58 protein-coding genes, 1 pseudogene and 1 riboswitch (2 of these 60 only partly in view) are annotated in these 57,671 nt (G+C 35.4%); of the genes and pseudogenes, 57 read left to right on the top strand and 2 right to left on the bottom strand.

Features of this window, described 5'->3' with window-relative positions; translation table 11 throughout:
* Positions 1-621, top strand: partial view of an MBL fold metallo-hydrolase gene (locus FH508_RS15505; RefSeq protein ID WP_172771998.1) — the 3' portion only. The gene continues 24 nt to the left of window position 1, outside the view; only the last 621 of its 645 coding nucleotides appear in the window; its start codon lies beyond the left edge, outside the window; the stop codon is at positions 619-621.
* 113 nt (positions 622-734) lie between these two features.
* Here the strand turns inward: FH508_RS15505 and FH508_RS15500 are convergent, their stop codons facing one another.
* On the bottom strand, positions 735-977 hold the full coding sequence (locus FH508_RS15500; RefSeq protein WP_024361272.1) for a DUF2626 family protein: 243 nt from the start codon (positions 975-977) through the stop codon (positions 735-737).
* Between the two features lie 118 nt (positions 978-1,095).
* The gene (locus FH508_RS15495; protein WP_172771997.1) at positions 1,096-1,806 is read right to left on the bottom strand and encodes a helix-turn-helix transcriptional regulator; all 711 of its coding nucleotides are present in this window, start codon (positions 1,804-1,806) and stop codon (positions 1,096-1,098) included.
* A 325-nt stretch (positions 1,807-2,131) separates the two neighbouring features.
* Between FH508_RS15495 and comGA the strand changes: the two genes are divergently transcribed.
* The 56 genes and pseudogenes from comGA to FH508_RS15215 form a co-directional block, all read left to right on the top strand.
* Complete coding sequence (gene comGA, locus FH508_RS15490; protein ID WP_172771996.1) at positions 2,132-3,154, top strand: competence type IV pilus ATPase ComGA; 1,023 nt, start codon at positions 2,132-2,134, stop codon at positions 3,152-3,154.
* A complete protein-coding gene (gene comGB, locus FH508_RS15485; RefSeq protein WP_172771995.1) occupies positions 3,129-4,208 on the top strand; it encodes a competence type IV pilus assembly protein ComGB in 1,080 nt (359 codons plus the stop codon). The genes comGA and comGB overlap by 26 nt, the downstream gene beginning before the upstream one ends.
* Before the next feature lie 14 nt (positions 4,209-4,222).
* Positions 4,223-4,564 carry a competence type IV pilus major pilin ComGC gene (gene comGC, locus FH508_RS15480; RefSeq protein WP_172771994.1) on the top strand — a complete coding sequence of 114 codons (342 nt, stop codon included), beginning with the start codon at positions 4,223-4,225 and terminating at the stop codon, positions 4,562-4,564.
* Positions 4,561-5,001 carry a competence type IV pilus minor pilin ComGD gene (gene comGD / locus FH508_RS15475; protein WP_172771993.1) on the top strand — a complete coding sequence of 147 codons (441 nt, stop codon included), beginning with the start codon at positions 4,561-4,563 and terminating at the stop codon, positions 4,999-5,001. The genes comGC and comGD overlap by 4 nt, the downstream gene beginning before the upstream one ends.
* Positions 4,998-5,312, top strand: a complete 315-nt coding sequence (locus FH508_RS15470; RefSeq protein ID WP_172771992.1) for a hypothetical protein — start codon at positions 4,998-5,000, stop codon at positions 5,310-5,312. The genes comGD and FH508_RS15470 overlap by 4 nt, the downstream gene beginning before the upstream one ends.
* A complete protein-coding gene (comGF, locus tag FH508_RS15465) occupies positions 5,309-5,734 on the top strand; it encodes a competence type IV pilus minor pilin ComGF (RefSeq protein WP_172771991.1) in 426 nt (141 codons plus the stop codon). The genes FH508_RS15470 and comGF overlap by 4 nt, the downstream gene beginning before the upstream one ends.
* Positions 5,712-5,912 carry a hypothetical protein gene (locus FH508_RS15460; protein ID WP_172771990.1) on the top strand — a complete coding sequence of 67 codons (201 nt, stop codon included), beginning with the start codon at positions 5,712-5,714 and terminating at the stop codon, positions 5,910-5,912. The genes comGF and FH508_RS15460 overlap by 23 nt, the downstream gene beginning before the upstream one ends.
* Positions 5,913-5,928: 16 nt before the next feature.
* Complete coding sequence (locus FH508_RS15455) at positions 5,929-6,447, top strand: shikimate kinase (RefSeq protein ID WP_172771989.1); 519 nt, start codon at positions 5,929-5,931, stop codon at positions 6,445-6,447.
* Positions 6,448-6,589: 142 nt separating this feature from the next.
* Positions 6,590-6,682: riboswitch (glycine riboswitch) on the top strand.
* A gap of 280 nt (positions 6,683-6,962) precedes the next feature.
* Positions 6,963-8,066 (top strand): glycine cleavage system aminomethyltransferase GcvT, encoded by a 1,104-nt coding sequence (gene gcvT, locus FH508_RS15450; RefSeq protein ID WP_172771988.1) that lies wholly within the window; start codon positions 6,963-6,965, stop codon positions 8,064-8,066.
* Between the two features lie 25 nt (positions 8,067-8,091).
* Positions 8,092-9,438, top strand: a complete 1,347-nt coding sequence (gene gcvPA / locus FH508_RS15445; RefSeq protein ID WP_172771987.1) for an aminomethyl-transferring glycine dehydrogenase subunit GcvPA — start codon at positions 8,092-8,094, stop codon at positions 9,436-9,438.
* On the top strand, positions 9,431-10,894 hold the full coding sequence (gene gcvPB / locus FH508_RS15440) for an aminomethyl-transferring glycine dehydrogenase subunit GcvPB (protein WP_172771986.1): 1,464 nt from the start codon (positions 9,431-9,433) through the stop codon (positions 10,892-10,894). Before gcvPA ends, gcvPB begins: the two co-directional genes overlap by 8 nt.
* A gap of 237 nt (positions 10,895-11,131) precedes the next feature.
* On the top strand, positions 11,132-11,944 hold the full coding sequence (locus FH508_RS15435; RefSeq protein WP_139859868.1) for a hypothetical protein: 813 nt from the start codon (positions 11,132-11,134) through the stop codon (positions 11,942-11,944).
* Positions 11,945-11,961: 17 nt separating this feature from the next.
* Positions 11,962-12,435, top strand: coding sequence for a hypothetical protein (locus FH508_RS15430; RefSeq protein WP_139859870.1), 474 nt, complete (start codon positions 11,962-11,964; stop codon positions 12,433-12,435).
* 21 nt (positions 12,436-12,456) lie between these two features.
* Complete coding sequence (locus tag FH508_RS15425; RefSeq protein WP_139859872.1) at positions 12,457-12,933, top strand: hypothetical protein; 477 nt, start codon at positions 12,457-12,459, stop codon at positions 12,931-12,933.
* A gap of 290 nt (positions 12,934-13,223) precedes the next feature.
* Positions 13,224-14,147, top strand: coding sequence for a serine/threonine-protein kinase (locus FH508_RS15420; RefSeq protein WP_139859873.1), 924 nt, complete (start codon positions 13,224-13,226; stop codon positions 14,145-14,147).
* A gap of 459 nt (positions 14,148-14,606) precedes the next feature.
* A complete protein-coding gene (locus tag FH508_RS15415; RefSeq protein WP_172771985.1) occupies positions 14,607-16,775 on the top strand; it encodes a transcriptional regulator in 2,169 nt (722 codons plus the stop codon).
* A gap of 241 nt (positions 16,776-17,016) precedes the next feature.
* Positions 17,017-17,442 carry a hypothetical protein gene (locus tag FH508_RS15410; RefSeq protein ID WP_025219974.1) on the top strand — a complete coding sequence of 142 codons (426 nt, stop codon included), beginning with the start codon at positions 17,017-17,019 and terminating at the stop codon, positions 17,440-17,442.
* 92 nt (positions 17,443-17,534) lie between these two features.
* Positions 17,535-17,966 carry a J domain-containing protein gene (locus FH508_RS15405; RefSeq protein ID WP_172771984.1) on the top strand — a complete coding sequence of 144 codons (432 nt, stop codon included), beginning with the start codon at positions 17,535-17,537 and terminating at the stop codon, positions 17,964-17,966.
* Positions 17,967-17,992: 26 nt separating this feature from the next.
* Positions 17,993-18,571 (top strand): FHA domain-containing protein, encoded by a 579-nt coding sequence (locus FH508_RS15400; RefSeq protein ID WP_228134113.1) that lies wholly within the window; start codon positions 17,993-17,995, stop codon positions 18,569-18,571.
* A 39-nt stretch (positions 18,572-18,610) separates the two neighbouring features.
* Complete coding sequence (locus tag FH508_RS15395; RefSeq protein WP_172771983.1) at positions 18,611-19,135, top strand: FHA domain-containing protein; 525 nt, start codon at positions 18,611-18,613, stop codon at positions 19,133-19,135.
* A 6-nt stretch (positions 19,136-19,141) separates the two neighbouring features.
* The gene (locus FH508_RS15390; protein ID WP_172771982.1) at positions 19,142-19,981 is read left to right on the top strand and encodes a PP2C family protein-serine/threonine phosphatase; all 840 of its coding nucleotides are present in this window, start codon (positions 19,142-19,144) and stop codon (positions 19,979-19,981) included.
* A gap of 23 nt (positions 19,982-20,004) precedes the next feature.
* Positions 20,005-21,648 carry a PP2C family protein-serine/threonine phosphatase gene (locus FH508_RS15385; protein ID WP_228134112.1) on the top strand — a complete coding sequence of 548 codons (1,644 nt, stop codon included), beginning with the start codon at positions 20,005-20,007 and terminating at the stop codon, positions 21,646-21,648.
* A gap of 1 nt (position 21,649) precedes the next feature.
* Positions 21,650-22,927, top strand: a complete 1,278-nt coding sequence (locus FH508_RS15380) for a normocyte-binding protein (protein WP_228134111.1) — start codon at positions 21,650-21,652, stop codon at positions 22,925-22,927.
* A complete protein-coding gene (locus tag FH508_RS15375) occupies positions 22,918-23,613 on the top strand; it encodes an iron-dependent peroxidase (protein WP_172771981.1) in 696 nt (231 codons plus the stop codon). Before FH508_RS15380 ends, FH508_RS15375 begins: the two co-directional genes overlap by 10 nt.
* A 24-nt stretch (positions 23,614-23,637) precedes the next feature.
* A complete protein-coding gene (locus FH508_RS15370) occupies positions 23,638-26,286 on the top strand; it encodes an acetate and sugar kinases/Hsc70/actin family protein (RefSeq protein ID WP_172771980.1) in 2,649 nt (882 codons plus the stop codon).
* Positions 26,287-26,331: 45 nt separating this feature from the next.
* The gene (locus FH508_RS15365) at positions 26,332-27,105 is read left to right on the top strand and encodes a DNA and RNA helicase (RefSeq protein WP_173477641.1); all 774 of its coding nucleotides are present in this window, start codon (positions 26,332-26,334) and stop codon (positions 27,103-27,105) included.
* A 120-nt stretch (positions 27,106-27,225) separates the two neighbouring features.
* Entirely contained in the window at positions 27,226-27,867 is a 642-nt protein-coding gene (locus FH508_RS15360) for a hypothetical protein (protein WP_172771979.1), read from the top strand.
* Positions 27,867-29,363: a phage baseplate assembly protein V gene (locus FH508_RS15355; RefSeq protein WP_172771978.1), complete on the top strand. Its 1,497-nt coding sequence runs from the start codon at positions 27,867-27,869 to the stop codon at positions 29,361-29,363. Before FH508_RS15360 ends, FH508_RS15355 begins: the two co-directional genes overlap by 1 nt.
* Positions 29,364-29,378: 15 nt before the next feature.
* Positions 29,379-30,476 carry a pentapeptide repeat-containing protein gene (locus tag FH508_RS15350; protein WP_172771977.1) on the top strand — a complete coding sequence of 366 codons (1,098 nt, stop codon included), beginning with the start codon at positions 29,379-29,381 and terminating at the stop codon, positions 30,474-30,476.
* A 46-nt stretch (positions 30,477-30,522) separates the two neighbouring features.
* A complete protein-coding gene (locus tag FH508_RS15345; RefSeq protein WP_172771976.1) occupies positions 30,523-31,020 on the top strand; it encodes a hypothetical protein in 498 nt (165 codons plus the stop codon).
* A 65-nt stretch (positions 31,021-31,085) separates the two neighbouring features.
* Positions 31,086-31,484 (top strand): DUF4280 domain-containing protein, encoded by a 399-nt coding sequence (locus FH508_RS15340; protein ID WP_172771975.1) that lies wholly within the window; start codon positions 31,086-31,088, stop codon positions 31,482-31,484.
* A 30-nt stretch (positions 31,485-31,514) separates the two neighbouring features.
* The gene (locus FH508_RS15335; protein WP_305068695.1) at positions 31,515-36,998 is read left to right on the top strand and encodes a DUF6531 domain-containing protein; all 5,484 of its coding nucleotides are present in this window, start codon (positions 31,515-31,517) and stop codon (positions 36,996-36,998) included.
* Positions 36,976-37,602, top strand: a complete 627-nt coding sequence (locus FH508_RS15330) for a hypothetical protein (RefSeq protein WP_228134110.1) — start codon at positions 36,976-36,978, stop codon at positions 37,600-37,602. The genes FH508_RS15335 and FH508_RS15330 overlap by 23 nt, the downstream gene beginning before the upstream one ends.
* A 236-nt stretch (positions 37,603-37,838) precedes the next feature.
* Positions 37,839-39,329: an RHS repeat protein gene (locus FH508_RS24060; RefSeq protein ID WP_305068694.1), complete on the top strand. Its 1,491-nt coding sequence runs from the start codon at positions 37,839-37,841 to the stop codon at positions 39,327-39,329.
* Positions 39,330-39,339: 10 nt separating this feature from the next.
* Positions 39,340-40,206: a hypothetical protein gene (locus FH508_RS15320; protein ID WP_228134109.1), complete on the top strand. Its 867-nt coding sequence runs from the start codon at positions 39,340-39,342 to the stop codon at positions 40,204-40,206.
* 247 nt (positions 40,207-40,453) lie between these two features.
* Positions 40,454-41,350, top strand: coding sequence for an RHS repeat-associated core domain-containing protein (locus tag FH508_RS24055; RefSeq protein ID WP_305068693.1), 897 nt, complete (start codon positions 40,454-40,456; stop codon positions 41,348-41,350).
* Positions 41,351-41,371: 21 nt separating this feature from the next.
* The gene (locus FH508_RS15305) at positions 41,372-42,232 is read left to right on the top strand and encodes a hypothetical protein (protein WP_228134108.1); all 861 of its coding nucleotides are present in this window, start codon (positions 41,372-41,374) and stop codon (positions 42,230-42,232) included.
* Between the two features lie 124 nt (positions 42,233-42,356).
* On the top strand, positions 42,357-43,385 hold the full coding sequence (locus tag FH508_RS15300; RefSeq protein WP_228134107.1) for an RHS repeat domain-containing protein: 1,029 nt from the start codon (positions 42,357-42,359) through the stop codon (positions 43,383-43,385).
* Between the two features lies 1 nt (position 43,386).
* Complete coding sequence (locus FH508_RS15295) at positions 43,387-43,821, top strand: SMI1/KNR4 family protein (protein WP_228134106.1); 435 nt, start codon at positions 43,387-43,389, stop codon at positions 43,819-43,821.
* A 200-nt stretch (positions 43,822-44,021) separates the two neighbouring features.
* A complete protein-coding gene (locus tag FH508_RS15290; RefSeq protein ID WP_228134105.1) occupies positions 44,022-44,939 on the top strand; it encodes an RHS repeat domain-containing protein in 918 nt (305 codons plus the stop codon).
* 226 nt (positions 44,940-45,165) lie between these two features.
* Positions 45,166-45,474 (top strand): hypothetical protein, encoded by a 309-nt coding sequence (locus FH508_RS15285; protein ID WP_228134104.1) that lies wholly within the window; start codon positions 45,166-45,168, stop codon positions 45,472-45,474.
* 422 nt (positions 45,475-45,896) lie between these two features.
* Positions 45,897-46,475 (top strand): imm11 family protein, encoded by a 579-nt coding sequence (locus FH508_RS15280; RefSeq protein WP_228134103.1) that lies wholly within the window; start codon positions 45,897-45,899, stop codon positions 46,473-46,475.
* A gap of 327 nt (positions 46,476-46,802) precedes the next feature.
* The gene (locus FH508_RS15275) at positions 46,803-46,943 is read left to right on the top strand and encodes a hypothetical protein (protein WP_228134102.1); all 141 of its coding nucleotides are present in this window, start codon (positions 46,803-46,805) and stop codon (positions 46,941-46,943) included.
* Between the two features lie 267 nt (positions 46,944-47,210).
* Positions 47,211-47,954 carry a hypothetical protein gene (locus FH508_RS15270; protein WP_228134101.1) on the top strand — a complete coding sequence of 248 codons (744 nt, stop codon included), beginning with the start codon at positions 47,211-47,213 and terminating at the stop codon, positions 47,952-47,954.
* A gap of 27 nt (positions 47,955-47,981) precedes the next feature.
* The gene (locus tag FH508_RS15265) at positions 47,982-49,208 is read left to right on the top strand and encodes a PoNi-like cognate immunity protein (RefSeq protein WP_228134100.1); all 1,227 of its coding nucleotides are present in this window, start codon (positions 47,982-47,984) and stop codon (positions 49,206-49,208) included.
* Between the two features lie 385 nt (positions 49,209-49,593).
* Positions 49,594-50,172, top strand: a complete 579-nt coding sequence (locus FH508_RS15260; RefSeq protein WP_228134099.1) for an imm11 family protein — start codon at positions 49,594-49,596, stop codon at positions 50,170-50,172.
* Between the two features lie 259 nt (positions 50,173-50,431).
* Positions 50,432-50,818: a hypothetical protein gene (locus tag FH508_RS15255; RefSeq protein WP_228134098.1), complete on the top strand. Its 387-nt coding sequence runs from the start codon at positions 50,432-50,434 to the stop codon at positions 50,816-50,818.
* 17 nt (positions 50,819-50,835) lie between these two features.
* Positions 50,836-51,450, top strand: a complete 615-nt coding sequence (locus FH508_RS15250; protein WP_228134097.1) for an Imm43 family immunity protein — start codon at positions 50,836-50,838, stop codon at positions 51,448-51,450.
* Positions 51,451-51,678: 228 nt separating this feature from the next.
* Positions 51,679-52,566, top strand: a complete 888-nt coding sequence (locus tag FH508_RS15245; protein WP_228134096.1) for an RHS repeat domain-containing protein — start codon at positions 51,679-51,681, stop codon at positions 52,564-52,566.
* A 14-nt stretch (positions 52,567-52,580) separates the two neighbouring features.
* The gene (locus tag FH508_RS15240) at positions 52,581-53,408 is read left to right on the top strand and encodes a hypothetical protein (protein ID WP_228134095.1); all 828 of its coding nucleotides are present in this window, start codon (positions 52,581-52,583) and stop codon (positions 53,406-53,408) included.
* Positions 53,409-54,127: 719 nt separating this feature from the next.
* On the top strand, positions 54,128-54,718 hold the full coding sequence (locus FH508_RS15235) for an Imm43 family immunity protein (protein WP_228134094.1): 591 nt from the start codon (positions 54,128-54,130) through the stop codon (positions 54,716-54,718).
* Between the two features lie 370 nt (positions 54,719-55,088).
* Entirely contained in the window at positions 55,089-55,565 is a 477-nt protein-coding gene (locus FH508_RS15230; protein WP_228134093.1) for an SMI1/KNR4 family protein, read from the top strand.
* Positions 55,566-55,849: 284 nt separating this feature from the next.
* On the top strand, positions 55,850-56,428 hold the full coding sequence (locus tag FH508_RS15225) for an imm11 family protein (RefSeq protein ID WP_228134092.1): 579 nt from the start codon (positions 55,850-55,852) through the stop codon (positions 56,426-56,428).
* 377 nt (positions 56,429-56,805) lie between these two features.
* Complete coding sequence (locus tag FH508_RS15220) at positions 56,806-57,012, top strand: hypothetical protein (RefSeq protein WP_228134091.1); 207 nt, start codon at positions 56,806-56,808, stop codon at positions 57,010-57,012.
* A 15-nt stretch (positions 57,013-57,027) separates the two neighbouring features.
* Positions 57,028-57,141: pseudogene (locus FH508_RS24140) on the top strand (hypothetical protein); the annotation flags it as partial.
* Between the two features lie 15 nt (positions 57,142-57,156).
* Positions 57,157-57,671 carry the 5' portion of an RHS repeat-associated core domain-containing protein gene (locus FH508_RS15215; protein WP_228134090.1) on the top strand. It continues 325 nt past the right edge of the window, so the window shows 515 of its 840 coding nt (coding positions 1-515); the start codon lies at positions 57,157-57,159; the stop codon falls past the right edge of the window.

Raw genomic sequence — 57,671 nt, 5'->3', positions numbered from 1 at the left:
CTTGGACCAGTCCAAACGAATTGTTATATCGTATCGAATAAAGAGAAAGAATGTTTAATTTTTGATCCAGGAGAAGAAGCTGCAAAAATTATTAAAGCAATTCGCAGTAATGGACTGAAGCCAATAGGCATTTTTCTAACGCATGCCCATTTTGATCATATTGGTGCGGTGGATGAAGTAAGGGAGACTTTTAATATTCCGCTATGGATTCACGAAAAAGAGGTAAGCTGGCTAGGTGACCCGACGAAAAATGGCTCTAGTAAATATGCGGCATTACCAGATTATACAGTAGCAGCTCCTGCTGAGGAACATATTATTAAACAAGAACAGCAATTTGAAATAAGTAATTTCGTTTTTAAGGCAGTATTTACACCTGGACATTCACCTGGTAGTATTTCATATATTTTCGAACAGGATGGATTTGCCATTGTTGGAGATACATTATTTGAGCAAGGAGTAGGACGTACAGATTTACTTGGTGGATCGACTAAACTATTACTTGCATCCATTCATGATAAATTATTATCATTACCCGAGGATACAATTGTTTACCCAGGTCATGGAAATTACACAACAGTTGGTACAGAAATGGAAACAAATCCATTTTTAAACGGATTTTAATTGTTATCGACATAGATAGGATGCGTGTTTTACAATAGTGTTAAAGTGAAATAAGTATGCATACAAAATAAAAAAAGCGTGTCTCAAAATGTTGAGACACGCGATTTTTTGTATTAATGACCGCCGCCAGGTACGTGTATGAATGTTGTATAGTACGTGAAGCCAGCGAAGAATACAGTTAAATATGCTCCGAAAATGTACATGTACATACGCTCTGAAAGGTTTAAGAAGCCTAATAATAAGAATAAACCTGTATTACCTACGAATAATAGCGATACCTCGTTCATACCACCAAGGTAGAACATAACTGCAAAAATACCTGTCCAGAATGCCATAACTTTATACATATTATCCATGAAGATTTCCCCTCCTTTTGCCCACGACACAATAATCTCTTACTCATTATAAATGATATGAAAGGTGTCTGTAAACTGGAACTTCTGCTTCTTTGTGACAAACAAATGGATTTTTAATTTAGCTATCGATTTCTGTCACGTTAATTTCATATTTGCATAAATCGCAATTATGTACCATACTTTCGATTTGAACAAATTCATTATTAGAAAATAATGCGTTTAATTGCCCTTTCAAATAAGACTCATGTAAAGTACAAACAATCTCAGAATGGGTATTAAGCTGCTCTTGGAACGGGCAGTTAAAAATAGAAAAGATAACTTTTTTTCCATTTTCCGACTGCTGTATTTGTGGAACATAGCCAATTAATGCGGCATTATCTGTTAATAGCTGAAGCTTTTGTTCAAAGGATAGCATATTATTTAATTTTAATTCAGCGTTAACATAATTTTTCATTTGCTGATAACCATCTTGATAACTAATTTCCTGACATTTTGTTAGTGCGGTTGGACCTAATTCTTCCACTAGTTGAATTGTCCATTTTAATAAACGATCTTCGTCACGTCTTGGGAAAGTTAGTGAAACACCTTTTTCAGACGCCTTATAAACACGACCAGGTCTTCCGCCTTTACCAGTTTTTGCGAAATCTGCAGAAATAATATTGATTTCTGATAGCTTTGTTAAGTGAAGGCGAGCAACGTTAGGATGTATGCTAAATTTATCAGCAATATTTTGTACTGTTACAGTTTTTTTCTCCTTCAAAATATACTCGTAAATGGAATATCTTGTTTCATCGGCTAATGTACTAGTAATTTTTAATGGATGGATCATTTACATCACCTCTATTTAATTTTTTGGAAAATTGTAGTTGGTCAAAAGCTAGGAAAAAAATCATGTTGATTCTATTATATTGTATTATTGGAAAAGTTACAGTTTCTTTAGGCATAATTATTATCTTTTTCGCATGTTTTGTTCATATTTTGTGAAAAAATGTATGTTATCCACAACTTTTTTTGAAAAATCTAGATTTCATAGTGAAATGGCTTTCAAGATTTTTTTTTAGGAAAAGGGCTTTTCTCGTAACACAGACACCTTTATACTAGGAAATAACGAATAGAGCGGTCATATTCGAATGAACTAGAAAGAGGGTGTCGATATGCAAACTTTTGAATCTGTTGTAGAACAAAAAAGTGAGCATCTTTTAGTAAAAGCCTATCATTTTGGTGCTTCCGATTTATTACTCATACCGGAAGAAAGTCGATATATCATCTATTTTCGTAAATATGATAAGTTGATACAGGCAGGTGAGCTCCCCAGCGAACTTGCTGAGCGAATCGTGTCCTATTATAAATATTTAGCGGCATTAGATATTAGTGAGCGCCGTAAACCTCAAAGCGGCTCATTTCAAAAAATAGTTGAGCAAAACCATTTTGCTTTTCGAGTTTCTACACTTCCTTCCGCGTATTTAAAAGAAAGCCTTATTATTCGGCTTCTACTTCAAAATCATGCATTTCCACTTACTTCGTTAAGTTATTCCGAATGCGCAGCACAAAAATTAACAAAACTTGTTGAAAATCAACAGGGAATTTTATTATTTTGCGGTGCAACGGGTTCTGGAAAAACTACGTCCCTGTACTCTTTAATTCACCATTGTACATCTGTCCTTCATCGCCATGTAATCTCATTAGAGGATCCAGTTGAGAACAATCAAGTTAATCTTCTCCAAATCCAAGTAAATGAACGAGCAGGTATTACCTATTCCACAGGCTTAAAAGCGATTTTACGTCACTCCCCAGATGTAATTATGATTGGAGAAATTCGCGATCAAGAAACAGCAAAGATTGCAATCGAAGCGGCGTTAACTGGTCATTTGGTACTTTCTACAATCCATGCTAAAGATTCTGTAAGTTGTCTCTATCGGCTCATTGATTTGGGCGTTTCTCAAGAAGAACTTCGTCAAACCGTAATAGGAATTGTCGCTCAAATTCTTATACAAATACAACAACAGCAAGAGGGGCGAAAAGCATTGTTTGAAATATTAAGTGATGACTATCTTGCTAAGGCCATAGATGCCCTTAAGCAAAATTTCGTATATGAATTGCCCTATCTTCTAACACTTGCTGGTCAAAAAGAAGAAATTATGAGGCAAAGCTATGCAAAAGCTCAGCACATTTATTAACAGGCTTACATTGAATTATAAAAGAGCCACAATATGGAGACTAAAGGAACAAGCTCAGTTTATTAGTCGTTTAAGTGTATTAATACAGGAAGGCTATTTGTTTCCACAAGCAGTTTCCATGCTATTGCCACATCACGTAGAAAAGCATGAGGAGGTACAACTGTTTGTAGATGAAGCACTTAGGCAAGGAAAAGGAGTTATAGGTGTATTCGAAATATTACAACTACCGAAGCATTATTTAATAGCTATTGCTATTGCTGAAAATAATGGGCATATGATTGAAGCATTAAAAGTTCTCGCAAATCAAATGGCAATGAGCCAAGAGACAAAGAGAAAATTTATAAAGCTACTTTTGTACCCAATCACACTCACTGTATTTTTGCTTCTATTGTTTTTAGTATTTCGAACAATTTTCTTTCCTAACATAGAAAAAATGGTTTTAAGCCGTAACAATGGAATAGGAGAAGAAACAAGTATTGCTTTCTCAAAACTTTTATTACATGTCCCTGATGGACTTGTAATAGTTGGCATTGTTATGACATGTAGTAGTATTGTTTTTCAACGTTTGCTATTAAGACAGTCGATTGCGCGTAGGCTTTATGTCATATTGAAAATACCTTTTGTTAATCGTTATTTTCGATTAACGATAACAAGACAATTTTCTGCGTATTTAGGAAGCCTGCTTCATAGTGGTTTCTCTCTACAAGCTAGCCTGCAAATTTTAGAAGAGCAACAATTTCAACCATATGTTCAATATTTGGCAAGTCGTATAAAGGAAAGAGTTACATATGGTGATTCGTTAACACAGGCTGTCGTTTTTATAACAGTATGGCAAAATGATTTTTCGACTTTTGTAGAACATGGTGAACAAAGTGGTTATTTAGGAAAAGAGTTAACACTGTATAGTGAATTATTGCTAGAAAAGCAAGAACTTCTTTTACAGAGAATGCTTGCTTTTGTACAACCTTCGTTTTTTGTTTTTATTGCGTTATGTATAGTTGCTGCCTATGTAAGTTTATTATTGCCGATATACCACATGATAGAACTAGTATAGGAGGAGTACCTACAATGAAACTTATTAAACAAGAAGCTGGATTTACACTAATTGAAATGTTAATCGTCTTGTTGATTATTTCAATCCTAATACTAATTTCAATTCCGAATGTATCTAAACATTTTGCGACAATTGATGAAAAGGGCTGCACTGCCTATATAGCTATGGTGCAAGGGCAAGTAGAGGCATATCGAGTAGATTTTATGGAATATCCCACTTTAGAAGATTTGCTATCAAAGGGTTATTTAAAAGAACAGGGAAAGACTTGTCCAAATAAAGAAGAAATCATTATTACCAATAAAGGGGAGGTTCGATTAGCCAAACAGCCCTCTTTAACAGAGGCTGATGGTCAATGAACTATCAAAAAAATGAGCGCGGCTATACACTAGTCGAGATAGTACTTGTGTTGTTTGTTGTAATGACGTTAACAGCTATTGTGACGAAATTTTCGTTACAAGTAGTAGAAGCAAAAGAAATTGAACGATTTTTTAGCCAAATTCAATTAGATCTTCAATATATACAAACGTACAGTATGCACGAAAAAGAGTATATATTTATGAAATTTGAAGGTTCATCAAATCGTTATAGTATAAAAAAGGACTTTTATACGAATGTTTATATTCGCCCATTTCCGAAGGGGGTTGAATTATTGTCTGATAGGAGTACTGCCCAAACGATACGATTTAATTTTAAAGGGAATGTCATGACACCAGGAACGGTGTATTTTAAAACACCGATGGGGACTAAAAAGGTTGTCATAACTTTAGGTCGAGGGAGAGCAAGAGTTGAATGAATGAAAAAGGCTATTCGTTTGTCGAAACAATCTTATCTGTCTTTATTTTCATGTTACTCTGCACAACTATAATTCCTATTAGCTATACGATGAAAACGAATTTATACAATCAAAAGCTTGAAGTCGCTGCAGCTGAAACAGCCTATGAAGGCTTGAAGCAGTATCAGTTTTTACAGCAAGTCGAAGGGGTAAGGACAATTGACGAGGTGAGCTACCACTGGTTGTTTGATGGACAGGGAATATGTGTAACGTTTCAAAACACGCGAGAGCTGCGTCAAAAGTGTATTCAACAAACAGGTGAAATTCGATGAATGAAAAAGGCTATACATTACTGGAAGCGTTGTTTCAATTAATCGTATTTGTGCTAGTTTGTCATTTATTCCTATTGGTTATCCTTTGGGCTGCTAATATGAAAACAACGATGCTAACAGATGAACAATCAAAGTGGGAGTTGTTTGTTTTCGACATGAATATGCATTTAGCAAATGCTTCGTCAATAACAATTAGGAGAGATCAAAGAAGAATCACTTTGCAAGCGTCAAATACTCTTCATCATTTTGATTGCTATCGCAATATGATTCGAGAACAGGTGAATGGCGGCCATGTACCAATGCTTATTGGAATTAATAAATGTCAGTTCGACCTTAATGATAATGAACTCACAATAGCTGTCGAATTTCCAAGCGGGTTAAAAAAGGAGCGGACCTATTATGTACCAATTTTTGAAAAATGATAGAGGGGCTATATTTTTAATCGCAATTGCATTATTATTTTTTGTAACTACTTTTGTTCTTGCGTATTGCATGTCTTATGAGATTCAGTTTCGAACATATAATGGACTAGAAAAGATGAATGTTCGAGCTACGATAAATTTATTAGGACAAATTTTGTCAGACAGTGTAGAATCGTAGTAAGAAGGTGATTCGAATGCGAAAAATATATTTAGTTGGCTTTATGGGCTGCGGGAAAAGTGCGTTAGGAAGAAGGTTAAGCTATTTATTAAAGTTACCGTACTATGATATGGATCATGAAATTGTCAGACAGCAGGGAATGACGATTCCACAGATTTTTGAGAAATATGGAGAGGCTCGTTTCCGTGAAATAGAAACGGAATTTTTGAAAAATTTCCGCGACGAGGCATGTATTATCTCTACAGGTGGCGGTGTAGCTGTAAATGGGGAAAATCGGAAAATTATGAAACGCAGTGGACTTGTATTCTTTTTAGATGCGACATTCGAAGATATTTATAAACGAATACAGCATGATCCAAATCGACCAATTGTACAAAGCTCAACAAAGGAACAGCTAGAAGAGCTGTATCATTACAGAAGGAAATTCTATCGTGAAGCAGGACATATTCAAGTTCTTACAGAAGGTAGAACAATTCGACACATTCTCGAGTATTTAGTATTTCAAGTGAAAAGATTGAAAAGCGAACGATGGTAAAAGTAAAAGGTGATAATATTCGTCTTTTAAGTTAATTTAAAAAATGTTTGCCTTTTCAATACAATCAATGTTAGGATATAGACTAATAAGGTAACTTTTTGTACATTGAATACTAAATAGTACCAAGAGCAATCTTGGGCGGATGATTGTACGGGGAGAGCGCGTGTAGACGCCACCGAAGGAGCAAGTAGCAAAGGGCTATGAATCTCTCAGGTAAAAGGACTCGTACAAGACGCAACTCTGGAGAGAGCTGTAATACAACAGCCACCAAAGGGGAAAGCCTACTACCTGGCATTTTCGTTATGCGAGTTAGTTTGGTGTAACTTTCAGGTGCAAGGACAGAGAATCCCGAAAAGGGGTTCGTCTGTCTTTTTTTATGTCTAGACATTTGTCAAATGTACAATCGGCAAGTATGAATGCTTGCTACGTATATAGACTTATGCCCTTTAAGATGTCGAAAAAGCAGACGAACTACTACCAGTAAAAATGATACTAACAATAAGGAGGCAATAGTAATGACGAACGAATTAAAACGTACACCTCTATTTGACGAATATGCAAAGTATGGTGGTAAGACAATTGACTTCGGTGGATGGGAATTACCAGTACAATTCTCTTCAATTAAAGAAGAACATGATGCAGTGCGTAATCGTGCAGGCTTATTTGATGTGTCACACATGGGTGAAATTTTAGTAACTGGTCCTGAGGCTTTAGATTTTTTACAAAATCTGTTGTCAAATGACATTTCGAAAATTGCTACAGGTCAAGCGCAATACAATGCGATGTGCTATGAAGATGGTGGCGTTGTTGATGATTTATTAACTTATAAACTAGCAGACAATCATTATTTACTATGTGTCAATGCGGCAAATATAGAAAAAGATTATGACTGGATGATGGAAAACCAACATCAATATGATGTGACAATTGACAATCAATCTAATTCATATGCTCAAATCGCTCTACAAGGGCCATTAGCTGAAGAGCTTCTTCAATCATTAACAGCAACGGATTTAAGTGCAATTAAATACTTCCGCTTCCAAGATGATGTAGAAATTGCAGGACATAAAGCATTAGTTTCTCGCAGTGGTTATACAGGAGAAGATGGCTTTGAACTTTATGGTGCGCCAGCAGACATTAAAGCATTGTGGGATATCATTCTAGAGGCTGGAAAAGACAAAGGCGTTGTGCCAGCAGGCTTAGGCTGCCGTGATACTCTACGCTTTGAAGCAGGACTGCCACTTTATGGGCAAGAACTATCTGCTACCATTTCACCACTTGAAGCGGGCATTGGCTTTGCTGTGAAATTAAATAAAGAAGACTTTATTGGTCATGATGCGTTAGTTGAGCAAAAAGAAAATGGATTAGCGCGTAAAATTGTAGGTATTGAAATGATCGATAAAGGGATTCCACGTCATGGATACAAAGTGTTCAAAGATGGTAAAGAAATCGGTGAAGTGACAACAGGTACTCAGCTTCCTTCTTCTAAACGTAATGTTGGTAACGCATTAATTGACAGTCAATTCGCAACAATCGGAACTGAATTGGAAATTGAAATTCGTGGTAAGCACTTAAAAGTAGTGACAGTTGAAACACCGTTTTATAAGCGTTCAAAATAAAATTTGAAAAGAGGGACCTACATTTATGAAACATCGTTATTTACCAATGACGGAGCAAGACAAACAAGAAATGTTAGACGTAGTTGGTGTATCATCAGTCGATGAGTTATTCGAGGATATTCCAGAAAAAGTACGTTTCAAAGGCCTTTATGATATTAAAGAAGCAAAATCAGAATCTGCACTTTTAAAAGAATTAGCAGCCCTTGCTGCAAAAAATAATGATACGAATGCGAACGTATCATTCTTAGGCGCAGGTGTCTACAATCACTATAAACCGATTATTGTAGACCATGTCATTTCTCGTTCAGAGTTTTATACTGCGTACACACCTTACCAACCTGAAATCTCACAAGGGGAATTACAAGCGATTTTTGAATTCCAAACAATGATTGCTGAGCTTACAGGAATGGATCTTGCAAACTCATCTATGTATGATGGCGGAACGGCACTAGCGGAAGCAGGTATGCTAGCTGCAGGACATACACGTCGTAAGAAAATTTTAGTATCTGAAACGGTTCACCCTGAATATCGTGATGTCGTTGCTACATATGCATACGGTCAATCAATTGACATCGTAACAATCCCTCATAAAGATGGTGTGACAGATGTTGAAGCTTTAAAAGAGCTGATTGATGATAATACAGCGGCTGTTATTGCACAATATCCAAACTTCTTTGGTCAAGTAGAGGATTTACAAGTAATCGGTGATATTGCACATGATGCAAAAAGTTTATTTGTTGTATCATCTAACCCACTTGCACTTGGTATTTTAACACCTCCAGGTAAGCTTGGTGCTGATATTTGTGTTGGTGATGCACAAGTATTTGGCATTGCTGAAAGCTTCGGTGGTCCACACTGTGGTTACTTCGCGGTGACTACAAAATTAATGCGTAAAGTTCCTGGCCGACTTGTTGGTGAAACGGTAGATGGTGAAGGTCGCCGTGGTTATGTGTTAACGTTACAAGCACGTGAACAACATATCCGTCGTGATAAAGCTACATCTAACATTTGTTCAAACCAAGCACTTTTAGCACTTGCAGCTTCTGTTGCAATGACAGCTTTAGGAAAGCAAGGCGTTCGAGAAATGGCTACGCAAAATATTGCGAAAACACGCTACGCAAAAAATGCCTTTGAAGCGGCAGGCTTTACCGTTGCTTTCCAAGGTGCGCATTTTAACGAAATCGTTGTGAAAACAAATAAATGCGTGAAAGAAATCAATAAAGGCTTAATTAAAAAAGGTATTATCGGCGGTTATCCTTTAGGTCAAACTTACGATTCACTTAAACAACATGTACTAATCGCTGTAACAGAATTACGCACGAAGGAAGAAATTGATGCACTTGTTGCAGAAATGGGGGCTCTCAATGCATAACGAAAATCAATCACTCATTTTTGAAATTACAAAAGAAGGTCGCGTAGGGTATAGCTTAGAAGCTTTAGATGTACCAGAAGTCGATCTTGCAGATTTACTTCCTGCAAACTTAATTCGTGAAGAAGCAGCTGAGTTACCAGAAGTTGCGGAACTTGATATTATGCGTCATTACACTGCGTTATCTCGTCGTAATCACGGTGTAGACTCTGGTTTCTATCCACTTGGTTCATGTACGATGAAATATAACCCAAAAATTAATGAGTCAGTTGCACGTTTTTCTGGTTTTGCTAATGTTCATCCATTACAAGATGAATCAACAGTACAAGGGGCAATGGAGCTTCTTTATGAACTTCAAACATCTTTAGTAGAAATTACAGGAATGGATGAAGTGACATTACAACCAGCTGCAGGTGCTCATGGCGAATGGACGGCATTAATGATGATCCGTGCTTTCCATGAAGCGAATGGAGAAGGACATCGTAATAAAGTTATCGTTCCTGATTCAGCTCATGGTACGAATCCTGCATCAGCAACAGTTGCAGGCTTTGAAACGATTACAGTAAAATCTGATGAAAATGGCTTAGTAGACATCGAAGATTTACGTAAAGTAGTAGGTTCAGATACAGCGGCATTAATGCTAACAAACCCAAATACGCTTGGTCTATTTGAAGAAAATATTATCGAAATGGCAGAGCTTATCCATGAAGTTGGCGGTAAAGTATACTATGACGGCGCTAACTTAAATGCGGTTATGAGTAAAGCACGTCCTGGCGATATGGGCTTTGACTGTGTACACTTAAACTTACACAAAACATTTACAGGTCCACACGGTGGTGGTGGACCAGGTTCTGGTCCAGTAGGTGTAAAAGCTGATTTAATTCCGTTCCTACCAAAACCAGTACTTGTCAGAACAGAAGAAGGTTCATACCATTTCGATTACGAACGTCCACAATCAATCGGTCGCGTAAAACCTTACTATGGTAACTTCGGTATTAACGTACGTGCATATACGTATATTCGTACGATGGGTCCAGATGGCTTAAAAGCTGTCACAGAATATGCGGTACTAAACGCAAACTACATGATGCGTCGCCTAGAGCCATTCTATGATTTACCATATAACCGTCACTGTAAGCATGAATTTGTGCTATCTGGTCGTCGTCAAAAGAAACTTGGCGTTCGTACATTAGATATTGCAAAACGTCTGTTAGACTTTGGCTACCATCCACCAACAACGTACTTCCCACTAAACGTGGAAGAGGCGTTAATGATCGAGCCTACAGAAACAGAATCAAAAGAAACATTAGATGCATTCTGCGACATTATGATTCAAATTGCGAAAGAAGCAGAAGAAAATCCTTCTATCGTACAAGAAGCCCCACATACAACAGTCGTTACTCGTTTAGACGAAACACGCGCTGCTCGTACACCAGTGCTTCGCTATCAAAAAGCATAATAATACGCAATGCCCGACCAGTATTTTACTATACTGATCGGGCATTTTTTTGTATTTGAGGAAAATTGAAGTTACTTGAAAAGAGAAAAATATTAATCCTTTGAAACGTATTCTAGTAGAATATTTTGATAAAAATATCTCGGATGGAGTGAAATTCCGAAAAAATTTATTATTTTATAGAAAAAACCACCATTGTATAATATACGTAAAATTTAATACTTTCATTGGGAGGTCTATATGTCAATTAATACTAACTTTAATCAGCAACATTCTACTCATGTATCTGTGAAAAGATTTAGTAGCACTAATCCATTAATTGCTACATCAAACCAAAACAATGATAAAAGCATTAAAAATTTTGCCATGCCACAGCGTGACACCGTTGCTATTTCCAGTGAAGCAAGAAATATGCTCCTGGCAGCTCGTGCTTCTGCAAAACCTACCACATGGGTGGATACAGCTTTGAACTGGGCAAAATCTACTGTTAGTTGGCTTAAAAGAGCTGGTCAATTTGCAGTAGATGCAGCTAAAGAAGGTATAGACTTTTTAGTACTGGATGATGTAAGAACGATTTTCAACCCGAATGCTGGCATTACAGAAAAAGGAATAGCTTTAGTTTCTCTCTTTCCAGCGGGGAAAGTGGTTAAATCAGGAAAATTATTCGCACTATTGAAGAAATCAGGGAAATCGGCTGAAATTGATGCCTTTGCTGGTCTAGGTAAAATTCAAAAGTTTAATGCCAAAGGGATTTTATTAGATGGAAATAGCAGTACAGGTTGGGAGCACATTTACAAAAGACATGTTGCGGGCACTACTGCAAATAGAGGTACAACATTATTTCCTAGAGCACTCGGAGATGCACAGATTAAAAATTTAATTATGGAATCATTAGAAAAAGGAACTTTAAAAAGTACTCGTAATGATGGTACTAAAGTTTACACGTATCATCCGAAAAAGTATGGCATTTCTGAGATGACAACAATTGTTACAAAGGATAATATTATTAAAACATCTTATCCAAGAAGTGGGACATCAGTAATAAGAAAATAAACTAAAGGAGACTTAAAATGAAAATAAGATTCGATATCGAAAATGATGTATCTGTGCTTAAAAATAAAAATGTTCATGCAGATTTTTACCTTGATAGCTATTTGGAAGTATTTGTTATCGAAAAAAATAAGGAAGTATTACTTTTCTTTACAACAATGCACAGTACTATTGTTATTGATTTCAATCAACTATTAATAGAGTTGCATCAAACTGGCAAGGAGCAAACTCTTGAGACTTTTGGTAATGCCAATATCTATACATTTAAAAAAGAAGGAGGTAATATTCTGATTACAAACTTTGATGAATTCTCTAATACAGAAGAATGGCTATATTCATTTGATTTTATGGAATTTACGAAGGCTTATACAAAAGAGCTGCGACGATATTTGCATGCGATGGTAATGGAAGAAGCTAACATTATGAAACGTCCAAACTTTATTTTACTTAGACAAGGATTAAATGATTTAGAAAAAAATGTAAAACAGGAATAATTTTGGAGAGATACTATTAACATGAAAATTAGATTTGATCTAGAAGAAGATGATGTATCGGTTCTGAAAAATAAAACCGTCCATGCAGATTATTATCTCGACAGCTATTTAGAAGTATTTGTACTTGAAAATAATAAAGAAACTTTACTCTTCTCCACAACGTTGCACAGTACAATAGTGATTGAATTAAATCACCTATTAATTGATTTATATCAAACGGGCGAGGAGCGAGTTCTTGATACTTTTGGAAATGCGAATGTCTATACTTATAAAAAAGAGGGGAAAAATATAGTCATTACAAATTTTGATGAGTTTTCGGATGCACAAGAATGGCAATATATATTTGATTTTATGGAATTTACGAAGGCTTATACAAAAGAGCTGAAACGATATTTACAGGCGATGGTTGCACAAGAACCAAACAATATGAAACGTCCAAACTTTAAGTTATTGAGCCAAGGATTAGCCGCATTAGAAGCTATAGTTGAGGCAAAATAATTTGGATAGATAAGCAACCAATGAAAATTAGATTCGATTGCAAAAATAATGAACTGAACTAAAAGCGTCCGATTGTTACTTATCGGACGTTTTTTATTTTGATGGATAGAAAAGGCATGTTATGGAGTTGGAAGTTTCATATCCAATAATTATTTTATTAAAAGGTGTAATTTTATATAATTGCTTTAATTTGTATTTTAGTTAAAATAATTACATATTGAGATAGCGTTCTATTTTATGATTATTGTTTTAAGAGCAACAAAATTTGATGAAAGGGAGGAAAAATGAAAATGTCTGTGGCTCAATGTGAAGTAAGCTTACCTGTATATAGTATTCTTCATGATACATATAAAACAAAAGAAGTAATTGCTACTAGTAAATTATCTATTGTTTATTTGGCGGAAACACTCAATGAAGGCAGGCAGGTAACGATTAAAGAGTTTTTCCCACAGGAACTTGCATTACGGGATTTAGATAATAGAGCAGTGATAAATCGTTTGCCATCTACCAAAACAAAATTTGAGGATTTAAAAGCAACTTTTCTAAACGAAGCCATCATCATGAAGCAAATAAGTCATCGAAATATTGTCAATTTTATAGACTTTTTTGAGGAGAATGGAACGCTATATATCATAATGGATTATTATGAAGGCAAGTTATTAGATCATTATTTAAAAGATATTTCACTTAATAATAGGGAGCAATTATACACTAGTATTTTTCTGCCGTTAATGGATGCTTTAAGTTATCTACATAAACAAGGTATTCTACATCGAGACATTAAACCGAGTAATATTATGATCGATTTAGAGGGTAATCCATTTTTACTAGACTTTGGATCTGCGATTTTTTATAAAAATGCCAAAGAATATCAAATTTTTATAAGCCCTGGGTACACTCCTCTTGAGCAATATTCAAATGTCTCTGTACAAGGGGTCTATACAGATATGTATAGTTTAGCAGCAACTTTTTATTATTTATTAACAAATATGGTTCCACCTGATATTTCACAGAGGCTAATTGAGGATAATATTGATCATATAAGAAAATATAATAAAAGGGTAACTATGCTTTTAGCCCATACGATCATGTGGGGAATGGCTTTACAGGCAAAAAAAAGATGCCCTTCTTTAAAAGTTATGAAATGCATTATTCTATTTGAAGAATTTGTCAATAGAATAAGGAACTATTTTAAGGTAAATAATACAAAATAACCAATTAAATGGGATGTATAATCCGATACTATCATTTTACAGTGTAACTAGGAACAAACTTAAACAGCTAAAGGCGTATTTAAAATACACTTTAGGCTGTTTTTTTAATAAAAAAAATGAATAATTACACTTTTTTTTGGAGAAATATCATAAAATTTATAATGTCGCATTTTTATCGAAAAACCATTAGTATCCTATAATTTACATAATATTCTATTGTAAATATTGACAATAAAATTAGATATTGTATAGTTACTTTGTGATACATAATGTCATTTGTGATGTAGATAAAATAGTAATAAAATTTCAACTTCAGTTTTAACGAAACTGTATTTTATTTTACTTTAGTTGGAATTTTATTACTTAAAAGTAAAAATAAAGTTTGTGTTCACTAATGATTATGCTTACTCGAATTTATAATAAAAAGGAGGGATGGCTGTAGGTTATACAGCCGAATAAATGGAGATTATTAATCAAACAAACAGAACAATGCTCTTTGAGGAAATCAATCCTGAAAAACTGGATTTGATTACATTAGTGGGGGACGTAAAAGGAATTGATAGTCTAAGCGATGAAAAAGTGAAAGAAATTAATCAATACCTTCTTGTCAAAAGCTTTGACGAATTTTTAGATAAGTTCTCTCCAACCGTCTATTCGTTCTACAATGCTGCAAATCAGAAAGTAATGTATACGCTTAAAAAACCTGAAGGCATTCAAGAAGATTGTATTTCCGAAATCGCAATCGATCAAAACAATGATTTTTTAAAGATGCTATTTACCCTCATTGATACAAAGCGAAGCCAAGGAATAACGAATGTAGACTTTAAATTTGAAAATTTACTAGATATGATTTCCCCTAAAAAGGTAATGGACGATATTCGCCAAGTAAGAAAAGAAATTCATTATTTATATGGAGAATATGACAAGTTAGACGAAGGCGATCCAAAAAAGCTAGACACAGGGGATAAGTTAAATCTTATGTTCGAAGTAGCTAGCCGAAATTATAACAATGTTATGGCTATGTTGCCGTTAGCAATCGAAGATATTAAAACAAGACTATTATTGGGTGCTAATCAAGAGGAAAACGAATCCGAAAAGCTGCAAATCGGAACCCTAACAATTGGTGATACGGGTGAACTTAAAATTATTGAGGCACCTCAAACGAATACTTCTGAGTTGATGGTTATTGAGGACAATAGTAACTATGGTTTGAGTACCGTATTTGAGGAAGACTATGAGGCGATAACAGAATCACCATCCTCCTACGTAAAGGATTTAGTCGTAAGAACATTCTCGCCATTACCATCTGTAAGAGCAGAATTTGACGTTGAAACAGAGGTGCAAAATTACAATACATATTTAGAATTCTATAAGGATGCTAAGGATGAATTTGTAAAGACAGTGAAGCCATTAGTTGAAAAACTAATAGGTGTCAAAATGTATTTTGATCAATATGCGACAAAAAATAAAGGTATGCAACCTTCGTTATTAGTGACAAATGCAAAATTGGATATGCTCGTTAAGAGTAATAATTTACCAAGGTTGCGGACGTATTTAAATACAGTCAATTCAAAAAATGATTTCACAGATACTGTATGGTATGGCATCGTTCCAGCAATTGAACTTGAAGCATCTGGAAAAATGAAAGTTAGTAGATCTCGATTTAAAGGAAATGAAAAGGTTGCAAAGCAAGAAGGTAACACGATGGAATCCTTATCTAGTCTTCTAGATACAGTAAAGGATTATAAAGTCCAAATATTCTTTAACTTTATGACAGAAGAAGAAACTACTTTCAACGGCATTGCAACAGCAGGCATTGATCGCCTTATCGATAAATGCTCGGTGCTCCTTCGAAAAGATTACAGTGAATTTGCGATTCCTTGCTTACCGAATTTTACAATTATTCCGAAAGACAAGTCTGGCGTAGTAATTGATACAAGGATGCAAACAACCGAAAATGGTGCGCGCCTATCGAAAGAAAAGGAAGATATACTCAAGCTTTGGATAGAAGGCGTATATGTAGGTGCTAGCTATGTGGCAGCAGGGATAGTGTCTGCTTATCAATGTCCTGAATATTTGAAGGAGTCATTCCGAAATGTGAAAAGAAGTTATCCAGGTGTACGCTTTGATATAGAAGCGGGTGACAACGCATTAAGAGCTGTCACAACAATGGCAAAAGAAATTTCTGGATTTACGAACAATATTAAAGATGCGATAAATAGCCGAAGCTTTGGTTTTGTATTTTCTTCAGAAAATGCACAGCTACAGGATAAAGATATTAAGCGTATTACAGTGTATAAAGCAAGAAGCTTAGCGATGGAAGAGGATGGATTTGATTCAATCTACAAAACACAAGTGAGTACGTATATTGAAAGAATTCTACGATTCCAATCAGGGGACTTTAAGCATGAAAACATTGTTCGATTCTTTAGTAATAATCCAAGCAGCCAAAAAAGTAAGTGGTTGAATGATAAAGGCTATGTAAACTCCGTTATCCATGATGGTGATGACATTGGCTACATTATTGATGAAAAAACAAGCTTATGCCAAATTGATCTCGTATTTAACGGCAATGTGAAAAATCTTGAAGTGATGATTACTAAAGGTACAAGTGCTGTGAAAGCTTAAAAATTACCATAACAGACTGCATACAACGATTTTAGAATTGTATGTTTAAGATTTGTTTTTAAATAAATCTTTTAACATAAATATGAATGATCTTGATGTACTGACTTGATGAAATATATACATATTTCTCGTTGGAATTCTTTCAAAATTTATGCGAGAAATGAAGTCAGCTAGAAACATGGACATTTTATCAAGTTCAGTATAACGAGTACATTCAAAAAATATTAGGAGGGAAATAAGAATGGGTTTTGTATTAAAAGTAGAAGGATCAGAAGCAATTGAATTAGGTTTAGAAAGCATTATGACAGTGGAGTATGAAACAGATACTCCCAATGACTCGAATGCTCGTTCAACAGATGTTGGAGCAACGTTAAAAGTTAAGGGGAAAATCCTTACTGCGACAGACGGCGATAATTCAGATGATACGATGAAATTAGGATTATGGTCATTAGTCCCTGCTGAAAAGGCAGACTGTTACCGTAAAGTAACACTAGAAGTTATTTCAGCTGATCAAGTAGTAAGAAAAATCCATTTCCCAAATGCCTTTGTTGTTGACTATTCAGAAAGATATGGCGACACAGAAGGGATTGGAGAATTCTACTTATTCATTAAGCAGAAGAAAGATAAAACAGATCTTGCGAAAATCGAAGGCGGCTACGCTGTTTAAGTAGAAGTTTGATAGGTCACAACACATTATCTAAGGGACTATATAGTTCCTTAGATAATTTTGAATAATCCTAATACAGGGGATGAAAAATAGTGAAAAATCATTATGAAATTTTAGGTGTTAGCAGACAAGCAACACAAGACCAAATTAAGCTCGCATATAGGAAATTATCGAAAAAACATCATCCTGACGTAAGTGGAGGCAATAAAGAGTCGGAGCAAATCTTTTTAGACGTACAAGAGGCCTATAAAGTATTAAAGGATACGTCTTCTAGAGAAGCATATGATGCACGTCTTGATGGTGCAGCGCAAAGCGGTGGGCAAACATTCGAACAGGCAACGAAAACGAAAGATCGAACAACTACCCATAAGCAAGAGTTTAATATGAATGATATCGAGAAAAAATTTGAGCATTTTTTTGGTTTTAATCCAAAAACGAAGGAAACGTCGTCAACACTTCATAAAACAGCAAAGAAAAACCCTCTAGATACAACGGAATTATTCGAACGATTTTTTAACAAGTAAACCCTAGCGTGGAGGAGCGTGTTTTCGTGAATGACATAAAAAATGCAATGGAAGTAAATACGCACAATGCCAATAACCAAATGATAATTAAAATTATCGATATTATCATTGTGATCATTGCCTTCTTTTTTATTTTATATGTATTTGTTATGAATCAAAATTTTCTTTTGAAAACAATCATTGGCACTATGATGGTCATCATTGTCCTTGTTTATGGATTAATAAAATATGAAGCAAAAGAGACAATCTATGAATTTACAGATGCGAACATTCAGAAAATTGTATTACTGAACGAACGTGGAGCAGAAATTGAAGAGTGGCTGTTAGAAGGAAAAACCTCATTGCTCATTGGGAAGAGCTCAACTGAACGAGAGGTAGATATAGATTTAAATGGCACAGAATACGAATCGCTCATAAATTACGAGCATGCTGTTTTAAATTGTGTATCCGATATGTGGTACATAGAAGATATTGACTCTGTGAACGGTGTAGGCATTAAAAAAGCGCATAAGCGTGTGAAAAGTAGTTTAAAACAGGAAAGCCCTTATCGATTAAATAGTGGAGATATTATATACATAGCAAATACTAGAATTTTAGCAAAATAAAGAAAAGCTAGATTCGTAACGAAGATGGAGGATAACAATATGAGTTTGATTAGATGTACGAATGGTCACATGTTTAGTTCAAGAAGACATAGAAATGTTTGTCCTTATTGCAATGTCATGGTAGAGCAAGAACCAAGAGTAACGACGGCTACGGCTGTTGCAGAAGTGGATGATAAAACGATGCCGTATCTTGGCGAAATGGATGGGATTGACCCTGTCACAGGATGGTTAGTTTGTATTGAAGGACCTCCAATGGGACGAGATTATCGGATTTTATCTGAAAAGAACTTTATCGGACGAGCAGAAGATATGCATATCCGCATTATTGGCGACAATAGCATTTCGAAACGTAATCATGCAGTTATTGTCTATGACCCTAAAAAAAGAAACTTCTATTTGCTGCCTGGGGATGCATCAGGTTTAGCTTATTTAAATAATGAAGCGGTTTATACACCAACAGAGTTAGCAGCATATGACGTTATACAACTTGGTACAAGTATGTTTCTATTTATTCCTCTATGTGGTGTGCATTTTGAATGGGAAAACAACCAAAGCGAGGAATGATGAAAAATGGATCAGACACTACTATCTTACATGATTGCACTTGCTTTCATCATTGTCATCATTGCTTTACTTATACTGCGCAAAATACTAATGCATAAAAAAGAAACGAGCAAGATTGCGATTGGAAATGGGCAAACCATTGGTAGGCGAGATGAACAGGATGACTATTTTTCGACTGTTGAAACACCCGTTGGCACGATGGCGGTTCTTGCTGATGGCATCAGTGGATTAGCAAATGGCAGAATGGCTAGTACAGTTGCAGTTACGACATTTATTCATAAGTTTATGAAGCTAACTAGTATAGCAAATATACGGTCTTATTTTAAGGAAACGGCCTTAACGAGCAATGGCATGATTCTAGAAAATTTAAATGGCTCTAATGGTGGAACTACATTAGTAGCGGCAGTTATTGATGAGCATGGTTACTTACATTGGGGGGCTGTCGGGGATAGTGTAATTTCAATCTTTCGAAATGGGGAATTCATCGCAATCAATCAAAAACATATTTTTGAATCAGTATTAAAGGAACGCTATATTTCAGGGGAAATTTCTCAATTAGAGGTGCAAGAAAACCCACTGAAAAAGAGACTGATCAATTATTTAGGTTACGAAGGATTTAAAAATCTAGATATAGGAGAGAAACCTATTCAGCTAAGAAATGGTGACAAGGTTTGTCTATTCAGTGATGGTGTCTACGATACTTTAACAGAAGTAGAATTGGAAAAAATGCTTTCACAGCATGCCCCACCATATGATATTGCGCAAGACATTATTAAAGCCGTGGAACAAAAACGCTTAAAAAATCAAGACAATGCTACAATCGTAATTTTAGAAAAAACATGGTAACCCGTTTAGGTTAAGGAGGTGGAATGATGAGAAAGGAAAACAGCGACTTTAAAACAAGCTTTTTATCGGAAGCAGGCTCTTTTATGCAAAATAAAGATTACTTTGCCTATGCTGAGCTAGATGATGTTGCTTGTTGGGTGGCGGTCAAAGGGTTGGATTCCGATCAAGAAATCAATAGTGCAGAATTAGCGGTCAAAGGTATTCTCGAAAAATTTATGGAAAAGCCGTCAATGTCCAGAAGAGCGATTAAAAAATATTTAAAAAATGCGCAAGCTATCATGCAAGCACAAAGCTTAAGGGTTCGGTTGAAGGCTAGTATTGTAATGGTTGTATCCGATTACTCAAAAATGATTGTGGCAGTTGCAGGAAATTCGAGGCTTTATCATTTTCGTAATGGCACTTTAACGTATAAAAGCACTGATCAAAGTTTAGCACAGGAAATCGTTAATAGTAGGGATCGTTCGCTCGATATAAGCCAGCATGAGGAAAGAAGCAACTTACTCAATTATCTTGGGAAGCCGAATGATTTTACGCCATTTATTTCAAAGAAAATGAAGTTAATCGATGGCGATGTATTAGTGCTTAGCACAGCAGGCTTTTGGGAAGATGTCAGTGAAATTGAAATGGCAGATGCTTTGGAGGAAACGAAAGATCCTGAGCAATACACTGATTTATTAGAAGAAGTGCTTCTAAGTAGGCAAAGGAAAGTCGTCAATAATTACACAATCGCCGCTATATTTGTTAACAAGGTTTATCAGGAAACAAATAAGAAAAAAATGAAATACATTAAAATGATTGCGGCTGCATTAGTCGTAACTTTAGTCGTTGGTGGTAGTACGATTTTTTATCAGGCAAAGCAAGCGAAAAAAATGGCAGAATTAACGATTGAGATGAAGGATCATGAAAAGAGTGGCAACCTATATTTCCAAGACGGCAATTACGACAAGGCGCTTCTTGAATATAGTGAGGGCAGAAATGCGGCCAAAAAATTGAAGGATCCAATACATAGAAATTTACTCGCGAAAAAGTTAAGAATTACGGACCTAATCATCAATGGCGATAAATCAGCCGAGGCGGGGAAATTTACAGAAGCGCTTGAACAATACGAAAAGGCAAAAAAAGAAGGCAAGCTTATTAAAAACTTTGGAAAAGAAGTAACGGAACAACGCATCGCCAATATGGATACCATTGTACAAATTGCTGAAACAGTAAAGGATGGAGATTTTCAATTTGATGCAGAAGATTACAATGGAGCCCTAGGAAACTATCAAAAGGCAAGAAAAAAGTCCCTAGCAATCTCATTTACGGGCGAGCCTCAAATAAAAACTAAAATTGAAGAAACAGAAGCTAAAATTGCCGAATTGAAAAAGGCACAGAAAGAATTACAAGCTGAAGGATTAGAAAAAAATGGCGATCAAAGCTATGCGCGCTTAGATTATGAGAAAGCAATTGAATCGTACACATTGGCTCAAGAAATTTATCAGGAAACGGAACTAATCGCAAAAGTGTTAGGGCTTGAGCGAAAAATTATGAATGCCAATGATAAATTAAACCCTACTCCTCAAGCTGCTACAAGCGACCCGTCTTTTGAAGCGGCACTTCCTATGGAGACAGGGCCAGCAAGCGGTGAACCATCCGATGCAGAAGTGATGAAAGAGGGAAAATAAATTGATAAAAGAGCTCATGATTGAACGATTACGCAAAATTGAAGATTTGGAGCAACGTCAACTACTAAAAGATATTGTAAGTGGCGTTTTTGTAAATTTAATCGACTATCAGGAGGAAATGAACAACAAGCTTGAAGAGCGTGTTTTTAATGAGATGGAAGATGTGGAGAATCGATTTGATATTTTTGTAACGCTTAGTCATCAGGAGGATATTGATCCAATTCATCAATGTTTATTTCCGATGAGACCAGCTGATTTAGAAAGTAAAACAATTCAACTAAATAAATTGCTGCAATCGCTTGAACGCAATGAACAAGCAGTACTGTTTTCATTATTTCTCGCATGTGATTCGGTCCAAATTCAGCAGTTACTAGCTGAGGAACGGTTGTTTAACGGAACCATTGTAACGACAGCAGGGCCAATATCGATTCAAGTTAGCCTTACAAGAAATACTGACTATTTGCAAGAAATCAACAAGCTATATCCGATCTTTCAAATAAATGGATTGCCATGGAAAACAATCAATCATCCATTCGCCTATAAGTTTTTTAATGTCAATTTAGTGAAGTGTTCCCCTTTGAACGAGGATGCGGAAATTACTCAAATTAATGTTGATTTAGAAGAATATGAGGTAAACAAACGACTGAATGTAGTACCGCTTTGGAATATTGAACGGCATGAAGTCAAAAATATTGGGTTTCCTGTTCCAGCAATCGATAAGGTGAATTATGAGCATGTCCTTTCAATTCGGAAAATGGGAAATGAACATGGCTATCTTATAGAAGCAGATGTGGAGAATGTTCGCTACATCAAACGAACAGACAATGAATTAACGGTTGTTTCGCCACAAGATAAGTCAGGGATTTGGAAGCTATTAAAAGTAGTGAAAATGGAAGAAGAGAAGCTAGGTAAGCTAAATTTCGAGCTTGTCTCCAATCGGCGAATAGAGCATTTTACGTCTAAATTTGCTAGTAAGCATTCTTCAAATGTCAAAACGAAGGGGGAAATTATTCGGATGGTAAACACCTTCGATGCGGCAAATAAATTTGAGCTTGTTGATATTGAAATAGTCAATTCATTTTTAGAAGCAAGCTTTACCTACTGTACGAACCCTTTCATAACAGAGATGCTAGGCGAACATAGCCATAAAAAAATAATGCTTTTAAAGTTTAAGGCAAAAGAGGAAAAAGACTTTTTAGCGAATGACATTTTAAGCTTCTTAGTATCAGAAGTACAACGACATTTCTTTGAATATAAATGTGTAGGTGTTTGGCTATGAATTATATTTGGGATTTGCTTATTAAAGCCGAAGATGAAGGGCTTTCTAAAAAGGATATTTATTTTTACCTTGCTGAAACGTATTCGCCTTATATGGAGCTTAGTCTTCCTATTTTAAATGCACAGTATGTTGAACAGCATGTTGAGGTGAATCCATATTACCGCTATTTTGGCATTTTTAACAACTTGTTTCATCCTGATAATTATTCAGATAGAGAATTTAGAGAATACCTTTTCGACATCGTTTTGCATTTCTTAGCCGAAATTGATCGGATGCAAGGAATGAACACAATGGAATTTTATATTCGCTTTATTTTAAAAGATATGGAAGCCAATGTATTTGGTAATGTAGTGCGTCGAAATATTCATGCCTTTTCCAAAAAGGAGCAAGAAATAGTTGTACTGAACATACTAAAGCTTTACCAGACAGGTGAAGAAATTTACTTATTAAAAGACACTTTAAAAAGGCTCTTTAAAGGTTGCTTGATCTATATAAAATCCGAGGAACAGGATGAACTGCTTATTTATATAAGTCAAAAGAAGACACAACAAAATGAGCAAAAAGTGCAGCTTATACAAGAAATCTTTTTGCCAATTGGCTTTCAATTAGAGGTTTATTGGCAATATCACTTCGGCATTATTGATGCAGAGCAAACGATGATGCTAGATCGCATAGCTCTATACTAAACGGGGCAAAAGGAGGGATTTGGAATGACGACTAAATATTCATATAAGCTGAATGTGAATAATCGCTTTGCAGAAAAAAAGTATATGACATTTACACGTGTAGAGCTAATGGAAATGACCACATTTCAGCTTCGAAATATTTGTTATAAGGAAAAACTTGTGACTGGGCTTATTAATACACTAACGAGAGACGAGTTAATCGACAAAATTTTAAGATATCGTGGGGCCGAAGAAAACCTTCTTATTAAAGAAAACAAAGACGGAGGGTTTGAAAGAGTCGAAGCGGCTATGCAAACCTATTTAAAAACACCTATGTCAGACAATGGTGAAATAAAAATTCCTGCCAAAATGAGCTTATATAGCGGTATGAAAATGGATAAGCCAGATCAGTATTATGTAGAAACAGGTGGGTTTCTTGTTGAATCGAATGTCTTGCTCGTAAATGATGAGTTACAACTTTGCGCCATCCTGAATGTCATAAAGGATGACCAGCGCCCTAACAAATACTATTTTGCTGCAGATGAAGCAATAGGAATTCAGAAGACAAAAAATAAAAACTACAGCTTTATTTTTTTACGAAAGCAAGATTCAGAGTATATTTATAAAATTTACTATCAAGAGACCCCACTTCCGCCGACAAATCTTCACTACTATAAAGTACCAATACAAGATTTAGAGATAAAGCAGCTAGAAACAACCAATGCGATTCTTGCTATCGACTTTGGCACGACGAATACAACTGCGGGTGTTTATTTAGAAAATGATTATGTGTCCTCTCCTTGTAGCCATGATTTATTAAATAACAGAATTCAGCTAAACAGCATCAATTTTGTGCAATTTCCAGACCCGCTCCACCAAAATGAATGGATTGAAGTTGTCCCAACAGTGATGACAGTGGCAGATTGTTCAAATCAAGACCAAGTGAGCTATTACTACGGCTATGAAGCATTAAAAATGATGAAAAAGAATAGCTATACGTCATTAGCAACGAAATTCCAAGGCATTAAACGGTGGGTAAGTAATTATACAAAATCAGAAGAGATTATGGATGCAAACGGCAATACAGCACTTGTGCCACGAAGCCAAATTTTAAGGGAATTTATGCTTTATATTATTCGAATGGCAGAACATCAATTTAAATGTCGCTTTGCGCATTTACATATTTCTAGTCCTGTAAAGCTAAAAACGCAATTTTTGGACATGTTTCAGGCGATCCTACCTGAATACAACATCGAAACAGAGCATGCACTCGATGAAGGGATGGCAGTTCTTTATAATACAATCGCCAATCAAATAGAGAATAATAGCTTTTTAGATGAAAAGGAATATAAAGCACTCGTCATTGATTGTGGTGGTGGAACAACAGACCTTTCATCGTGTAAGTTCCGCATAGAGGACGGGCATATTTCATACAAAATCGATATTCATACAACCTATGAAAATGGTGATACCAATTTTGGTGGCAACAATATTACATATCGCATTTTTCAATTTATGAAGATTGTTTTTGCAAACTATTATAGCCGAGGAAAAAATGCCTATGACATTGATGCATTAATTGATATTCCAGGCAAGGATATTTACCGATATGTAGACGATCATGGTGTAGATGCTGTTTACGAGCAATTTGAAAAAGCCTTTTCAGATGCCGAGTATATTATTCCGACACGCTTTAAGGAATACGAAAATCGCACACGTGATGAATACTTACGTGTACGTAATAATTATTATTTCTTATGGGAAATGGCGGAGGAAATGAAGAAGGAATTTTTCCGCAAAACAGGCATTTTACGCAGCCGCTTTTATTCGGAAAACGATTTGCAGCAGGACAGTGACTTGAATGTAACGGCTGTTGACCGATGGTGCCTATCATTAGTAGAAAACAATCAATTCAAAGATGTGTATGATTATCCGAACGTCTTTTTTAATATTAAGGAAATTAACCATCTAATTAAAGCGGATATTTATGATATTGTGCGAGAGTTTTTAGAAGAGTTTTACGAAAATGGACTTCTCAGTGAATATTCCATTATTAAGCTAACAGGCCAATCGTGTAAAATTGATGCTTTTCGCGAGGCTTTAAAGGAGTTTGTACCAGGACGAAGCATTGAATTTAGACAGAAGGCTGAAAATATTGGGAAAGTGCCAGAGTTAAAGCTAGCCTGCCTAAGAGGAGCACTTCGCTATTTAAATGCGAAGAAGATAGGCATGATTGAAACAACCGTGACGAATCATGCACCTGTCGTACCTTATGCAGTAAGTGCCTTTACCCATAATCGTCAGGAAAAACTTCTAATTAGCAGTCTAGAGCGACTTAACCAAATTCATGGCACTATTTCTAGACCATGGGGTGTAACGGAAGTTGAATTCTTCCTAACAGGTACGGACAATCAATCATCCTATAAATACAATTACGTTAATCGCCAGGAAGAGTATGTGCCTGTTCTTTATGACAATATAGCGGCTAATTATCAACATAAAATACCACAGGACGAGACAGATTCCATTATGAATGGGGAAGTGAAATTTTTTGTCTTCGCAGGAGAAGATCACTGGGGTTTCCATGTTGTCCCTGTTGCTAGACGTGAAGAACAACTGTACATCGGCAAAAAGGAATTCTTTGCTTTTGAAACGGATTTATCAGAGTTGGATTTCTTTGACGGCTTAAAGTAAGGAAAGCGCACACAAGTGAAAACAAGAATAGAGGTGGATGACAGCTTGTTTGCCAATCAATATCCACATTTTCAAAAAGGTCGCATTTTAAAGCGAGAAATGCTGGAAAATTTACGAGATTTCCCAAGAGAATTTTTAGATATTTATTTTCAAGATTATTCAAACGGCATTATTGCTGGGGCCAAAATCACTGTAGCGGATACACTGCTAATCATTTCAAACGGCATTATGAAGCATAATGGCAGTCTTTATATGCTAACGGATAGCTTTGAGCTCCCTTATGAAGCAACAGGAAATGAAACAATCTTAAAAGTACGATTTGCTGAGGAAGTAAATGACTTAGATTTTAGCAAACATACATCACAGATTGTCTTAGATGATTCGTTAGAGCTTGCACATAATGAGCTAGAATTAGCGCGCTTTAAATTAAAGTTAGGTGCTAAGCTGCGCTCACAGCATATCGATTTTTTCGACTTTGCCACTGAATTCAACACAGTGAATTATCTTCACTGCCAGTATGCAGGCTTACAAAAAAGCACATACCACCCACTGATTTTGCAATATTTTGCACGCGAGCTGTTAAAAAATCGACCAACCAATCCGTATGATATAGCCTTTGCCATGGAGTGCATCAATCAGGAGCGGGTGCAACGAGATGCGATTGATTTCTATATTTGCAATCGACTAGAGCTAGACTATCAATCGCTTACGAATAGTCAAATTCATAAATACTTGAATCGTATTTTAATGGAAGCTAAAGGTGGTGGTCGGATGAAAGGACTCAGTCAAGGACGACCGAAGCGTGTGATCGTTGACTAGCTAGTAGTCTGTAAGCATTTTTACAAGATTGAAAGAGAAGGTTTTTGTTACATCAGCAAAAGTGAAGAGCAAGCAACAATGTATACTCAAAAGACTGTAAAAACAAAGGGGGCGAATAGAATGCATTTTAAGGATGAAGAAATTATTGAAATGACGAAGCATGCAAGGCAAAAAAAACGAACGGAAAACATTGAAAACCAATTATTGCAAACGGACATTGTAAAAGCGATTCAAGCGGGTCAGCTTGCGATTGACGATGAAATAATTGAATTTGCAGAGCTTCCTTTTTACGACGAACAAATACGGATGTGTATTCCTACAGCCTTTGAAGAGATGGAACCCGATTTAAAGGATATTAAATACCCTTCAAGCCGTAGACCTGATTACATCTATACAAGCGAAAGTACGTCCATTAATGTCACGATGAAAATAATGGAGCAACAGCTACAAGAAGAGGAATTAGAAGATTTTACAGAAACGATGATGACTATCCTACAAAAATTACAGCTAGATGCAGAAATGTTGGATATCGGCATGAAAGAAGTGAACGGACACCAAATTGGCTATTTTGATTTTATTTCGAAGGCACTCGATAACAAGATTTATAATTTAATGTTTTTGTTTATAGTAGGCGACAATGTGGCAACTGGCTCAGTTAATTGCTTGAAAAAAGAAATGAATATTTGGCAACCGATTGCTTATGGCATGTTAGAAACAATCGCAATCGAAAGTAAATCATTAAATGGAGAAGGTGTTGTGTGATGGCAAAGGAAACAGCTTTGACGTATAAAGATATGATTGTGATGCCTTACAATATCCGCGTGAGTGAAATCGAAATGACACAACAAATGAATGAGCATGCAACATTGCGTTTAACAGGCGTCATTCCAGATGAAATGGAAGATTCTTACGTTTATATGACGGACGCAGAGACGGCCATTGAAGTACTGCAAATGGATAGTACGGGACAATCGACGCCAATTTTTAATGGACTAGCATTGGATGTACAAGTGAAATCGGTAATGGAGACGTATTATTTGGAGGTAAAGGCGGTTTCGCATACGTATGTGTTAGATGTGAAGAAGAAAAACCAAACGTACCAAAATGCCAAAATGCCCTATACCGAGTTAATAAAGGAATGTATTGCCGATCAACCAGGCGCCGATTTTATGGATCATGTCACAAAAGGCGCTAGTATTGGTAACTTTACGATGCAATATTTAGAGACGGACTGGGAGTTTCTAAAACGCATGGCATCGCGATTTCATACAGGCTTAGTGCCAGACGCAGTTCATGGCGCCGCAAAATTTTACTTTGGCGTACCATTCCAAGCAGGTGCGGTGCAAAAAATGGATGCAATAAATTACCGAGTTAAAAAAGCAATCGGCAATTTCCTTATCTCAAGTAAAAATCATCTCGATAGTATTACCGCTAGTGACTACATGTACTATGAAGTAGAATCGCCGCAACTCTTCAAAATCGGCAATGAAGTTACGTTTCAATCAAAAAAACTATATGTTTTCAAAATTGTCTCCAAGCTTAAAAATGGATTATTAAAACATATTTATACGCTCACACCTCAGAACGGCTTCAGTGTCCACACGACTTATAATCAAGCGATTATTGGTGCATCTATCCAAGGAAAAGTCATTGATGTGGCAGGAGACAAAATTCGTATACATGTTGATTTCGATGAGGGGCAAGAAAAAAATAAGGCGTACTGGTTTCCATACTCAACGATCTATGCATCAGAGGATAACACAGGTTGGTATTTTATGCCTGAGTTATCTGACAATGTTAGAATCTACTTCCCAAGCAACCGTGAGGATGAAGGAATTGCCATTAGCTCTGTGTCCAAAGCACCGCCACAATCTGGGGCAATGTTATCAGCAACGAATCCTTCTAGTCAGGGGGGAGGAGGCGGTGCTTCACCACCAGAAGATAGCCGCCAAGATCCAGGGCGCATGGCTGATCCTGATGTAAAAACACTCAGAACAAAGCATGGTAAACAAATTCTACTTGCACCTGATCGCATTGTTATTTCTGGTGGAGGATTAATGATTACACTGATGGATGATAATGGTATTTCAATTATTAGTGATAAAAATATTAACTTAAAAGCAACAGATAAAGTCGTGATAAATGCTAAGCAAATTATGATAAATGCCAATGAGAAAATTGAGATGACATGTAAAGACAATTCAATCAAGATGGAAGACAAAATGGAGATTAAAGGAACTGAAGTACGTGCAAATTAGTGAGGATGTAGATACATGAAACGAGAAGAAGCATTACAGCATTTTATGGATGAATGCGTGTCAGTTCATGCCCACCGTTTGCAGGAGCAAGTGGATCGACAGTTTCGCAACAATAAGGAAGTTTTACTTAAACCAATCATTTACGCACTTGAACAACTTTTTACGAATATTCATGAACAGCAAGAACAAGGAAAGTTAGCGCCAGTTGCTTTTATTCATCTATCATTGCTTCGAACATCATTACTAGAAAACAAGTTTACGTATGTACTAGAAGCATATGGAGAAACATGGTATTGCGATTGGACACAATGCACAGCACAGTATGAAGCGGATTGGCTTTGTGAGGCGATGCTCGAATTACAAAAAACGCTTGAGAAAGAAAGAAAACCCTATATTAACATTCAAGCAGCGGACATCCACGTGATTATGCAGCAGACAGTTATACGGTTTCATCAATATATTAGCCAATTACTCCGCTATCTCTTTCGTTATCAACAACAACGCGTCCCTAAACTCCATTTTCAACGAGCGACGTGCTTACGATTTCGAGTCGGTGAATATAAAGGGTTTAGTGAAGATGTCGCGATTATGGAAGAACGACAACGAGTAGAAAAAGATGTCTTGTTCACGTTAGCGTCAAAAGAGACGAATCAATCGTATACGTTTGGCAACTTTTCAAACCTACCTTTACAGCACAGAGATTTCAATCAGTTGGACTTTTCCTATGCGAATTTCCAAGAAAGTGATTTAGCAGGAGCTACAATGCAACGAAGTGTGTGCATCGGTACGAGTTTTGTAAATGGGCAATTAACGAATGTGGATTTTTCCTATGCTATGATTCAAGATGCTGATTTTCGACATGCCAATTTAGCAGGTGCTAATTTTACGCATGCACAAGGAAAAACCTTGAAGTTCTCTCAAAATGAAGTTCCATGTTACCTTGGTACTGATTTCAGTAATGCGAATTTAGAACAGGCAAGATTTGAATTCGCCCAAATAGTAGGTGCCAATTTTACAGGTGCTAATTTAAAAGGCGCAACATTCTTTCAACGCGATCAAGGGAAGTATCAATTCAGCCAAGCCCAAATACAAGATATTCATTGGATTCAGTAATGTCGTCCGTACGGGAAGATAGGTATGAAGCTTACAGGAGGTCAAGATGGAATACTTTATTGTTCGGCAAGACTCCACTATTACAAATCCGATTCTTCCTTTGAAGACAGACCTTGAAGATGATTTTGTTTGTTCGTCGGTATTTGCAGAAGTAGTGGAAAAAGAGCTTGCAGTATATTTGGATTATTTAGAAAAGCCTCGGACAATTGTGTCGGATCAATTAAAAAAGTTATTCGTAAAATTTGAGGATCACTTAGCATTTACAGCCATCGTATTTACAGATGTAAAAAAAGGAACACAGCGCTTATATTGGCTGATGGACATAATGCAGAAAAACTGTATTTCCCAGGAAACGACTTATTATCCAGACGGACGTATCAAGGAGCTCGTAATAAACCCTAAAAAAGTTGAATTAGACTATATTTTTCAAGTTAATAGTCAAAGGGAATCTTTCACTATCGTTCATTTAGATGTTGCAGAAAGTATATTAAGACGACCATTTCTTGGACTTCAGTTGCAGCGCGTCAAACTAGAACGATATTAAAAGCGTTCAAATGGAAATTAAATCAAAAGTGCAATTTGAAACATATACGAAGGGAAGGGTACCGAATGGCTCAAGTTGTAGAAAATTTGGAGACAGAAGGTTCGGAACAAGAGCAATTTAGTTACGTGGTCCATGGAGCGATTATTTCCTGTGAGCATGGTAGCCACCTCAATTATTTAAATTTACCACAGGATCATGGTGTTTATATTAAAGATAAAGCCGTATTGAATGTAGGCGATCGAAACCCCGACAACATTCCCACCTTTGGCGTCTGCTTGAAGTTACAAAAACCGTGTACGCCCACATGTTCCATCGACTGGATGGAAGGGATGGAAAATGTCAATATCGAGGGCAAGCAAGCACTATTATCCCGTTGTCATACGCAATGCTCAGCAGGAGGAGGCAAAATTGATATTGTGCATGATGGGCAAGAGGAATTAGAAATACCGAAACAAGGCTTTTAAAAGAAAGGATGGAGTGAAAGGAGGTAAGTAATGAAAACACTAGGAGAAAAGGAAGTCAGCATGATAACGACGTATGAGGATCTTGTGCTCGAATGGCCTTATCCTCTTATTCATATAAATAAACTAACAATCAAACACAAAGGCGATGACCATGCGAGATTGTCCTTTACAGGAATGATTGCGGAAGAGCAAGCACAGAAATATATTCAGCAAATTAGTCATTCAGATGAAGTCGTTGTTAAATTTGGTAGGCAACAAGACATCTTGTTCTCAGGTAGAATTGAAAATGCAGAGTTGCAGGCTGCCCAAGGGGTGCATTATGTTTCAGTTGAGGCTGTATCGTTTACAGCCAATATGGACGTTGCAAAACGTTCACGTTCTTTTCAAGATGCGAATATGACCTATGTGGCGTTACTCGATACCATTGTAGGTGCTTATCCTCAAGGGGATTACATCGATCAGGTGTCGAACGGTCAAGCAATAGGTCATATCTCGATTCAATACATGGAGACAGATTGGGCATTTATAAAAAGAGTGGCTTCTAATCTACAGGCAGTAGTTTTTCCTGATTTACAAGGAAAGGGACCACGATTTTGGTTTGGCACACCCGAAAGTAAGAAAAGCATAACAATCGACCATCTACCTTCAGTATTACATATGGATGTAGATACATATCGATTAATTACTGAAAATGATGGTATAGATGTAAGTGAAACCGATTATACATTTTGTGCGTTTGAAAGCACAGAAGCGTACGAGTTGGGTACATCGGTACAATTAAAGGGAAAATCCTATGTTATTACGGTTCGAGAAATTCATCTCGAAGCGGGTGTACTAAAGTTTCAATATACTGCTCAACCAGAAAAAAGTATTCGTCAACGATTAGTACGCAATTTAGATTTGATTGGCGCAGCCTTTACAGGGAAAATCATTGATGTTACGCAAAACACGGTTAAAATTCATTTAGATATCGATAAAAAACAAGAGAAAGAAAAAGCACATTGGTTTGCTTATTCAGCAGATGCAAATGGTGTCATGTATTTAATGCCGCAAAAAGGTGCCCGTGCCCAATTGCATTTTCCAAGTGCTGTGGAACAAGATGCCATTGTCATTAGCTCGGTACGTGTTTCTCCTGCTACACCAGAAGGCGGACAAAAACAAACGAAAAAAATGGCAGACACGACCGTGAAATCATTGGCGACCAATGCGGGCAAAGATATGACACTAGGGGTTGGTGATATTACCTTTAGTGCAGTAGATGGCGTATTGGACCTTAAGATGGATGATGGAGAAGGTGTAACATTTCAAAGTAACAGTACCATCATGCTAGCGGCAGATGAAACACTAGAAATAAGTGGGATGAACGAGCTATCCGTAGAAGCGGAGGAATGGATTGCCATTTCAGCGAAGGAGCAAAGTCATATTATCCTTGCTGGTGACACACAGTTAATTAGTACGCTAATTGAACAAGAAGGCATAGAGAAAAAAAGCCAACCACCGAAGTTAAATGAAGAAGCAATTGAAGCTACATCCAAAGTGGATGTCATCTTCCCACAAAAAGCAGAGCAGAAAAAGGAGAAAAAAAGCTTCTTTAGTAAGTTGCTTGATAATGTTAGTTTAGCGTTAGATGTTGCTGGATTTATTCCAGGTATCGGGACCATCGCGGATATTGCCAATGCAGGTATTAGCTTGGCAAGAGGAGACTTTATGGGCGCAGCGATGAACATAGTCGGTGCAGTGCCAATCGTTGGGGATGCCGCAAAAACAGCCTACAAGGTCAATAAAGCGGCAAAAGTAGCAGAGGCAGCAAGTAAAACCGCCAAGGCTGCGGATAAGGCAGTGGATGCTTCAAAGGCAGTAAAAGGGATGAAGGCCGCTTACTCTAAAGTGTCGCAAACACTCGATACGGTTTCGGCAGTAGCGAACAAAGGCACAAAAAGCATGAAAACAGCAGCCGATAAAGTAATCGCCTCGATGGATGAAGTGCTAGCTGTGTCAAAAGCTGTCGACGGTATGAAGGCGATGGCCAAAACGGAGCTAACTAAACTCAATCATCAAGTATTAAAGAAATTTAACTGTACAAAAGGTTTAAGTGATAAATTCTGTAAAAAAGGCTTTGAACCAGTTGATTTAATTACAGGGCGCATGATCTATGAAGGTGTTGACTTTGAACTACCTGGCCCTATCCCCCTTGCATGGGAACGTGCATGGTACAGTGATAGTAGTCGAGTTGGTTTAACGGGGCATGGTATGCACTTTACATACGATCTAGCCTTAGAAATATTTGAAGAAGAAGAGCTAATCGGCATTGTGGTGACGGATGGTCGCGCAGTAGGGTTTCCAATTTTACCAATTAATTTACCATATTTTAATAAAAAAGATAGAATGACCCTGAAGAATACAGGTGTGGAATACCATTTGTTTGAGCATGATACACGCTTGCTTTATGTATTTGAACAAACAACCGAGACGACATACCGATTAAAAGAAGTAAGAAATGAGCAAGATCACCATATTGAATTTACGTATAACCTGAAAGGCTTCTTATCACAAGTAACGGATAGCGTAGGGCGCGTACTAGATGTTACGACAAATGAAGCGGGCAGAATGACAGAAGTCGCTTTACGTAACCAAACGAGTCGTGAAGTGTTAGTGCGCTATGTTTACAATGATGTTCAAGATTTAATCGAAATCCAAGATGCATTAGGGCAAAGTACACATATCCAATATGTCAATCATTTAATGATGCAAAAAATAGACCGTAATAAAAATAGTTTCTACTGGCGCTATGATGGGCCAACAACAGGTGCACGCGTTATTAAAACATGGGGAGATGGCAATGTTCTAGCGGGTGAGCTTGCCTATTACGATGGCTATAACGAAATTACAAATAGCTTAGGGCATACAAGTACTTACTATTTTAATGAAGATAACCTATGTACAAAAATTATGTATCCAGATGGTAGTGAGGTCAGCTATGACTATAATGAGGACTTTGAATTACTGCAAGAAGTAGATGAAGATGGTCGTGTAACAACTTTCAGCTATGATGAATGGGCAAACCCAGTAACGATGACGCTGGCAGATGGCAGTACGTTATCCTCTCAGCATGATGCCAAAGATCGGCTGATTCAGGCAATTACTCCAGAGGGCGGTAGTCGCCAGTGGATTTATAATGAAGACGGGACATTACAGGCATCGGTTTTAGAAGATGGTACAAAGACTGAATTTTCCTATAATGAACATCGTTTAATTGACACAGTGACAAATGCGCAAGGCCATATGGTAACCTTAACGTATGACGCTGACCTAAATTTAAGCCGAGTAACATTACCAGATGGGACAAGTTCAACATGGACATACGACCGTCGCGGAAACTGCACAAGCACAACTAATCCGCTCGGTGCCACTGAAAAATTCCGTTATGATCATTTAAATCGCCTAGTACGCGCAAATCTATCCGATGGTAACGACGTTCAACTAAAGTACAATGCCTATGACGATATTGTTTTTGCAAAGGATAACCATACACAAGTCGCCTTTGATTACACGATTCTAGGCAGCTTAACATCCCGCAAACAAGGGGGCAAGAAAGTACAGTTCACCTACGATACAGAGGAGCAATTAACCGCTGTTATTAATGAAAAAGGCGAAGCATACAAATTTGAACGCGATACAAAAGGCAATATCATCAAGGAAATCGGCTTTGATGACATGGCAAAAACGTATGAGCGAAGCCTCGCAGGATTAGTGCAGCGGATTCAACGTCCAGGTAATCGTTGGACAGCGTATCAGCACGATGCATTAGGGAATATTATTCGCTCTGACTACTATGATGGTACGTGGGAAACATTTAGCTATGACAAAAACGGCGCATTACAAGAGACAGAAAATGAGTATGTAACCGTCAAGCTAGAACGAGACCCATCAGGACAAGTCATCAAAGAATGGCAAAACGATCATTGGATTGCTAGTAGCTATGACGAGTTAGGCAATCGTTCTCAGATAACAAGTAGCCTCGGTGCCAAAATCGATGTGGAGCGTAATGAACTAGGCAATGTCTTACAAATGACCGCCTCCCGCTCCGAGCATGCCCAGTGGACAGCCTCGATGCAATACAATGAACTCGGTCAAGAGATTGAAAGAATCCTACCAGGGGATGTTATTAGTAAATGGCAATATGATATTACAGGTCGACCAACACATCACAGAGTAAGTAGCCAAAGCCGAGATACACGAAGACGCGCCCACAATTGGGACGTTAATCATCAATTACGCAGTATGGTCAACGAGCTAACGGGTGTAAAAGTGACGTATGGTTACGACGAATTTAGTAACCTCGTATGGGCCAATCAAGACAGTCGCCAATTTGATTTCTTATACCGCAGTGTCGATGATGTCGGCAATCTATATGAAACAAAAGATAAAAAAGACCGCATCTATGGCGCAGGCAGTAGATTACTAGAAACAAAAGATGCCAAATTCTCCTATGACAAAGAAGGAAATCTCGTAGAGAAAGTCGAAAATAATGGAGATACATGGAAGTACGAGTACTATGGCAATGGTATGATGGCCAAGGTCATGAAGCCAGACATGACAGAAGTTACGTTCAAGTATGATTCGTTAGGTAGGCGGATAGAGAAGAGTTCGGAAGGTAGAGCTACTCATTTTGTGTGGGATGGCAATACGATTTTGCATGAGTATTTGTCACAGGAAAATTCAGTGAAGAATGCTTCCCAGCCAGATGCCGAAATCGCAGATAATCTAGTGACATGGGTATTCAATGATGGCTTTGTCCCTTCAGCTAAGATAACGAGTGAAGGCAACTACAGCATTATTAGTGATTATCTAGGAACACCTGTCGAAGCCTATGATGAACAAGGTCATAAGGTTTGGTCGGCTGAGCTTGATGTGTATGGGCGAGTGAAGGAATTTACGGGTGAGAAAGATTTTATTCAGTTTAGGTACCAAGGGCAGTATGAAGATGTAGAAATTGGTTTGTATTATAACCGATTCCGATACTACGACCCTGTGCAAGGGAATTATACGCAGGTTGACCCGATTGGGCTTGCGGGTGGGAATCCTACGGTGTATGGGTATGTAAGAGATACCAATAACAATATAGATAAATTTGGTTTATATTCCGATTTATTAGATACAGGGATGGGGCATCATTTGACGCCGAGATCAATAGCTAAGGCATTAGCTATTACAGAATTAAGTCATATTAGTTCTATTTCTTGGTATCCTGATAATGGGGCTGGAACAGCACTTCTTCACAAAAAATTGCATAGAAAACTTATAGAAGCTGGAATTCCTTATCATGGTTCTAAGTTTACTGGTACGGCAGACGAATTTTTTGAAAAAGCTGCAAAAGCGTACAAAGATATTGATGTTAAAGGTTATTTGAAAATTCCTTACACCGATGAAAGATTATTTGAAAATTTAACACCTGCTGAAGGTTTAGAAAAAATTAAAGAGTTACATTCAAATGGAAAAATTCCGTGTAAATAGAAGAAGAGGAGATGCTATCTTGGAAAAAATTTTAACAGTATCAAGTTATGGAATTTGTTTATTTTCATTAGACATATTAGAGGAATTTCTAAAAAAAGAAAAAGTTAGGTCAAAAAAGGTTTTAAAGAATTTTCAGGATAATCATAAGCGATATTTAACTTCACTTGCTGAGGGTATTTGGACGCCCTTTTTGCCAGTAAACTCTATAAAATATATAATTAAATTAGATAATTATAATCAATCATTTGATGATGAGTGGGAAGAAAAATTATTATATCATAACTTCAATATTGAAGTTAAAGATACATTATGGGTGGGGAGTATAGGTTTATTTTATGAATTCGACCATAATAAATTTATAGGAAATGATGAAATATCATATCAAACATTAGATGGGGTGACGTTATATTCTGGATTTAGATATAATGTTGATTCTGGAAAATACTTAGTATCTATTAAAGGCTATGCACGTAAGAAGAAATTAGATTATCCTAACCCTAATTTTGGTTTTTTGTTTTCTCTAAAAAAAATAGATGAATTTGAAGGATATAATGATCCACGGGAAGATGAAAAATATAACTTTAATGTGGCAGATATGGAATAACTTTTATAAATAAACTTCATCACAGATAAAAACAAGGAATATTTAAGTGTATCAATTTATACTAAAAAGATTATTACTATTTTTAATCATTTAAAGGGCAATAAATCCATTAAAAAGGATTTTATTGCCCTTTTAATTCACTGGTAGAACAACAAAACGACCATTGGATTGCGAGTAGCTATGACGAGTTAGGCAATCGTTCTCAGATAACAAGTAGCCTCGGTGCCAAAATCGATGTGGAGCGTAATGAACTAGGCAATGTCTTACAAATGACCGCCTCCCGCTCCGAGCAAGCCCAGTGGACAGCCTCGATGCAATACAATGAACTCGGTCAAGAGATTGAAAGAATCCTACCAGGGGATGTTATTAGTAAATGGCAATATGATATCACAGGTAGACCAACACACCATCGCGTAAGTAGTCAAAGCCGAGATACCCGAAGACGCGCCTATAATTGGGATGTCAATCATCAATTACGCAGTATGGCCAACGAGCTAACGGGTGTAAAAGTGACGTACGGCTATGATGAATTTAGTAACCTCGTCTGGGCCAATCAAGACAGTCGCCAATTTGATTTCTTATACCGCAGTGTCGATGATGTCGGCAACTTATATGAAACAAAAGATAAAAAAGATCGTATCTATGGCGCTGGCAGTGGATTACTAGAAACAAAAGATGCCAAATTCTCCTATGACGAAGAAGGAAATCTCGTAGAGAAAGTCGAACATAATGGAGATATATGGAAGTACGAATACTATGGCAATGGCATGATGGCCAAGGTCTTGAAGCCAGACATGACAGAAGTTACGTTCAAGTATGTTTCGTTAGGTAGGCGGATAGAGAAGAGTTCGGAAGGTAGAGCTACTCATTTTGTATGGGATGGCAATACGATTTTGCATGAGTATTTGTCACAGGATAATTCTAATACATTGGAAAATTCAGTGGAGAATGCTTCCCAGCCTGAAGCCGAAATCGCAGATAATCTAGTGACATGGGTATTCAATGATGGCTTTGTCCCTTCTGCTAAGATCACGAGTGAAGGCAACTACAGTATTATTAGTGATTATCTAGGAACGCCTGTTGAAGTCTATGATGAACAAGGTCATAAGGTTTGGTCGGCTGAGCTTGATGTGTATGGACGAGTGAAGGAATTTACGGGAGAGAAAGATTTCATTCCGTTTAGGTACCAAGGGCAGTATGAAGATGTAGAAATTGGTTTGTATTATAACCGATTCCGATACTATGACCCAGAGCAAGGGAGTTATACGCAGGTTGACCCGATTGGGCTGGCTGGTGGGAATCCTACGCTTTATGGGTATGTTAGTGACCCTAATATTTATATTGATATTTTTGGTCTAAAGCAAGGAGGTTCTTATGCTGAGGTTAGAGCAACGAACATAGGCGGGCAGGTACATCATATGCCTGCAAACTCAATTTCTCCGGTAAGCCATGGGAAAGGACCAGCAATTTGGATGCCTACTCCTGATCATCTTGATACAGCAAGTTGGGGAAGTTATAACAAAGGAAAGCAATGGAGAGCTTACCAAAAAGAATTGATTGATAATGGTAAATTTGGTAAGGCAATTGAAATTGATATACGAGATATACAAAGGAAATTTGGTTCTCAATTTAATGATGGGATTGGAGAAATGTTGGAATACGCAGGAGACAATGGATATATAACCAATGCAGAACAAAAAAGATTAACAAGAAAATATTGTAAATGAGGTAGATATTATGAGAAAAGAGTTTGAAATATTACCTAAAATCGGGATAAATGAAGTGAAGTTATCTATGAAATCTTCAGACCTAAACAATATTATAAGTGAATTGAATAAGAAAAAAGTCAATGAAAAAGAATTTTATCTTTATCAAGATGATTATATATTTCATATAGTAGAAGATATTTTAGTAAGTATTTCAGTTAACAATCCGAAGATTATTTTTTTGAATGAACAAAAAATTGACTTAATTAATGAATCTAAGCAATTTTTATTCAAAGAAAATCCGTATTTTATAGATGGATGTTATTTATTTCCTCAGTATAACATGTCGATTTACGGTTTGGATTTTCCTGATGATGGAATACAATTAACGATTTATTCAGATAACCAAAAAAATATTTACGAGAAAGATATAAAATTAGGTTTCCAATTCAGAAGTACTGAAAATCAGCTAAAAACCTTAAAATATGAAATTACTCCGTATCAATCTGTAGGATTATTGAAATTCGGTATGCAGCCGAGTGAAGTTGAAAATATATGGGGAATTCCTTTAAAAACAAGCAAGAATACTAAAAAAGGTATAACAACAGAAAACTGGAAGAATAGTCAAGCAATCTATAATGAAAAAGGACAGTTAATTCAAATAGCTTTAAATTGTAAAGAGGATGTTTTTATTGATAATAAATTGTTATCTAAAATCGGCTCTAAATTGGATAGTTTAAAAAATGAAGAGTACTTTATCAACAGAAACTATAAAATATATTTCAAGTTTGGCATAGCATTAGATAATTTAGGAAACCTATCTTCAAATGATTTTGTATATGTTTTTTCAGAAGAAATGATTCCTTACTGGAAAGATATATATCGCCCTTTAATCTAACGAATATAAGAAGTGTTTCAAATAAAAATGCATAGTTTGTAGAGAATTGCAATTTTAATTAATTGCAATTCTTTGCATTTTGTTAAAAACATAACTATTTTTATATTTTACTACTATTTTAAAAGTGTATGATAAATTCACCACTGAATTTGGATTTATTGTTATTATTTATATTAATTTAATTTACCTAATTAAGGGTTATATAGGGATTAATAATAGAAATATGGCGAAGGTCATGAAGCCAGACATGACAGAAGTAACTTTCAAGTATGACACACTAGGTAGGCGGATAGAGAAGTGTTCGGAAGGTAGAGCTACTCATTTTGTGTGGGATGGCAATACGATTTTGCATGAGTATTTGTCACAGGATAATTCTAATACATTGGAAAATTCAGTGGAGAATGCTTCCCAGCCAGATGCCGAAATCGTAGATAATTTAGTGACATGGGTATTCAATGATGGCTTTGTTCCTTCTGCAAAAATCACGAATGACGGATACTACAGCATTATTAGTGATTATCTAGGAACACCTGTCGAAGCCTATGATGAACAAGGTCATAAGGTTTGGTCGGCTGAGCTTGATGTGTATGGACGAGTGAAGGAATTTACGGGAGAGAAAGATTTCATTCCGTTTAGGTACCAAGGGCAGTATGAAGATGTAGAAATTGGTTTGTATTATAACCGATTCCGATACTATGACCCAGAGCAAGGGAATTATACACAGGTTGACCCCATTGGGCTGGCTGGTGGGAATCCTACGTTGTATGCGTACGTAAGAAATCCAACCATTTTATCTGATGTTTTTGGATTAGCACCTACAAATCCGAATGATAGAGCTTTTTTAAAAGAAATACTTGGAACAAGTAAAAAATCCGGTGGAGCATATATGTTTAGAACAATTGATGTAAGGGATGGTATTACAAAATGGTATGTTGGTAAAGCTAATAACTTATATACAAGATTAAGGCAACATTTAGGCTCAGGTAAATTAACATCCTCACAGTTAGAATCCTTACAATTATTGGTAGTTCCACATGGTAAAGAATCAGACTTTTTCAAAACAGAGGCTGGTATAATAAAAGCTTTTGAAGATGCAGGCGAAGACCTTGCAAATAAAATAAAAAGTCCTGGTTGTTCAAAATAAGGAATTCAAGGAGAGGATATTATGATTTTTGACAAAGTATATTTCAACAGGAACTTTAGATTTATTAATATAAATCCAGATAAAGAGGTAGTTGATATCGAAGATATAAGAAGGCAAGAAATAGACAGTGTGTCAGTTACACATGATGCTATAAAGCACAAGTTTGAGGATATAAAAAATCTTATTGGCTTTTCAAATATTAGGGGGCTTAGGTTAAACTCTTATGATTATAAATCCTTAAATGAACTAAAGAATTATAGTTCATTAGAATACTTTAATTTTCTGGGGAAAACTGATGAAGTAATTCCTTTTTCGGAGTTAGATGCATTGTGGTGTGTTTACTTAAATTACAATAAAAAAACATGTAGTTCAATTTTTCAAAACAAGAATATTGAGTACTTATTTATTGATAATTATAATGGCGATTCTTCTGAGGAATTCAATATATTTACAAAAGCTAAAAGAATAGGGCTAGTAAAAACTAAAATATTTGAATTTGAAGCTCTTAAGTACATGCCTTCCTTAGAGCACTTAGGAATAAGTTATAATTCAAAAATGACTTCTTTAAAGTGGATGGAAGGAGGAAAATCACTAAATTCAATAGGTTTCCAAAATTGTAAAAATATCGAAAATTGGAGTTCAATTGGAAATATCTCTAGCATAGAAAAAATAATAATTGAGAGCTGTGGTGAAATTCCTTCCTTAGATTTCCTTCATCAGCTACCTAATTTACAAGAAGTTCGCATTATCGGAACAACAAGTATTGGGGATGGAAAAATAAAAAATTTAATGAACCATAAAACTTTAAAATATTTATTTCTACCTATTAAGAAAGAATATGATGTCAAACTCGCTGACTTAGAGGATTTTAATAATCGCTAGAAAGATAGTAAAAAAATCAAACTTTTATCTAAATAGAGTAGCAGATATTCTGAAGGGGTATATTGCTACTCTTTTTTATTTGAATATTAGAAAATAATTGATATATAAATCTAGCACGTGAACGATGAAGTACGAGTACTATGGCAATGGCATGATGTCAAAAGTCATCCGTCCAGATCTCAAAGAAGTTACGTTCAAGTATGACGCACTAGGTAGGCGAATAGAGAAGAGTTCGGAAGGTAGAGCTACTCATTTTGTGTGGGATGGCAATACGATTTTGCATGAGTATTTCTCGCAGGATGTTGAGAATTCAGTGGAGAATGCCTCCAAGACAGAAGCCGAAATCGCTGATAATCTCGTGACATGGGTATTTAATGATGGCTTTGTCCCTTCAGCTAAGATAACGAGTGAAGGCAACTACAGTATTATTAGTGATTATCTCGGAACGCCTGTTGAAGCCTATGATGAACAAGGTCATAAGGTTTGGTCGGCTGAGCTTGATGTGTATGGGCGAGTGAACGAGTTTACGGGTGAGAAGGATTTTATTCCGTTTAGGTATCAAGGGCAGTATGAGGATGTAGAAATTGGTTTGTATTATAACCGATTCCGATACTACGACCCAGAGCAAGGGAATTATACGCAGGTTGACCCGATTGGGCTTGCGGGTGGGAATCCAACATTATATGGTTATGTGAGTGAACCAAATACGTGGCTTGATCCATTTGGTTTAAGCTGTGGTAAAACAAATAGAGGAACGAGTAATAGGAGTTATGATTCTACTAAACCGCTAAGTCCTTCGAATTATCCAAATCCTGACCCTGCTATGTCTGTTCCACCTGTTCGTTACGAACCCAAAACAATTGAAGAAGTGATAAGGGTGCGGCGTGGAGATGGACCAACTACTAAAAAGACACATGGAGATAGAAATATAGAGGCACACCCTAGGAACCAGATCCCTATTTCTGAAGGTGGCGTATTTGATGAATTAGAAGAATATACTCATCGACATGGTGGTAATCACACTAGACATATACACAAATCAAAACTAACACCAAGCCAAAGGAGAAAAGAAATAAGTGACCATTATAAAAAACGAGGAAATGAATATATACTACCAGGTGAGGGTATAAAAAAAAAGAGGAAGGTAATTTAAGATGACTCATGATGAAGTGGAGGCTATTTTATCACAAGTGTTGGACAAAGAATGGGAGGTCTTTGAACCCCCTTCTAGACAGGATTGGGAGGCACTAGAATATAAATTTAACTGTAAATTTAGTGAGGACTTTAAAATATTTATTACATTAATGTCTAAATATGTGCTTCCAGGAATTTTAAATGTATCAACTGGAGAAAACAATGGCAATGATTTAATAGAATTTGTTTATGATTACGAGATTAAGAATGGTAAGTGGGATGCAAATTTTATTCCATTCCTAGAAGTAGGTAATGGTGATTATTTTTGTCTTAGTGTCAAAGAAAGTCCGAAGTCACCAGTATATTATTACTATAGTGACGATTCTGATTTTGAAGAATATAATAAAACCATTGAAGAATGGGTAAAAAATCTGCCTCAGTTTCTTAATGGATAATAATTGTAAAGAGAAGGGGCATAACTAGCTACGATTAATGAGAAATCCGAATTTGAATTCAATCAAATTCGGATTTCTCTGTTTTTTTATGTTTTCTCCATATAGTTTTTTACTAATGGCTGTGAATGTTCTAAAATTCACAGCCATTAATGCGAGACCTATCTCGTTATCAACCTTCGGGAGAGTGGCAAAACAATCTTTTGATTGCTAGTAGCTATGACGAGTTAGGCAATCGTTCTCAGATAACAAGTAGCCTCGGTGCCAAAATCGATGTGGAGCGTAATGAACTAGGCAATGTCTTACAAATGACCGCCTCCCGCTCCGAGCAAACCCAGTGGACAGCCTCGATGCAATACAATGAACTTGGTCAAGAGATTGAACGAATCCTACCAGGAGATGTTATTAGTAAATGGCAATATGATATTACAGGTCGACCAACACATCATAGAGTAAGTAGCCAAAGCCGAGATACACGAAGACGCGCCTACAATTGGGACGTCAATCATCAATTACGCAGTATGGTCAACGAGCTAACGGGTATAAAAGTGACGTACGGCTATGATGAATTTAGTAACCTCGTCCGGGCCAATCAAGACAGTCGCCAATTTGATTTCTTATACCGCAGTGTCGATGATGTCGGCAATATATATGAAACAAAAGATAAAAAAGATCGAGTCTATGGCGCTGGCAGTAGATTATTAGATACAAAAGATGCCAAGTTCTCCTATGACGAAGAAGGAAATCTCGTAGAGAAAGTCGAACATAATGGAGATACATGGAAGTACGAGTACTATGGCAATGGGATGATGTCGAAGGTCATTAAGCCAGATAATACGGAAGTTACTTTAAAATATGATTCATTAGGTAGGCGAATAGAGAAGTGTTCGGAAGGTAGAGCTACTCATTTTGTGTGGGATGGCAATACGATTCTGCACGAGTATTTCTCGCAGGATAATTCAGTGGAGAATGCCTCACAGACAGATGACTTAGATAGTCTCGTTACATGGGTATTCAATGATGGATTTGTCCCTTCAGCTAAGATAACGAGTGAAGGCAACTACAGCATTATTAGTGATTATCTAGGAACGCCTGGACAAGTACAGAGCCCGAAGCATTAGCTAAACATCGTGAACCTGGACAAAGAATGGTTTCTTTTGATACTGATGATGTAGTACCTGATAAGGTAGGTAATAAGAGGATAATAGATATTTCAACTGTAGAAAAAGCTAAAGCAAATGGTGTGGGAAGTGTTTCAGCAAGATTTGCAAATGATTCAAAAGAGGTACTAGTTGAGGCGCATGTCCCTTCCTCAGCAATAATACCATGTCGTTAAAGGAGGTTTTTATGAATAAGAACGAAGCTTTAAATTTTGTTTATGAAAATATTCTAGGAGAGGATTCAATTTTAATACAATTAAGAAGAGGTAAAGGATTGAATGAGAATAGATTTAATGAATTAATAACAGCAATGGAGTTTTTAATAGTTGAATATAAGAACTTAGATTTTGTTCCAAAAAAACTTGCATTATCGTTTGTCGATATAAGTAATTACTTTTATTTTAACGAAGATAAATACACAGTGGATGAACAAAATTATATTGAAGATGCTGTCCAAAAAATTTCTCAACTAGCCAATGAATTGTTTGATTGTTAAAAATATACGATTTAAAAATTTTAGAGTATATTTAGAAAACTTTTGAGCCTATTCTTAATATCCTTTCTTCTTAAAAAGGGATTTTATGGGATTGAAGGACACTATATTCAATCAAAATTATGTTGAATAGTTTATTAATAATGAATGGGCCTGAGAATGAGGAATATTTTAAGATTAAGTACCAAATAATACCGCAATTTAAACATATTTTAATTAAAAAAGCTTAAAGAGATATAGTCGAGCAATTAAAAAAGAGCATGGAGAAGAGGCTAATCTTTTTTACTAAACTCTATACTGTGTCCCATAATGTAGCAGTTTAATAAAAAGGGAGTGCTGAATAAGTAGATGACTGCATAAAAAAATTATAATGACTTGATCTCGTAAAATGGAAATAGTGGAGAATATTATGAAGGATGATAAATATGAGTTACTATCAGTTATTTAGCAATTACGAACGAGACGTGTTTTTTTCTTACACAGAAAAAAACACTTATGATCAATCTGACTTAAGAAAAGGTCTTGTCTATCCTTTAGATGAAAAACTTTATTATTCAGTAGATAAATTTGATCCTTATTTAAACGAATATGATATTTTGCCCACAATTGGGGGTGTATTGGTAAGTATAAAATTGAAAAAACTAATAGAGCAATTAGGATCAGATTGTCAGTTTATCCCTGCGGTCATAACGTCTACAAAAAGCGGCGAAAGTAATGAAACATTTTTTGTCATGAATGTATTAAATCTAGTACCTTGTTTAGATATGGAGAAATCGGAATATAAACCGTTATTAAAGTCTTTACCTAATGGACCAATCGAAGTTTTGTCTGTAAAGTATGTACCAAACTCCTTAGATGGACATCATATTGTAAGAATGAAAGAGTATAAGGGCTATATTATTGTTGATGATGTATTTATAAAAGCATGTAAAGTGCAGAAGATTAAAGGTGTAATGTTTGTCAAAGAGGGAAATACCCAACGACCGGAATTTGTTGAAATATAGGGTGTACCTAATAATATTAGTAATTATTATTAGGAGCAAAAACAGTTATAATACAGAATCTTCTTGTTACTGCTTTAATTAAGTTGTCGCAACATATGTAAAGAAATTGTCTTTAGCTTTTTCTTTACATATGTTTTTTATTGTATATTGAATTATTAAAGTTGTATTTATATTTTTAGTTATTTTCTTAACAAAAAGTAATAATATTTTTAGTACATAAATGGTAAAACGAGATTCTAGGTAGACCAACGCACCTTCAAGTAAGTAGTCAAAAGCGATACGATAAGACATACCTACAATTGGGACGTTAATCATCAATTACGCAGTATGGTCAACGAGTTAACGGGTGTAAAAGTGACGTATGGTTACGACGAATTTAGTAACCTCGTCTGGGCCAATCAAGACAGTCGCCAATTTGATTTCTTATACCGTAGTGTCGATGATGTCGGAAATTTATATGAAACATAAGATAAAAAAGACCGTATCTATGGCGCTGGCACATTCTACATGAGTATTTGTCACAGGCTATTTTAAATTCACGAGTAGACCAACAAAACGAGACCCATCTGGGCAAGTCATCAAGGAATGGCAAAATGACCATTGGATAGCTATGAATTGCAAATGTGGAAAAATGAAGATGTATATATTTTAAAAACTTTAGAGAAACAGAAGGTCATTTACATAACCGGAAAATTAAATAATTAACCACATATTACCAAAGTGATAGGTGGTATAGTGGATGATGTTAAAACCGTCGCTAATAATGGTTCTATAGGTCAACTAAAAGAAAAAGCCAATAAACACATAGACACCGTAAAAGATAAGTTACACACAAAAGTAGACGAAGTAAAGAATCAGCTTCATCAGCTGGGAACACCGCCGTTGGAGTTGGCCGGTGTGAACGTCGGTCGAATAACGGATACGGGAACAGTTGGAAAAATACCATCGCCGAATCCATCTAATAGTTCCAACGGTGAACCTAAAAAAGTAAGTGTCGACGAATTTAATGCAGATAAAGCTACTAACAAACAAAAAGGTAATTTTGGTGAAATAATTTCAAGTGATAATTTATTAAACAACCAAAGTATAAAAGCCGCTGGATATGATTTAAAGCCAATAGGTAGAGGGGCACCAACAAGCATCAATGATAAAATAGTAAAAGGGATAGACGGATTATATGAAAATGCAAATACAGAATCAAAAATTAAATATGTATTTGATGAAGCGAAGTTTGGTAGTTCCCAATTAGGCAAAACAAAAGATGGACCACAAATGTCAAACGAATGGTTGACAGGTGCGAAAACTGAAAAAAGTAGAATTTTGAAAGCTGTTGGTGGTGATCAAAAACTAGCAAATAAAATCACCAAAGCATTGGATGAAGATGAAGTTGAAAGAGTATTATCAAAAGTCGATAGTAATGGGAATGTAATAACATATAGGTTAAATGCTAAGGGTGAAATAATTGGAGAATGGCCTTGATTTAGAGGCAAGGAGGAAATAAAAATAATGAGGGATCATCTATGTATAGAAGAAAAATGTAGAGAAGAAATTGAATATCATAAAGAATTTATAGCTGAAAATAGGGAGGATATCAGAAATTTAGAGGAGGATACCAAAAATGGTATTCAAAGAAAATCCAAAGACAATAAAAGTCGTATAGAAGCGAGTTATTTAAGGACTTTTAAATATGAGATGGAAGATATTAGGGCGAAATATTCTTTAGGAGAAGATATTAGTGCAATAGAAAAAGACTTTCATAATGCAATTTATGATTTAGAGCATACAGGGACTAGGGAAGTTGGATATTTAAGTATTCTTTGGACGATTTCTTTAGGAATCCTATTAGAAACGGATAAAAAGAATATAGAAAGATTAAGTAAGGTGGTTGAGAAAAAAGAAATAAGCGATTTAGTGATTGATTTTTTATTATATGCTAGTAATATCGGACATACTAAAATCACTAATGATTATTATAAAGTAAATCCCTATGCAAAAACAAAAGAAATTATAGAACTTGCGCAAACCGATAAGAAAGAAGCATCTAAAAGATTACAAACGTATATGGAGAAAGAATGGTTTAAAGGTCATTATGATTACGATTGGAAGAATGCACACAAGGAGCCTGGATATGTAGGGTTTTGGAGCTTTGAAACAGCAGCGCTAGCGAAGATACTAGAACTTGATGATACAAGCCTAATAAATAATAATCACTATCCATATGACTTGGCACATTACAAGAATGAAATGAAATTCAAGCAGATTTCCCTCAGTGACTACGACAATGAACAAGAGATTGAGGAACTTGAAATAATAGAAGGAATTGAAAATAATCCTTTATTGGAAAAGGTTATTCCACCAATATGGCACTCATTTGTCAATGAATTGATACATGATTATAAGGTTATGGATGATAGTAGTTTTTATGAAAAATACAAAAAATCTATAGGGTTAGACCAAATCTGGTTCTTATTACAAGAATATAAAGAAGAAAATAAGCGAAAAAATCTCTTGGGAAGTTTAATTGTTTTTGCAATGGTCGAAAAAGGATATATATTGCAATTAGATTATAAAGAAGATTTGGAAGATTACGATTCAAGTATGAAAAATGAGTGGAACACAAAAACAAAGTTAGTTCAATTTATATTAAATAATGATCAGAATTATTTTGCATGGGTACCAGCGGATGCCAATGTTGAAGCGTTGTATGAAGTATTTATTAAAGATGTCAAATAAACTGGATTTGCAATCACGTTCAAGTAGATAGGATTACGAAAGAAGCTAAGGTGAAAACGGAGAATATTTCTGATTTCAGGCCTTTTTATTTGGACTAAAGAGGGAAGATACTTGTTTTATTCAATGATGTAAATAATATACGTAATACGATATATCTACCTACTAGTAGATAATCACCCAACCAGGTCTATTCATTGAGGATATAATAGTTTCCATGCTCAATATAATCGGGAGATTCGACAAGAATTAGATATCTTATTAGAAGTTGGAGATAAAAATAAATGGACCTCTCAACAATATCATGATGCTATACAAGAATTAATAAATGACCAAAGGAAAGATTTAAGAAAAGGTAGAACAAAACTACATTGTGAAGGGGGATATAATGAATTATTATAAGTTAGCTAACGTTTACGAACGAGATGTCTTTTTTTCTTACGCTGATAATAATACGTTTGTAAGGTTTGATCTGGAAAAAGGTATTGAGTATCCCTCGAATGAGAAACTTTATTATTCAATAGATAAATTTGATAGTTATTTAGACAAGTATGATATTTTGCCGACGATAGGAGGAGAATTAGTAAGTTTAAAACTAAAAAAGTTGATAGAGAGACTAGGTACAGATTGTCAGTTCATTCCTGCAGTAATAACATCAACAAATACTGGTGAAATCAATGAATCCTTTTTTGTCATGAATGTATTAAATTTGGTTCCTTGTTTAGATATGGAGAAATCGGAACACAGACCATTGTTAAAATCCTTACCAGATGGGCCAATTAAACTATTGTCTATAAAGTATGTACCCAATTCTCTGATTGGGCATCATATTGTACGAATGAAAGAATATGCAGGAAATATTATTGTTGATGATGTATTTATAAAAGCATGTAAAGTGCAGAAGATTAAAGGAATAATGTTTGTCAAAGAAGGAAGTACACAAAGACCGGATTTTGTCGAAATTTAGAAATTAACCTAATGTCAAAACCTAATAATAAAACAAGATTTTAAATTAAGAGTTTGAATAAGGTAATACTCCAAAGAACTAAAATAAACAGATTTAAAGTTATTAAAGTTTCAAAACATATGTAAAGAAATTGTATTAAGCTCTTTCTATACATATGTTTTTTGTAGAAAAGAATTGCTTTCTTAATGGGGGTATTTCATCTGACACAATTAGTCTTATAGCTATGTAAGTAATTAACACATGGAGCAGGACTTTTGATTTGATAAATTGGAAAAAAGTTATTCCGTCTGCAATTAGAGTAAAGGAACAAATTTATGAAACACATCAATCCTTCTTTGACTCTATTGGTACGGGAGAATTAAGAGATGAAGCATTTAATGGTATTATGATGCCTGGTAACCCCGACACATTAAAAGGAAGCTCTTTTAGTAGGATTCATAATACTCAACACCCTATGTATAGTGATTATTTCTTGAGAAGGGTGACGGATATTGCCGATCAATACTCTCTGGGATTAATAAATGACAAAGAGGCTAGGACAGATATTCGAAAACTGCAAATAGAATTGAAAAACAAAATACAGAAGGGGCACTTTGGTCCTGTGCAATCTAGGAAATATCCTAAGTGTCAAAGATTAGGGTTATAGATAGTATGAGTTATTATATGATTGTTAAGGATAATGTAAAGTCGCCTATTTTTTTGAAGGGCGTTATTCACGAATCATTTGATGAAACAAAATACAATGAGGGAATGGGATATGAATGGAATAAAATCTTTTTTCAAAAACAAGAAATGCCAAAAGATTTATGGTTAATTACTAATAATAAAATTGAATTTGACTATTATGAGGGTTTTAATGGTCATATTATCAGTAGTGATTTTATTACATTGATGAATCAAGTAAATACTTTACTAAAGTATGTTACATCAAACCTACAAATTGTTAGTTCAAAGGGAAAATCTAAAGTAAAGAAACCCTATTATTTTATTAAGTACTATAATAGAGAAGATTTCGTTGATTACGAAAAGTCAGAGTTTACAAAAAGAAGTGTTTCAGGAAATAGGTTATTTGACATAAATTTTATGGTTGAAAAATATCAAAAAATTGTTCTACAAGAAAATGATAGAGACGTGTTTTGTTTGAATGATTTAAAATTAGCAAGATATCTATTTTGTTCAGAAAGGTTTAAGCAACTTTGTGAAGAAAAACAAATGAAAGGAATTCAATTTTTAGAATTAGAAGATGTTCCTCAATATTTTTCTTCATATGATCGATAATTTATATGTTCCTGATTTTTGTAAGTAAATAATTTTTCATTTAAAACGATTCAACACATGTTAAGAGGACAAATCCTTTCAACATGTGTTTTCTTTAGTAATGAAACTTCTTCTTCTTAAATATTTTTATTCTTTAGTGAGTCAAGAAGGACAAGATTACAAAAAATCTAAGGCACCGCTCTAGGTAGGCGGATAGAGAAGTGTTCGGAAGGTAGAGCTACTCATTTTGTGTGGGATGGCAATACGATTTTGCATGAGTATTTGTCACAGGATAATTCAGTGGAGAATGCCTCACAGACAGATGACTTAGATAGTCTCGTTACATGGGTATTCAATGATGGCTTTGTCCCTTCAGCTAAGATAACGAGTGAAGGCAACTACAGTATTATTAGTGATTATCTCGGAACACCTGTTGAAGCCTATGATGAACAAGGTCATAAGGTTTGGTCGGCTGAGCTTGATGTGTATGGGCGAGTGAACGAGTTTACGGGTGAGAAAGATTTTATTCCGTTTAGGTATCAAGGGCAGTATGAAGATTTAGAGATTGGATTGTATTATAACCGATTCCGATACTATGACCCAGAGCAAGGGAATTATACGCAGGTTGATCCGATTGGGCTTGCGGGTGGGAATCCTACGTTGTATGGGTATGTTGGTGATCCTAATAGCTGGTTAGATCAATATGGACTGAATACATCTTTAGGTAATATCGGTGAGAGTGAAATAGTTAATCGATTGAACAATTGCGGAAGATACTCAGAAGTTGTTCAGATTCAAAATAATTCTGGTCATGGTGTGGATATTCTGTCGAAGAATAAATACACTGGTGAATGGAGTGCGTATGAAATAAAAACGACAAAAACTAATAGAAATCCTAGACTGTCACGTGATCAAAAATTATTAGGAGCTAATAAGTATACCCAAGATCGCCTTAACCGTGCAGGTAGGGGTATTGGTCATTACCAAAGTATTCCATCATCCGAAAAAGCCGATGCCAGAAGAATATTAGCTGAAATTAGAGCGCAAGGTGGAATAAAGACAGGAACTCAAATAAATGTATTTGTTGACTCAAATCGTAATATTAAAAAGGTAAAAGGGAAAAAATGGTGCACTTAAGGAGGCAATTAGATTTGGAAAGCAATCTTTATAAAAAAATTCAGAGTAAAGTGAAGAAATGGAGCAAAGGTTTAGCAGAAAAAGAACAGCCTTATATGTATGACGAGAGCTATAAGATAATAGAAGAATTTTTGAAAAGTCCCAAAGAAAAAAATGATTTTATCACTTTAGGTATTGCATGTAATGCACTTTCTACATGGTATTGTGCCGACTTTTTAGAACGCTATCTGAATAAACAGGGAGGATATTCTTTTTCACTTAAACAAAGTATGCTATGGGGCACAATAGATCCTCTATTATATGCAACAGAAAAAATGGGTGATATTAAACCAATTTGGTTTGTTGATGTTTGTTTGTCTGCTTGTAATCTCTTGATTTTACAAGAAACAGAAAAAGCGCATAAATTGTTACAGTATAGTTCTCCTGAGAAAATAGATTTTAATGTAGAACCTCCCGAAACAGTTTGTCAATTTGTAAACAAAATGTTTTCAACATTTTATAACGATAAAGAAATTCCTTATGAATACCCTACACAACTTAATGATATCTATTCTAATTTGTTAAATGATTTAACAGATGAAACAAATGAAGACATAAATGATTCTGTGAATCAGGCTTGTGAATTTCATTTGAGTAGAACAAAGATGTACCAAGAATTTGATCGAGAAGATAAAATGCTCTTCCCATCAGAGATACTTGCGCCCCTTGTGTTAAGAAAAAGAATGGGTTTAGAAGTGAAAAATATAGAACATCCACTTATTAAAGGTTTGTATCCTGTAATGGAGGAGTTAATAGAGGTTGATACAGACCCTGTATTTTTAGAGGTAATCAAATATATATAATTTAATTTTTGAGAAATAGTGAGATGAAGCTAGTAATATCGATAATAAATATAGAAGGAATCTTGCATGTTTTCGTTCGTGGTTTAGATTAAAATTTTGTAACTCAATTAATAAAAAATACAAAAAGGTAGCATAAATTCATTAGATATTATGCTACCTTTTTTAAAATTATTGACTCTGTGAGAAAACTTTTCTCACACGTTTTCATGGAGAGCAGCTAAGAAGTTAGAAAGTTTTTTTAAAATAAAGGTTGGTTAGTTACGGTTACGATAAAGAATACGACAGTGTCATACGTAATCTAGCTATCCCTTATAATTCTAGTTTTGCATATTTTCAGAGATATACTACAGAGTGTACATTTAGTACAACAAAAGGACCTGAATTGATTAATATTTGCTTGTTTTCAATATATAGTGGTGATTTTAAAGCCTTGACAAATTCCCTTTGGAAAAAGAGACCAGGAGGAAATCTACAATAAATTATATTCCATTTAGTAATAGAAGCGGAAACTTAATTTTATTATACGATAAAATTAATCAAGGCATTTATTATGTAAATGAATTAGAAATTACTGAAATGATTAAAGGTAAATTTAATCCACAGTGGAGCGATTTCGATGAATTTTTAGAGTGGTACGATATTAACTAAAGAAAAAGACACTTTGATACTGTGCAATCTAGGAAATATCCTAAGTGTCAAAGACTAGGGTGATAGATAGTATGAGTTATTATATGATTGTTAAGGATAATGTAAAGTCGCCTATTTTTTTGAAGGGCGTTATTCACGAATCATTTGATGAAACAAAATACAATGAGGGAATGGGATATGAATGGAATAAAATCGATTTATGGTTAATTACTAATAATAAAATTGAATTTGACTATTATGAGGGTTTTAATGGTCATATTATCAGTAGTGATTTTATTACATTGATGAATCAAGTAAATACTTTACTAAAGTATGTTACATCAAACCTACAAATTGTTAGTTCAAAGGGAAAATCTAAAGTAAAGAAACCCTATTATTTTATTAAGTACTATAATAGAGAAGATTTCGTTGATTACGAAAAGTCAGAGTTTACAAAAAGAAGTGTGCCAGAAAATAGGGTATTTGACATAAATGTTATGGTTGAAAAATATCAAAGAATTGTTCTACAAGAAAATGATAGAGACGTGTTTTGTTTGAATGACTTAAAATTAGCAAGATATCTATTTTGTTCAGAAAGGTTTAAGCTACTTTGTGAAGAAAAACAAATGAAAGGAATTCAATTTTTAGAATTAGAAGATGTTCCTCAATATTTTTCTTCATAGGATCGGTAATAAATTTTTGTAATTGAATGATTAATTTAAAATGATTCAACACATGTTGAGGGCTAATCCATGATGGCAACTACAGCATTATTAGTGATTATCTAGGAACGATTTTAAAATAAACACCACTTATATTCATATATGGTAATATTATTATAAGTATTTCAAACGTATGTAAAAATGTGGTGTCCGCTTTTTATTATATATGTTTTTTTATTTACTATTATAAAAAAGATAATGAAAAAGAAGTTGATTAAAAGCGAATGAGGAAGTTCTAGGATGATATTACAAAGAATTATTCAGTAGATATCAAAATGTACTTGATAGTTAAGGAGGTAGAGATATCAAAATATTAGAGATTATTGAAAAAATGGAACTAGATAGTAATTGTAAAGTTGTGAAACGGGACACAGATTACATTAGTGAATTGGCTTTACCAAAAGATGTGAAATATTTTTTTAGTAATTATGACTCTTTACATATGTTTTTAGATAAGCCCTACGGAATTAAAATTGTTTCTTCAAATGAGTTTATTCCAACTAGTAAAAGACTTTACCCCGCTGATGATGTTATTTGGGAGGAACTTGAAGGTGATATAAGTAATGAATGGTATCTAATTGCTGAGTCTGAAGAAATAAATCAATATATAAGCATAGATCTAAGCAAGTCACATCTTGGTTATTGCTATGATAGTTTTTTGGAAACCCATGCAACACCGGGGGATAGTCAGATTATTGCTAAAAGCTTTACGGACCTGTTAGAACTTTTATACTCGAGTAAAGGTGAACATTGGTTTTGGTTGGCCGAAAATTTTATGCCCCATGGAGATGCTTATGATGGAAGATAAAAAGAAAAAGGAATAAAGAGATGTATCATTGGTGACTTTAGTGCTTTGATAGAAACAAAGATGAATTTATTAGATTTTATAATACTGTATACAACTCTTTTTCATATGTTTTTAGAATTAGAATTTTTTTACGTTTGCTTTCTTTAAGTAGGAAAGCTTTAGTATAGAAGAAGTTAAAGCTTCTAATAGTGTTCAAAATAAAGTGTTTAAAATTTGCTACCCAAAATATCATGTTCTGTGGTCGTACAACGAAAAAATTTAGAATAATATTGAGGATGATATATATGAGCTACTACCAGTTATATAGCAATTACAGAAGAGATGTATTTTTTTGTTACACCGAAAAGAACACTTTTAATCACTATGATTTAGAAGAGGGGATTGTCTATTCGCTAGATAAGAAACTTCATTATTCAATAGATAAATTAGATTCCTATTTAAACGAATGTGATATCCTGCCAACAATAGGGGGGCTTTTGGTAAGTTTAAAATTCAAGAAGCTAGTAGAGCGATTAGGATCAAATTGTCAGTTTATTCCTGCGGTCATAACGTCTACAAAAAGCGGCGAAAGTAATGAAACATTTTTTGTCATGAATGTGTTAAATCTAGTACCTTGCTTAGATATGGAGAATTCAGAATATAAACCATTATTAAAATCCTTACCAGACGGACCAATCAAACTACTGACTATAAAATATGTTCCCCATTCTTTAGAAGGACATCATATTGTAAGAATGAAAGAATATACAGGAAATATCATTGTTGATGATGTATTTATAAAAGCATGTAAAGTGCAGAGGATTAAAGGAGTAATGTTTGTCAAAGAAGGAAGTACGCAAAGACCAGAATTTGTTGAAATATAGGGTGTTCCTAATAATATTAGTAATTATTATTAGGAGCAAAAACAGTTATAATACAGAATCTTCTTGTTACTGCTTTAATTAAGTTGTCGCAACATATGTAAAGAAATTGTCTTTAGCTTTTTCTTTATATATGTTTTTTTATTGTATATTGAATTATTAAAGTTGTATTTATATTTTTTGTTATTTACTTAACAAAAAGTAATAATATTTCTAGTACATAAATGGTAAAACGAGATTCTAGGTAGACACCTTCAAGTAAGTAGTCAAAAGCGAGACGAGAAGACGTACCTACAATTGGGACGTCAATCACCAGTTACGCAGTATGGTCAACGAGTTAACGGGTGTAATCTTATGGTTACGACGAATTTAGTAACCTTGTGTGGGCCAATCAAGATAGTCGTCAATTTGATTTCTTATACCGCAGTGTCGATGATGTCGGCAATCTATATGAAACAAAAGACAAAAAAGACCGCATCTATGGCGCAGGCAGTAGATTACTAGAAACAAAAGATGCCAAATTCTCCTATGACGAAGAAGGAAATCTCGTAGAGAAAGTCGAACGTAATGGAGATAAATGGAAGTGAGAGTATTATGGCAATGGCATGATGGCCAAGGTCATAAAGCCAGATAATACTGAGGTTTCTTTCAAGTATGACGCACTAGGTAGGCGAATAGAAAAGTGTTCGGGAGTTAGAGCTACCCATTTTGTATGAGATGGCAATACGATTTTGCATGAGTATTTCTCGCAGGATAATTCAGTAGAGAATGCCTCGCAGACAGAAGCCGAAATCGCAGATAATCTAGTGACATGGGTATTCAATGATGGCTTTGTCCCTTCAGCTAAGATAACGAGTGAAGGCAACTACAGCATTATTAGTGATTATCTAGGAACACCTGTCGAAGCCTATGATAAACAAGGTCATAAGGTTTGGTCGGCTGAGCTTGATATGTATGGACGAGTGAACGAGTTTACGGTTGAGAAAGATTTTATTCCGTTTAGGTATCAAGGGCAGTATGATGATATTGAAATAGGCTTGTATTATAACCGATTCCGATACTACGACCCAGAGCAAGGGAATTATACGCAGGTTGACCCGATTGGGCTTGCGGGTGGGAATCCTACGCTTTATGGGTATGTAAGTAATCCGAATGTTTGGATAGATATTCTTGGGCTGTCTTGTACAAAAGAGCTTAAGAAAAATATGAATAGAGCTAACAAAGAACTAGCTAAATCAGAAGGATA

Source organism: Lysinibacillus sp. CD3-6, from assembly GCF_006351725.2.
Taxonomy (GTDB): Bacteria; Bacillota; Bacilli; order Bacillales_A; family Planococcaceae; genus Lysinibacillus.
Note: the sequence above shows the minus strand (reverse complement) of the source record. Positions and strands in the feature narration are given on the sequence as shown.

Excerpts from the sequence above, each read along its gene's own strand:
- FH508_RS15500 (WP_024361272.1), bottom strand. The coding sequence starts at position 977 with ATGGATAATATGTATAAAGTTATGGCATTCTGGACAGGTATTTTTGCA.
- FH508_RS15495 (WP_172771997.1), bottom strand. The coding sequence starts at position 1,806 with ATGATCCATCCATTAAAAATTACTAGTACATTAGCCGATGAAACAAGA.
- comGA (WP_172771996.1), top strand. The coding sequence starts at position 2,132 with ATGCAAACTTTTGAATCTGTTGTAGAACAAAAAAGTGAGCATCTTTTA.
- comGB (WP_172771995.1), top strand. The coding sequence starts at position 3,129 with ATGCAAAAGCTCAGCACATTTATTAACAGGCTTACATTGAATTATAAA.
- comGC (WP_172771994.1), top strand. The coding sequence starts at position 4,223 with ATGAAACTTATTAAACAAGAAGCTGGATTTACACTAATTGAAATGTTA.
- comGD (WP_172771993.1), top strand. The coding sequence starts at position 4,561 with ATGAACTATCAAAAAAATGAGCGCGGCTATACACTAGTCGAGATAGTA.
- FH508_RS15470 (WP_172771992.1), top strand. The coding sequence starts at position 4,998 with ATGAATGAAAAAGGCTATTCGTTTGTCGAAACAATCTTATCTGTCTTT.
- comGF (WP_172771991.1), top strand. The coding sequence starts at position 5,309 with ATGAATGAAAAAGGCTATACATTACTGGAAGCGTTGTTTCAATTAATC.
- FH508_RS15460 (WP_172771990.1), top strand. The coding sequence starts at position 5,712 with ATGTACCAATTTTTGAAAAATGATAGAGGGGCTATATTTTTAATCGCA.
- FH508_RS15455 (WP_172771989.1), top strand. The coding sequence starts at position 5,929 with ATGCGAAAAATATATTTAGTTGGCTTTATGGGCTGCGGGAAAAGTGCG.
- gcvT (WP_172771988.1), top strand. The coding sequence starts at position 6,963 with ATGACGAACGAATTAAAACGTACACCTCTATTTGACGAATATGCAAAG.
- gcvPA (WP_172771987.1), top strand. The coding sequence starts at position 8,092 with ATGAAACATCGTTATTTACCAATGACGGAGCAAGACAAACAAGAAATG.
- gcvPB (WP_172771986.1), top strand. The coding sequence starts at position 9,431 with ATGCATAACGAAAATCAATCACTCATTTTTGAAATTACAAAAGAAGGT.
- FH508_RS15435 (WP_139859868.1), top strand. The coding sequence starts at position 11,132 with ATGTCAATTAATACTAACTTTAATCAGCAACATTCTACTCATGTATCT.
- FH508_RS15430 (WP_139859870.1), top strand. The coding sequence starts at position 11,962 with ATGAAAATAAGATTCGATATCGAAAATGATGTATCTGTGCTTAAAAAT.
- FH508_RS15425 (WP_139859872.1), top strand. The coding sequence starts at position 12,457 with ATGAAAATTAGATTTGATCTAGAAGAAGATGATGTATCGGTTCTGAAA.
- FH508_RS15420 (WP_139859873.1), top strand. The coding sequence starts at position 13,224 with ATGTCTGTGGCTCAATGTGAAGTAAGCTTACCTGTATATAGTATTCTT.
- FH508_RS15415 (WP_172771985.1), top strand. The coding sequence starts at position 14,607 with ATGGAGATTATTAATCAAACAAACAGAACAATGCTCTTTGAGGAAATC.
- FH508_RS15410 (WP_025219974.1), top strand. The coding sequence starts at position 17,017 with ATGGGTTTTGTATTAAAAGTAGAAGGATCAGAAGCAATTGAATTAGGT.
- FH508_RS15395 (WP_172771983.1), top strand. The coding sequence starts at position 18,611 with ATGAGTTTGATTAGATGTACGAATGGTCACATGTTTAGTTCAAGAAGA.
- FH508_RS15390 (WP_172771982.1), top strand. The coding sequence starts at position 19,142 with ATGGATCAGACACTACTATCTTACATGATTGCACTTGCTTTCATCATT.
- FH508_RS15385 (WP_228134112.1), top strand. The coding sequence starts at position 20,005 with ATGATGAGAAAGGAAAACAGCGACTTTAAAACAAGCTTTTTATCGGAA.
- FH508_RS15370 (WP_172771980.1), top strand. The coding sequence starts at position 23,638 with ATGACGACTAAATATTCATATAAGCTGAATGTGAATAATCGCTTTGCA.
- FH508_RS15360 (WP_172771979.1), top strand. The coding sequence starts at position 27,226 with ATGCATTTTAAGGATGAAGAAATTATTGAAATGACGAAGCATGCAAGG.
- FH508_RS15355 (WP_172771978.1), top strand. The coding sequence starts at position 27,867 with ATGGCAAAGGAAACAGCTTTGACGTATAAAGATATGATTGTGATGCCT.
- FH508_RS15350 (WP_172771977.1), top strand. The coding sequence starts at position 29,379 with ATGAAACGAGAAGAAGCATTACAGCATTTTATGGATGAATGCGTGTCA.
- FH508_RS15345 (WP_172771976.1), top strand. The coding sequence starts at position 30,523 with ATGGAATACTTTATTGTTCGGCAAGACTCCACTATTACAAATCCGATT.
- FH508_RS15340 (WP_172771975.1), top strand. The coding sequence starts at position 31,086 with ATGGCTCAAGTTGTAGAAAATTTGGAGACAGAAGGTTCGGAACAAGAG.
- FH508_RS15335 (WP_305068695.1), top strand. The coding sequence starts at position 31,515 with ATGAAAACACTAGGAGAAAAGGAAGTCAGCATGATAACGACGTATGAG.
- FH508_RS15330 (WP_228134110.1), top strand. The coding sequence starts at position 36,976 with ATGGAAAAATTCCGTGTAAATAGAAGAAGAGGAGATGCTATCTTGGAA.
- FH508_RS15320 (WP_228134109.1), top strand. The coding sequence starts at position 39,340 with ATGAGAAAAGAGTTTGAAATATTACCTAAAATCGGGATAAATGAAGTG.
- FH508_RS24055 (WP_305068693.1), top strand. The coding sequence starts at position 40,454 with ATGACAGAAGTAACTTTCAAGTATGACACACTAGGTAGGCGGATAGAG.
- FH508_RS15305 (WP_228134108.1), top strand. The coding sequence starts at position 41,372 with ATGATTTTTGACAAAGTATATTTCAACAGGAACTTTAGATTTATTAAT.
- FH508_RS15300 (WP_228134107.1), top strand. The coding sequence starts at position 42,357 with ATGAAGTACGAGTACTATGGCAATGGCATGATGTCAAAAGTCATCCGT.
- FH508_RS15295 (WP_228134106.1), top strand. The coding sequence starts at position 43,387 with ATGACTCATGATGAAGTGGAGGCTATTTTATCACAAGTGTTGGACAAA.
- FH508_RS15285 (WP_228134104.1), top strand. The coding sequence starts at position 45,166 with ATGAATAAGAACGAAGCTTTAAATTTTGTTTATGAAAATATTCTAGGA.
- FH508_RS15280 (WP_228134103.1), top strand. The coding sequence starts at position 45,897 with ATGAGTTACTATCAGTTATTTAGCAATTACGAACGAGACGTGTTTTTT.
- FH508_RS15275 (WP_228134102.1), top strand. The coding sequence starts at position 46,803 with ATGGTCAACGAGTTAACGGGTGTAAAAGTGACGTATGGTTACGACGAA.
- FH508_RS15265 (WP_228134100.1), top strand. The coding sequence starts at position 47,982 with ATGAGGGATCATCTATGTATAGAAGAAAAATGTAGAGAAGAAATTGAA.
- FH508_RS15260 (WP_228134099.1), top strand. The coding sequence starts at position 49,594 with ATGAATTATTATAAGTTAGCTAACGTTTACGAACGAGATGTCTTTTTT.
- FH508_RS15250 (WP_228134097.1), top strand. The coding sequence starts at position 50,836 with ATGATTGTTAAGGATAATGTAAAGTCGCCTATTTTTTTGAAGGGCGTT.
- FH508_RS15235 (WP_228134094.1), top strand. The coding sequence starts at position 54,128 with ATGAGTTATTATATGATTGTTAAGGATAATGTAAAGTCGCCTATTTTT.
- FH508_RS15230 (WP_228134093.1), top strand. The coding sequence starts at position 55,089 with ATGGAACTAGATAGTAATTGTAAAGTTGTGAAACGGGACACAGATTAC.
- FH508_RS15225 (WP_228134092.1), top strand. The coding sequence starts at position 55,850 with ATGAGCTACTACCAGTTATATAGCAATTACAGAAGAGATGTATTTTTT.